Raw genomic sequence first — 57,052 nt, 5'->3', positions numbered from 1 at the left:
CCGATTGCCACACCCGCAGCGAAGGAAGTCATCATGGAAACGATCGAGAACGTCACCGCCACGACCCAGACCGCGTTCACCGACGCGACCGACCGCGCCAAGGGTGCGGTCGACAAGAGCCAGAAGCTGCTCCAGGACGCCACCGAGTTCGGCAAGGGCAATATCGAAGCGCTGGTCGAATCGTCGAAGATCGCGGCACGCGGCCTCGAGTCGCTCGGCCAGGACGCCGCCGCCTATGCCAAGAAGTCGTTCGAGGACGCGACCACGGTCGCCAAGACGCTGAGCAGCGTCAAGTCGCCGACTGAATTCTTCAAGCTCCATGCCGATTACGTACGCGCCTCGTTCGACGCGCTCGTCCAGCAGAGCTCGCACAATACCGAGGCGGTGCTGAAGCTCGCCGGTGAGGTGGTGCAGCCGCTGTCGAACCGCGTCGCGCTCGCCGCCGAGAAGCTCAAGGTCGCGGCGTAACCCGCAGCCTTGCCTCGTTCGGGAAGGGCGGCCGCAGCGATGCGGTCGCCCTTTTCCTTGCGTCAGGCCTTGCCCCCCGCCCCCGGCATGCCATATTTCCCCGATCACATGACAGTTGAAGCGATCACCATGGCGGAACGCCGCGACGATGGGTCGGACGAGGGCACCGGCCTCGCCACCAAGACGCGCACGCGGACCAAGCAGCCGACGCCCTATCGCGTGCTGATGCTGAACGACGACTACACGCCGATGGAATTCGTCGTGCTCTGCCTGCAACGCTTCTTCCGCATGAACATGGAGGAGGCGACTCGGGTGATGCTCCATGTCCACCAGAAGGGCGTCGGCGTCTGCGGCGTCTTCTCCTACGAGGTGGCGGAGACCAAGGTCGGCCAGGTGATCGACTTCGCCCGCCAGAACCAGCACCCGCTCCAGTGCACGCTGGAGAAGGCGTAACGCCGTAGCGGCCCGGGCGCCGAGGCGCTCGGCGATCTGTCGGACAGCGTCGGCGGCGCGCGGTGACGTCGCGCCTGCCGCGTCAGCGGCCCTTGCGAAACGTTGGACGACAAGGCTTAGCCCACATTAAGGCGCCATCTCTGCACCTCTGCTCCGACGACAGGCCGTGGGAACAGGATGGTCACGCGAAGACGCAACGCGGCCGCGCCTGCCGCGTCAGCGGCTCTTCCCGCAAATGGCAGAATGAAAAACCGACATCACCACGGTCGGCCCCTCCTCGCGTCTTCGCGTGACCAATCAACGCCCGGCTGACTCCGGCTCGGACCGGCTCATAGTCTCATCCTGGCGAAATGGGACGGAAGACAGCGCGCCGACCGCAACACCTCCGCGCCTCCGCGCCTCCGCGTGAACCAGATTGCTTGCCGGTCGAAGCGCCGCGCGTGAACGCGGGAAGCTGTCGGCGAGCGCCCGACCCCATACGTCTCCGGCAAGAGGGTTTGCGCGGAGGCGCGAAGGGACAGTGTCTACCGCGGCCCCTCGCCTCCCCATGACGTCGGGAAGAAAGGGCTCCGCCAAGCCGTCCCGTCTTCCGGCCCGCTTATCGCGCCGGCGGCAGCCAGCTGAGGTCCACCCCCGCCGCTCGGGCGGAGTCGCGTGCGGTGTGATGCGCCGTGCGCAGCAGCGCCGCTTCGTTGACGAAGGTCATCCGGCCGCCGTCGCGCGCGATCAGACCCTCGTCCTGCAACTGGCGCAGCATGCGGTTGACGTGCACCGCGGTGAGGCCGGTGGCGTCGCCGATCTCCTCCTGCGTCAGCCCGAGGTGGAAGCTGTCCCCGCCGGTCCCGTCGACGACGCGCAGACGGTTGCGGATCTCGATCAGCAGCGCCGCGACGCGCGCCTTGGCGGAGGTGCGGCCGAGCCCGGCGAGGCGATCGGTCAACGCCACTCGCTCGATCTGATCGACCGCGATCAGCAGCGCGGCGAGCCGCGGATGCTCGACCGCGAGGCTGCCGACCGCAGCGCGGTCGACCGAGGCGACGGCGCATTCGGTCAGCGCGATCACCGTCTCGGGCGCGGTGCGATAGACCAGCCCCGCCATCGCGATCAGATCGCCGCGGAACAGGAAGCGGACGATCTGGCGGCTGCCATCGGGCAGGATGACATAGCTCATCATCGTGCCGCGGCGGACGACGAACAATTCGGGGGCTTTGTCATGCTCGCGCAGCAGCACGACGCCGCGACGCAGCGTCCGTTCGCGCAGTTCGAGACTGCCGAGCGCAGCCTTTTCCGAATCCGACAAATCGATCAATTCACCGAGACGCTCGGCAAGGCAACTTGTCGTCACGCCTTTGAAATCCCCCAAATATTTGCGCAGGACCTAGGTCGGGGCCAGGAACGGTGCATTAAAGCCGATCAACCGCTCGGGGATTAGTTGCACCGGCCCGACCGAGCCCGGCCATATCTGTGCCACTGGCCGCTTGCGTCGGCGCGGCGGCGCGTTAGACGGCGGGGATGGACCGCATCCTCATCCGTGGCGGCAACCGCCTGTCCGGCCGTCTCCGCATCTCGGGCGCCAAAAACGCCGCCCTGACGCTGATGCCCTGTGCCCTGCTCACCGACGAGCCGCTGACGCTGCGCAACCTGCCGCGGCTCGCCGACGTCGATGGCTTCGGCCATTTGCTCAACCAATTGGGTGCCTCGACGCGGATCGAGGGAACGCGGCCGGAGGATTTCGGCCGGGTGATGACGATCCGCGCGGGCAAGCTGACCTCGACCGAGGCGCCCTATGACATCGTCCGCAAGATGCGCGCCTCGATCCTCGTGCTCGGCCCGGTGCTCGCCCGCGCGGGCGAGGCGACGGTGTCGCTGCCCGGCGGCTGCGCGATCGGCAACCGGCCGATCGACCTCCACCTCAAGGCGCTGGAGGCGATCGGCGCCGAGCTCGAAATGGCGGCGGGCTATGTCAAGGCGACCGCGCCGGGCGGGCGGCTGCGCGGCGGCCGCTACCGCTTCCCGGTGGTGTCGGTCGGCGCGACCGAGAATGTCGTGATGGCGGCGGTGCTCGCCACCGGCAGCAGCATCATCGAAAATGCGGCGCGCGAGCCCGAGATCGTCGACCTGTGCAACTGCCTCGTCGCGATGGGCGCGCGCATCCAGGGGATCGGTACCGAGACGCTGGAGATCGAGGGCGTCGACCGGCTGCACGGCGCGACCTATGCGGTGATGCCCGACCGGATCGAGGCGGGCAGCTATGCCTGCGCCGCGGCGATCACCGGCGGCTCGCTCGAGCTGCTCGGCGCCAATGCCGCCGACATGCAGGCGACGATCGACGCGCTGCGCGAGGCGGGCGTCACCGTCACCGAGACGCGCGAGGGGCTTTCGGTCGAGGCGACCGCGCCGCTCGGCCCGATCTCGCTGTCGACCGCACCCTATCCCGGCTTCGCCACCGACATGCAGGCGCAGTTCATGGCGATGCTGTGCAAGGCGTCGGGGGCGAGCGTGCTCACCGAGACGATCTTCGAAAACCGCTACATGCACGTGCCCGAGCTGGCGCGGATGGGCGCGGACATCCAGGTCCACGGCCGCACCGCGGTGGTCAAGGGCGTCGACCGGCTGGTCGGCGCACCGGTGATGGCGACGGACCTGCGCGCCTCGATGAGCCTGATCCTCGCCGGCCTCGCCGCCGAGGGCGAGACCTCGGTCGCCCGCGTCTATCATCTCGACCGCGGCTATGAGCGGCTCGAGGAGAAACTGTCCGCGGTCGGGGCGGATATCGAGCGGCTCAGCGACGGCTGACGGCGGGATCGGCCGGGTGAGCCGGCCGCTGTCGGGTTTCGGGCGCGGTGTCGGGTCGACTGCGCGATCGCCATTCTGGATTCGTTTGACCGCTGACGGAGCATGACTCGGCCAGCTTCGGCAAAGTGTTGCGTCGTTTCACCGACCTCCCCGGCTAAGGCTGGGGTCCAGTGCGAAACACGCATATGCTCCAAACGGTGTCTACCGACTAAACCGCGACGTCACGCGAGCATTGCAGACGCTTTCCCAGTGCTCCCGCGCAGGCGGGAGCCCAGTGTTTCTTCTCGTCACGAGCCGTTGCCCTGCTGGGCCACTGGATTCCCGCCTGCGCGGGAATACTGGCATTTGCCGGCGCCCAACGTGAGTCTCGCATCGGTTTAGCCTTCGAAACGTCATGCCTCGCAAGGAAGAAGCGTGTCTCAACCGACTTAGAGCCCGACATGCCACCGCATCCCAACGACTGCGTGCAGCATGCGTCGACGTCCCCCGCAGCGCCCTGCCTCAGACCTCGCTGACCAGCAGCTTGTCGATCCGCCGACCGTCGAGATCGACGACCTCGAACCGCCAGCCCTGCTCCTCGAAGCTCTCGCCCTCGCCCGGCAGGTGGCGGAAGGCGGCGAGCGCAAGACCGGCGACGGTGGCGTAATCGCGGTCCTCGGGCAGGTCGATGCCGAGCCGTTCGGCGAGCGCATCCGCCGCCATCGTGCCCGCGACGAGCAGCGATCCGTCCTCACGCACCACGACCGAAGGCGCCTCGTCCGGATCGGCGTCGCTGGCGAATTCGCCGGCGATCGCGGCGAGCAAGTCGGCGGGGGTGACGATCCCTTCGAAATGGCCGTATTCGTCGTGGATCAACGCCATCGGCACCTCGGCCTGACGCAGCGCGATCAGCGCGTCCATCGCGTCGATCCGGTCGATCACCACCGGCGCCTTGCGCATCAGCGTGCGCAGGTCGAGCGTCTGGCCGCGGAACAGCGCCGCGGCGATGTCGCGCGCCTGGACGACGCCGATCACCGCATCGACCGATCCGTCGGCGACCGGCAGGCGGGTATGCGGCGTCGCCAGCAGCGTATCGCGGATCCCGTCCGGCCCGAGATTGCAGTCGAGCCAGTCGACGTCGGTGCGCGGCGTCATCACCTCGCGCACCGGCCGGTCGGCGAGGCGGACGACGCCCGAGATGATCGTCCGCTCATGCTCCTCGATCACGCCCGACTTCGAGGCTTCGGCGACGATCAGGTGCAGCTCCTCCGCGGTCACCTGATCCTCCGATTCGCGATTGAGGCCGAGCAGGCGGAAGACCAGAGCGCTCGACGAATCGAGCACCCAGACGAGCGGCGCGCAGACCAGGGCGATATAGCGCATCGGCAAGGCGACGAGCGACGCCACCGTCTCCGGCTTGCGCAGCGCGAACTGCTTGGGGACCAGCTCGCCGATGATCAGCGAGGCATAGGTGGTGATGCCGATGACCAATGCGAAGCCGAGCGATTCGGCGGTATGCGCCGACATACCCGCCGCCTGCAGCCGCGCCGCGGTCGGCCCGCCGAGGCTCGATCCCGAATAGGCGCCGGCGAGGATGCCGATCAGCGTGATGCCGATCTGCACCGACGACAGGAACTTACCCGGATCGGCGGCGAGGGCGAGCGCGGCGACCGGCCCCTTGCGTCCCGATCGCGCCATCGCCTCCAGCCGCGCCTTGCGCGACGAGACGATCGCCAGCTCGCTCATCGCGAACACGCCGTTGAGCGCGACCAGCGCGAGGATGATCACGACGTCGATCCAGGGGAAGGGCGGGAGCGGTGCCATCGGCGGACGTGTCTTTGCCGTACAACGCACGCGACGACAATGGCCTCGATTACGATCGTGCGAATATCCCCGTCAGCCGCGGTTCAGATCGCAGGCGGAACAAGCCGCTTCGGACCCGAGTTTTGCTCGACAGTGAAGATGAAGGGGTTGTCATGAAGTCCAAGTTGTTCGCCGCCGCCGCGCTCGCCGCGCTGGTCACCACCAGTGCCTGCACCACCGATCCCGAGACCGGCGAGCGCCGCATCTCGAAGACCGCGATCGGCGGCATCGGCGGTGCGCTCGGCGGCTATCTGCTCGGCGACCTCGTCGGCGGACGGCGCGACCGGACCGAGAAGATCCTCGGCGCCGGCATCGGCGGCCTCGCCGGCGCGGGCATCGGCGCCTATATGGACAAGCAGGAACGCGACCTGCGCGCCCGCACCGCCGGCACCGACGTGCAGGTGACGCGCGAGGGCGACAATCTGGTGCTCAACATCCCGTCGGGGATCACCTTCGCCTATGACAGCGCCGAGGTGCAGCCGCAGTTCCGCCGCACGCTCGATCAGGTCGCCGAGACGCTGTCGCAATATAACCAGACCTATATCGACGTGTACGGCCACACCGATTCGACTGGCTCCGACGCCTATAACCAGACGCTGTCGGAGCGGCGCGCGACCGCGGTGGCGGACTATCTCGCCAGCCGCGGCGTCCAGCCGGCGCGGATCGGCACGCGCGGCTTCGGCAAGACGCAGCCGATCGCCTCGAACGACACCGACGCCGGCCGCGCCGCCAACCGCCGCGTCGAGGTGAAGATCGTGCCGATCTCGCAGAACGACCTGCGGTGATGCCGGGGGGCTCGGGTCGAGTTGCCTTGGCCCGGGTCCGCCAGCTCATCCTGTGTTGCCCCGAAAGCGAGACCTCTGCGACAGTAGCAACCCGACCTGCTCACGTACCACCCCGGCGCCGGCCGGGGTCCAGTTTGATGAAGCCTTGCAATCAGTTACAACGGCCTCCCAACTGGGCCCCGGCCTTCGCCGGGGCGGCTTCGAAACTTTCGCAGGGGTCTCGCGAAAGCGGGAACACGGTGGCCAAGAAGAGCAACGTTTGTCGCTCCAGAGGAGCACTGGGCTCCCGCCTCCGCGGGAGCACTGCGTTGAGCAGTTCTCAATCGAGCGTGAGCGTTTCAAGCGTGATCAAATGTGGGCGTTCGAAAGAATGAAGGTCGGAATGCGGCCTTCCTAAACGTCGGCATCGATCGCCCCTCCCGCCCGGGCGAGCCCGGCGAAACTCGCGTCTTCATCAGCGCCTTGCCCTGTCCGTCAAAGCTCCACCGCGACCAAAAACCACGCGCCCGCGGTTGACCCGCCCATCGCCGCAGCGCAGCATCGCGGCCATGGCCACGCTCGACCCCGCTTCGCTTCCCCCGATCGCCAACAATCCCGACGTCCGCTTTCTCGGCGCGCAGCTCGGCGACGTGATCCGCAGCTATGGCGGCGAGGCGCTGTTCGAGGCGACCGAGGCGATCCGCCGCGCCTCGGTCGAGCGGCATCGCGGCACGGGCAGCAGCGACAGCGTCCACCAGCAGCTCCAGCATCTCGGCCTCGACGAGACGCTCGATTTCGTCCGCGGCTTCATGCTGTTCTCGATGCTCGCCAATCTTGCCGAGGATCGGCAGGGGATCGCGGCCGATGAGGGCGCCGACGTCGCCGCCGCGCTCGCCACGCTGGCGCGCGAGGGGATCGACCGCGAGGCGGTGCAGGCGCTGCTCGAACGCGCGCTGATCGTCCCGGTGCTCACCGCCCACCCCACGGAGGTGCGGCGCAAGAGCATGATCGATCACAAGAACCGCATCGCGCAGCTGATGACGCTCAAGGACATGGGGCATGACGAGACGCCCGATGGCGATCGCGTCGACGATGCGATCACCCGCCAGATCGCGCTTCTGTGGCAGACGCGGGTGCTGCGCCGCGAGCGGCTCTACGTCACCGACGAGGTCGAGACCGCGCTGTCCTATCTGCGCGAGGTGTTCCTGCCGGCGCTGCCCGCGCTCTACCAGCGCTGGGACCGGGCGTTCGGCGCCGAGGAAAACGGCTGGCGCGTGCCGAGCTTCGTCCGCCCGGGCAGCTGGATCGGCGGCGACCGCGACGGCAATCCCTTCGTCACCGCCGATTCGCTGCGCACCGCCCTCGCCCGCGCCTGCGAAGCCGTGCTCGGCTTCTATCTCGACGGCGTCCACGCGCTCGGTGCCGAACTGTCGATCTCGACCGAGCATGTCGCGGTCGATCCCGCGGTGGCGGCGCTCGCCGAGGCGAGCGGCGATACCGCCGAGAGCCGCGCCGACGAACCCTATCGCCGCGCGCTGTCGGGGATCTACGCCCGGCTCGCGGCGACGCATCAGGCGCTGACCGGCAAGCCCGCGCCGCGCCCCGGCCGGCTGAGCGGCGAACCCTATCCCGATCCGCAGACGCTGCGCGCCGATCTCGTCGCGCTCGCCCGCGGCCTGTCGGCGACCGAGGCGGGCGCGCTCAAGACCAGCGGCGCGCTCGGCCGGCTGATCCGCGCGGTCGAGACGTTCGGCTTCCATCTCGCGACGCTCGACCTGCGCCAGAACAGCGCAGTGCACGAACGCGTCGTCGCCGAGCTGCTCAAGGTCGCCGGGGTCGAGGCGGACTATCTGGCGCTCGACGAGGCGGCGCGCGTCGCGCTGCTGCGCCGCGAACTCGCCAATGCCCGGCCGCTGACCAGCCGCTTCACCGATTATTCGGAGGAGACCGCGTCCGAACTCGCCATCGTCCAGGCGGCGGCGGAGGCGCATGCCACCTATGGGCCGGCCTGTATCACCAATTACATCGTCTCGATGGCGCAATCGGTCTCCGACCTGCTCGAGATCAACCTGCTGCTCAAGGAGGTCGGGCTCTACCGTCCCGGCGAGCCCCCGCATGCCGCGGTGATGGCGGTGCCGCTGTTCGAGACGGTCGGCGATCTGGAGGCGGCGCCGCAGGTGATGCGCGACTGGTTCGCGCTGCCCGAGATCGCCGCCATCGCCGCCAAGCGCGGGCATCAGGAGGTGATGATCGGCTATTCGGACAGCAACAAGGACGGCGGCTATCTCACCTCGACCTGGCAATTGTCCAAGGCGTCGACCGCGCTCAAGCCGGTGTTCGAGGCGGCGGGCGTCGGCATGCAGCTGTTCCACGGTCGCGGCGGCGCGGTCGGGCGCGGCGGCGGATCGGCGTTCGCGGCGATCCGCGCGCAGCCGCCCGGCACGGTGCAGGGCCGCATCCGCATCACCGAACAGGGCGAGGTGATCGCTGCCAAATACGGCACCCGCGAAAGCGCGATGACCAATATCGAGGCGATCGCCGCGGCGACCCTGCTCGCCAGCCTCGAACCCGAACGGCTGTCCAACACCGAGAACGACGAGTTCTGCGCGGCGATGGACGCGCTGTCCGACACCGCCTTCCACGCCTATCGCGATCTCGTCTACGGCACCGACGGGTTCCGCACCTTCTTCCGCCAGATGACGCCGATCGGCGAGATCGCCGGGCTCAAGATCGGCAGCCGCCCGGCGAGCCGCAAGAAGTCGGACGCGATCGAGGATCTGCGCGCCATCCCCTGGGTGTTCAGCTGGGCGCAGGCACGCGTGATGCTGCCCGGCTGGTACGGCGTCGGCCAGGCGCTCGCCGCCTATCCGGACAAGGGCCGGTTGCGCGAGATGGCGGAGGGCTGGCCGCTGTTCGCCGCGACGCTCGCCAATATGGAAATGGTGCTCGCCAAGTCGGACATGGCGATCGCCGGCCATTATGCCGAACTGGTCGAGGATGCGGGCCTGCGCGAGGCGATCTTCGGCCGGATCCGCGATGCCTGGCACCAGACCCACGACGGCCTGCTCGCGGTCACCGGCCAGACGCGGCTGCTCGACAAGCATCCCGCGCTCGACGCGTCGATCCGGCTGCGGCTGCCCTATATCGAGCCGCTCAACCTGCTCCAGATCGAGCTGATGAAACGCCACCGCGCCGGCGAGGCCGATCCGCGCATCGGCGAGGGCATCCTGCTGTCGATCAACGCCGTCGCGACGGCGCTGCGCAACAGCGGCTGACGGATCGGAGAACGCGACGTACGGGCGCGCAGAGGCGCAGAGGACGCGGAGGTGTCCCGCTTTTTCTGCCGTATCGGTCTCGCGTCTGCGAATTTGGCGGGCGGTCGCCGATAAGAGGCAGCCTCTCTGCGCCTCTGCGCCCTCCGCGCCTCTGCGTGAACTGCGAAGGCGCCGCCGCGCGACCTAAGTTCGCACCTCCGGCAGGCACGCATCGACGATCTGCGCCGCCACCAGCGCGACGACGGCGCCGATCAGCATGTCGGTGAGGTAATGCGTCCCTTCGACCGGCGTCGCCAGCAGCATCGCCGCGACCAGCCAGCCGAGCCGACGCAGCGGCGGCGTCCGCCAGATCGTGCGCAGGTAGAGCGTCCCCGCCGCGGCGTGGAAGCTCGGCGCCGACACCAGCCCGCGCAACGCGCCGAGATCGATGACGTGGACGGTCCGCGCGCGCAGCGCCGGGATCAAATTTGACTGCCACGTCTCGCTCACCGGCATATAATCGACCGCACCGCGCCACAGATAGGAGAGCGGTCCGATCGCCGGCATCTGCGTGAACAGCGCTAGCGTCAGCACCGCGGCGAGCCAGAAGCTGGCGAGGAAGCGATGCGCCGCGATCCGCTGGCCGTGCGCGGCGAACCAGCCGAGCAGCAGCGCCGGCGTCAGGTAGATGCTCTCATAGGCCGCGACGCCGAGCCATTGCAGCGGCCGGTGCGCGGCGACGGTGCGATACCAGCCGAGCCAGTCGAAGCCGAGCGCCACGTCGGCACGGTGCAGCGTCGCATCGGCATAGCCTTGCGTCAGCGCCGCGAGCGGATAGCTCGCCACCGCGCCGGTCAGCGCGATCAGCGTGAAGACGGCATAATAACCGGCACCGTCGCGCAGGCCGTCGGCATGGCGCCAGCGCCGCAGCACCATGCCGCTGCGCAAGCCGAACAGGCAGACGCCGGCGAGCGCGAACGGCAGGTTGCTGCGGCTCCACAGGGCGACGTGCAGCCCGGCGCGATGCAGCAGCCAGGCGGTGACCAGCAGGCTCGCCCCGAGCGCGGCGACCACGATCGGCAGAGCGAAGCCGGCGCGGGGCGAGGCGCGGCGCGGCGGAGCGGCGGTCGACGGGAAGGATTGCGCGTGCAGCATGCGGCCTTGGCTCGGGTACGATCGCCGCTCGTCGCGTCGCCAAGCTGAAGAGGGGCTGAATCAAACGGACGCCGGACGACGCGCCGAAGCGCCGATCGCGACGAAAGGTGCATGGCACGGTGCGCCCGCATCTGTTAGCCCTGCTGCCATGCCCAGTTCGGCCGCCGCATCCGCCCGCGAGATCCTGACCCGCCTTCACGACGTGATGGCCGGCCGCAACCCGGCGCAGGCCAAGCTCAACGCCGTCGTCGGCATCATCGCCGAGGCGATGGATAGCGAGGTCTGCTCGATCTACCTGCTGCGCGAGGGCGTGCTCGAACTGTTCGCGACGCGCGGGCTCGATCAGGCGGCGGTGCACGTCACCAAGCTGGCGATGGGCGAAGGGCTGGTCGGCTCGATCGCCGAGGATGTCGAGGTGCTCAACCTCGACGAGGCGGCGAGCCACCCCGATTTCGCCTACAAGCCCGAAACCGGCGAGGAACGCTATCATAGCTTCGCCGGCGTGCCGATCATCCGCCGCGAACGCGCGGTCGGCGTGCTCGCCGTCCAGCATAGCGAGCAGCGCAAATATCAGGACGTCGAGATCGAGGCGTTGCAGACCGTCGCGATGGTCTTGTCCGAGCTGATCGCCAATGCCGGGCTGATCGACACCGCCACCACCGGCGTCGACCGGCCGCAGTCGACCGCGGCGGTGCGGCTGCCCGGCCAGAAACTGGTCGAGGGGATGGCCTCGGGCCATGCCGTCTTCCACCAGCCGCGCATCGTCGTCGAACATACCGTCGCCGAGGATACCGACGCCGAACGCCACCGCGTCTATGCCGCCTTCGACAAGATGCGCGAGCAGATCGAGCGGATGACGCGCGAGGCGGAATTCGGCGTCGACGGCGAGCACAAGGAGGTGCTCGAGACCTACAAGATGTTCGCCTATGACGAGGGCTGGGCGCGGCGGATCAACGAGGCGATCGATTCGGGGCTGACCGCCGAGGCGGCGATCGAGCGCGTCCAGCAGCGCACCCGCCAGCGGATGCGGCAGATCGACGATCCGCTGCTCGCCGACCGGATGCACGATCTGGAGGATCTCGCCAACCGGCTGCTCCGCATCGTCTCGGGGCAGATGGGCACCGCGGCGCAGATGGGGCTGCGGCAGGACACGATCCTGATCGCGCGCAACCTCGGCCCGGCCGAGCTGCTCGAATATGACAAGCGGCGGCTGAAGGGCGTGATCCTCGAGGAGGGATCGCTCACCGCGCATGTCACCATCGTCGCGCGGGCGATGGGGGTGCCGGTGCTCGGCCGGGTGCGCGACGTGCGCCGGCTGATCGCGGAGGGCGATCTGCTGCTGCTCGATTCGGTTGCGGGCAACGTCTTCGTCCGCCCATCGGCGGCGATGGAGGAGGCGTTTGACGCGAAATTGACGCTGCGCCAGAAGCGCAAGGCCGCCTTCGCCGCGCTGCGCGACGTGCCGCCGGTGACGCGCGACGGCCATCGCGTCACTTTGATGGTCAACGCCGGGCTGCGCGACGACGTCGCCGCGCTCGACATCACCGGCGCCGACGGCATCGGCCTGTTCCGCACCGAATTCCAGTTCCTCGTCTCGGCGACGCTGCCGCAGCGCGAACGCCAGCAGCGCCTGTACCGCGAGGTGCTCGATGCGGCGGGGACGCGGCCGGTGATCTTCCGCACGGTCGACATCGGCGGCGACAAGGCGCTGCCCTATCTCAACAAGGAAGACGCCGACGAGGAGAATCCGGCGATGGGCTGGCGCGCGCTGCGCCTCGCGCTCGACCGCGACGGCCTGATGAAGGTGCAGGCGCGCGCGCTGATCGAGGCGGCGTCGGGGCGCACGCTCAACGTCATGTTCCCGATGGTCAGCGAGGCATGGGAATTCGCCGAGGCGAAGGCGCTGTTCGAGGCGCAGCGGGCCTGGCTCGACGCGCGCGGGCGGCGGGCGCCGCTGGCGATCCGCTACGGCGCGATGCTCGAAGTGCCGGCGCTCGCCGAGCAGCTCGACCTGCTTTTGCCCGATATCGACTTCCTGTCGGTCGGCACCAACGACCTGACGCAATTTTTATTTGCGGCGGATCGCGCCAACCCGCGGCTCGCCGAACGCTATGACTGGCTGAGCCCGTCGATCCTGCGCTTCTTGCAACGGGTGATCGGGCCGTGTCGTGACGCGGGCGTCGACCTTGGCGTGTGCGGCGAGATGGGCGGTCGGCCGGTCGAGGCCATGGCGTTGATCGGGCTCGGAATTGATCGGCTGTCGATTACGCCGGCGGCGGTCGGGCCGATCAAGGCGATGGTGCGCAGCCTCGATCATGCCGCGGTGCGCGCCTTCGTCGCCGAGCTGATCGCGCGTCCGCCGCGCGACATGCGCGGCGCATTGACCGACTGGGCGAGCCGCAACGGCGTCGATCTGGCCTGAAACGCTGCTGAACGGCGGGCCGGTTGCGTTGACTTGCGCCAAGGCATCGGGGAAGGTCTTTCCCGTCACCGATCCGCAGCCCTCCCTTGGAGACACGAATGGACGAGGTCGATCCCGGCCAGCCGAACCCGACCCCCGTTGCCCCGGCCCGCCCGGGTGAACGGTTGCGCCGAGCGCGGGAGCAGAGGGGCCTCAGTCTGGCCGAAGTCGCGGCACAGACGCGCGTGCCGCTGCGCCATCTGCAGGCGCTGGAGAGCGGCGACTATGGCCTGCTGCCCTCGCCCACCTATGCGATGGGTTTCTCCAAGGCCTATGCGCGCGCCGTCGACGCCGACGAGGTCGAGATCGCGCAGGACGTGCGCCGCGACCTCGACCGGCTCGGGCCGCGCCAGCCCGAATATGTCCCCTATGTCACCGCCGATCCGGCCCGCGTGCCGTCGCGCGGCGTCGCCGCGATCGGCGTCGGCATCGCGCTGGCGGTGCTGATCCTCGTCGGCCTGTGGTACGGATCGGGCCTGCTCCAGTCGAACGCGTCGCGCACCGAGGTCGCGAGCAGCGACGACACCGCGTCGCAGGCGCTCGCCCCCAAGCCGGCGCAGACCGCCGCACCGGCGATCCCGACCGGCGGACAGGTCGTGCTGACCGCGACCGACACGGTGTGGCTGCGCGTCTATGACGCCGACGACAAGAAGCTGTTCGAAGGCACGATGAAGCCGGGCGATCGCTATGAGGTGCCGGCGACCGCCAAGGACCCGATGATCAACGTCGGCCGCCCCGACAAGCTGACGGTGACGCTCAACGGCTCCGCGGTGCCGCCGCTCGGCGATGGTTCGCGCGCGATCAAGGACGTCGCGGTGAGCGGTTCGGCGATCGCGCTGCGCCTCGCCGGGCAACCCGCCGCCGCCCCCAGCGCGGCCGCGACGACCGCGACGACGGCCCGCACCGCGACGCGTCGCGACGCCGCCCGCCCCGCCAGCCGTTCCGGCAACCGCACCGGCGCCGATCTCGCCAGCGATCCGCTGCTGCCGCAAGAACCGGCCGCCGTTGGTAATTTCGCGCCTTAAGGCTGGCGACAGCCTGCCGGTTGCAGCTATGACCGCATCACGTTGACCCAAGCCGCGCCGGGGGGTGTTTCACTTATGCGTACGATCATCTGGGCGCTTGCCGCCACGTCCCTGCTGCCGGTCGCTGCCGCGGCGCAGAGCAACGTCGAAGGCCGCGTCGGCAAGCTCGAGAGCGAGATGCGCGCGGTGCAGCGCAAGGTCTTCCCCGGCGGTGCCGGCCAGTATCTCCAGCCCGAGATCACCCGCCCCGATGCGCCGCAGCCGGCGGGCGGCACCCCGGCGACCAGCGCGGTCGCCGACCTCACCGGCCGCGTCACCGCGCTCGAGCAGCAGATGGCGTCGATGACCGACCAGATCGAGCAGACCGGCTACAAGCTGCGCCAGCTCCAGGACCAGTTCGACGCCTATAAGCGCGCCAACGACGCGCAGTTGCGTAACCTGTCGTCGACCCCGGCGCTGGCGACGACGCCCGCCTCCGCCCCGCTCGGCGGCGACAGCGCGGATGGCGAACCGGCGCGTGGCCCCGCCCGGCCGGGAACGCCGGTCTCGGTCGCGGCGGCCGGTGATACCGCTCCCTCGGCGGCCGCGGCCAAGGTCGACAAACCCGATACCGGCGATGCCGCCGAGGACGCCTATCTCTACGGCTATCGGCTGTGGACCGCGAAGCAATATCCGCAGGCGGAAGCGCAGCTCAAGAAGGTCGTCGCCGACTATCCCAAGCATCGCCGCGCCAGCTGGGCGCAGAATTTGCTTGGCCGCGCCTATCTTGACGAGGGCAAGCCGAGCCTCGCCTCGATGGCCTTCTACGACAATTACAAGAAGATGCCGGATGGCGAGCGTGCCCCCGACAGCCTCTATTACCTCGCTCAGGCGCTGATGAAGCTCAACAAGCCGACCGACGCCTGCAAGGTCTATGGCGAGCTGACCGACGTCTACGGCAGCAAGATTTCTTCGAGCATGAAGGCTGATGTCCAGAAGGGCCGTACCGCCGCCAAGTGTAAGTGATCCCTTCGCCCTGGCGGCGGAGCGATTCCACCACGACGTCAACCGCGCGCTCGGCGGCGAGCCGCGCGGGACGATCCTGCTCGCCGTGTCGGGCGGCCCGGATTCGATGGCGATGCTGACGCTCGCCGCGGCGACCTTCGCCGGGCGGATCAGCGTCGCGACGGTCGACCACCGGCTGCGCGAGGCCGCGGCGGACGAGGCGGTGATGGTCGCCAACCATTGCGCCTTGCTCCACGTGCCGCATGCGACGTTGCTCCCGGTCGCGCCGATCACCGGCGCGAGCCTCCAGGCGGCGGCGCGGCAGGTGCGCTACCGCCTGCTCGCCGACCATGCCCGCGCCGTCGGTGCCGCGGCGGTGGCGACCGCGCATCATGCCGACGATCAGGCCGAGACCTTTCTGATGCGCGCCGCGCGCGGATCGGGCATCGCCGGGCTCGCCGGCGTGCGGGCGCGCGCGGTGATCGACGGGGCGACGGTGATCCGCCCGCTGCTCGAATGGCGTCGCGCCGAGCTGCGCGCGATCGTCCGCCGTGCCGAGGCGCCGTTCGTCGACGATCCGACCAACGCCGATCCCGCGCACGACCGCACCCGCTTCCGCCGCCTGCTCGACGCCAACGAATGGCTCGGCGCGCCGCAGCTCGCCCGCGCCGCCGCCCAGCTCGCCGAGGCGGACGGCGACGTGCGCGCGATCACCGACTGGCTCTGGTCGAGCCGCGCGACGGTCGACGGCGCGCAGGTGCAGATCGACATGGCCGGCCTGCCGCGCGAACTCGTCCGCCGCCTCGTGCGGCGCGGCATCGGGCTGGTGATCGAATCGGCGGCGATCGTCGCGCCGAAATGGAGCGACTCGGCCAATGTCGAGGCGCTGCTCGACGCGGTCGGCGGCGGCCGGCGCGCGACGCAGGCGGGCGTCGTCGTCCAGCCGCAGCGCGATCTGTGGCGATTCCGTCCCGCACCGGCGCGGCGAACCGCCGGATCGGCCGAATAGCCGGCTTCGTTCCATTGCCATTAACCCGCGCATGCCTATCTTGGCCGGCGAAAGGTTCCCCATGAACGATAACGACAAGCAGCCCCAGAACGGCGACGGTGGCAACGGCGGCAACCCCTGGATGAAGAGCCTGCTCATCTGGGTCGGAATCCTGCTGGCGCTGGCGCTGTTCGTCACGATGTTCAACGGACCCAATGCGGCCGGTGCGAGCAACACCGTCGCTTATTCGAAATTCCTCGACCAGGTCGACGAAGGGACCGTCAAGGACGTCGCGATCAGCCGCGACATCATCACCGGCACCTATTCGAGCGGCGAGAAGTTCCGCACCTATCCGATCCAGGACCCGACGCTGGTGCCGCATCTGCGCACCAAGAACGTGTCGATCTCGGCGAAGCCCGACGAGGGTACGTCGATGTGGATGCTGCTGCTCTATCAGTCGCTGCCGTTCCTGCTGTTCCTCGGCATCGCCTTCTTCGTCATCAAGCAGATGCAGAAGAACACCGGCGGTGGCGCGATGGGCTTCGGCAAGAGCCGCGCGCGGATGCTCACGCAGAAGGAAGGCAAGGTCACCTTCGACGACGTCGCCGGCATCGACGAGGCGCGCGCCGAGCTGACCGAGATCGTCGACTTCCTCAAGGACCCGACCAAGTTCGCGCGCCTCGGCGGCAAGATCCCCAAGGGCGCGCTGCTGGTCGGATCGCCGGGTACCGGCAAGACTTTGCTGGCGCGCGCGATCGCCGGTGAGGCGGGCGTGCCGTTCTTCACCATCTCGGGCTCGGACTTCGTCGAGATGTTCGTCGGCGTCGGCGCGAGCCGCGTCCGCGACATGTTCGAACAGGCCAAAAAGTCGGCGCCGTGCATCGTCTTCATCGACGAGATCGACGCGGTCGGCCGCCATCGCGGCGCCGGCCTCGGCAACGGCAATGACGAGCGCGAGCAGACGCTCAACCAGTTGCTCGTCGAGATGGACGGCTTCGAGGCGAATGAGGGGATCATCATCGTCGCGGCGACCAACCGCCCCGACGTGCTCGACCCTGCCTTGCTGCGTCCGGGTCGCTTCGACCGTCAGGTCGTCGTGCCGCGGCCGGATATCGAGGGCCGGATCAAGATCCTCGAAGTCCATATGAAGAAGGTGCCGCTGGCGCCCGACGTCGATGCGCGGGTGATCGCGCGCGGCACGCCGGGCTTCTCGGGCGCCGATCTCGCCAATCTCGTCAACGAGGCCGCGCTGATGGGCGCGCGCAAGGGCAAGCGCCTCGTCGCCATGGCCGAGTTCGAAGAGGCCAAGGACAAGGTTATGATGGGCGCCGAGCGCCGCTCGATGGTGATGACCGAGGACGAGAAGAGGATGACCGCCTACCACGAGGCGGGCCATGCGATCGTCTCGATCCACGAACAGGCGAGTGACCCGATCCACAAGGCGACGATCATCCCGCGCGGTCGTGCGCTGGGCATGGTGATGCGCCTGCCCGAGCGCGACAGCTACAGCTACCATCGCGACAAGATGTACGCGAACCTCGCGGTGGCGATGGGCGGCCGCGTCGCCGAGGAGATCATCTTCGGCTATGACAAGGTCTCGTCGGGCGCGAGCGGCGACATCCAATATGCCACCGGTCTGGCCCGCGACATGGTCACCAAATGGGGCATGTCGGACAAGGTCGGCCCGGTCGAATATGCCCAGCCGGAGGGCGAATCCTTCCTCGGCTATTCCTCGTCGCAGCCGGTGCGTATGTCGAACGCGACCGCGCAGCTGATCGATGACGAGATCAAGGGCATCGTCGAAGGCGGTCTGGCGCGCGCCAAGCAACTGCTCACCGAACATGTCGACCAGCTCCACCTGCTCGCCGGCGCGCTGCTCGAATATGAGACGCTGTCGGGTGACGAGATCAAGAAGCTGATCGCCGGCGAAGAGATCGGCCGGATCGATTCGGGGCCCAAGCCGAGTGTGCCGCGCGCCGGGACCTCGATCCCGAAGACGCGTCGTCCGGGCGGCCCGTTCGGCAATCCGGCACCGCTCGGCGCCTGATCGCCGGCGCGGTTCAGCGCGCTTTCAGTTTGTGACGGCTAGTCGGCGGCATTCCTTTCGGAGTGTCGCCGATGTCGCGTAAAGTTCTGATCGCCCTCGCCGTTTCTCTCGCCGCGGCTGCCCCCGCCGCCGCCGCGATGAGCGTCGGCACCTTCCTAGACCGCGCCGCGCCGCTGCGCGCCAATCCCTTCACCGCGCTCACCAACCCGGATTATCAGGTGCTCAAGGCGGAGGCGGACGCCGCCACCCGCCAGCTCCGCGCCGACAGCGCGGCGCGCGTCGCCGCCGGCAAGAAGCCGATCGCCTGCATGCCCGACGGCGCGAAGATCGGCATCCTGCAGATGCTCGGCGGCCTGGATGCTTTGTCACCGGCGGAGAAGAAACTGCCGCTCAAGGACGGCTATGCGCGGGTGCTGGCGAAGACCTATCCGTGCTGAGGGTGGCGCGGTGGCGATGCTCAGCGCGGCGCTGCGTTTCTGCAGTAAGGCTCGGTGTCCCGAACGGCTTCGAAACCCCTGCGACCGTCGCTCCTTTCGCCGCAAACACCAGTATTCCCGCGCAGGCGGGAATCCAGTGGCCCAGCAGAACAACGGCTCGCGGCAAGAAGGAAACCGGGCCCCCGCCTGCGCGGGAGCACTGATCGTTGCGGCGTCTCGACCCGCATCGGGCGCGCACGCCGCAAGATCATCGGCTATCCTTCCCACGGCGCGGCGGATGCCCGGCATGACGAATGGAGTGTCGGCAGCCTCCGCCGGCCAGCCGCGCCATCGCACCCGGCACCGGCCGAGCGGAAGACCGCCCTCCGCCCGCCGGACTCACTCCGCCCCCCTTGCACCGCGCCGACACAGCGCGCACAGCCGCGGCGATGGAGCGGCTTACCCGACGCAAGGTGATGATCGGCGGCGGCGTCGGGGTCGGGCTGGTCGTCGCCTGGGGCGTGTGGCCGCGGGCCTATCGCGCCAATCTCGCGGTCGCGCCGGGGGAGACCGGCTTTGGCGGCTGGCTCAAGATCGGTGACGACGGGCATGTCACCGTCGCGGTGCCGCAGCTCGAACATGGCCAGGGCGTCTATACCGCTTTGCCGCAGATCGTCGCCGACGCGCTCGGCGCCGACTGGCGCACCGTCGGGGTCGAGCCGGCGCCGCTCAATCCGCTCTACGCCAATCCGCTCGCGCTCGACGATCTGCTCGAAGGCGCGCTCAGCCGCCTGCCCGCCGGGTTCGCCGACACGGTGGCGCGGCGCGGCGATCTGATCGTCACCGGCGGATCGACCTCGGTGCGGATGTTCGAGGAGGATTGCCGCATCGCCGGGGCTTCGGCGCGCGCCTTGCTGTGCCGGGCGGCGGCGCGGCGCTGGGGCGTCGACTGGCGCAACTGCGCGGTCGACAACGGCTTCGTCACCTCTGCGGCGCAGCGGCTGCGCTTCGCCGAACTCGCCGCAGAGGCCGCACGCGAACGCCTGCCCGATCCGCTGCCGATCGGCGGCGAGGGCAGCGGCCGGCTCAGCGGCCAGTCGCTGCCGCGGCTCGACGCCCCCGCCAAGGTCGACGGCTCGGCCAATTTTGCCGGCGACATCCGCCTGCCCGACATGGTCCATGCCGCGATCCGTCAGGGGCCGATCGGCGACGCGACGCTCACCCGCGTCGATCGCACCGCGGCGGACCGGATCCGCGGCGTGCTCGCGGTGGTCGAGAACCCGCGCTGGGTCGCCGCGGTCGCGACCACCGGCTGGGCGGCACAGCGCGCGCTCGATGCGCTCGCGCCGCGCTTCACCAGCAGCGCGCCGTTGATCGACAGCGCCGCGATCACGCGCCGCCTTGCCGCCGCGCTCGACGCACCGGGCGAGACGATCGCCGCCAGCGGTACGATCGGCACGCTGCTCGACGGAGCCGGCGTGGTCAGCGCCGATTATCGCGTCGGCCCCGGCGTCCACGCCGCGCTGGAGACGACGAGCGCGACCGCGGCGTGGCGCGACGGCCGGCTCGAACTCTGGCTGCCGACCGCCGCCCCCGCCGCGGCGCGGGCCGCCGCCGCGCAAGTCGCCGGGCTGCGCGAAACGCAGGTCGTCATCCATCCGACGCTCGCCGGCAGCAGCGGCGCGACGCTCGACCCGCTCGTCGCCGAACAGGCGGCGTTGCTGGCGATGCAGCTCAAGCGGCCGGTGGCGCTGGTCTGGTCGCGCGGCGAGACGATCGCGCACGATCGCTTCCGCCCGCCGGCACAGGCGCGATTGCGCGCACGCCTGTCCGCCAATGGCGCGATCGCCGCCTGGAGTGCGCAGATCGCCGCGCCTTCGGCCGGTCATGCGCTGGCGCGCCGCCTGCTCCCCGGTTTCACCTGGGCGCTCGGCACCGGCGATCCCTATGCGGTCGCCGGCGCGCAGCCGCCCTATCGCATTCCCGCGCTGGCGATCACCCATCACCCCGCCGCGCTGGCGCTGCCGACCGGCCATCTGCGCGGCGGCATGCACGGCCTGACCGCCTTCTTCACCGAGACCTTCGTCGACGAACTCGCGCACGTCGCCGGCACCGAGCCGCTCTCCTACCGGATCGGCATGCTCGGCGGCGAGGCACGGCTGGCGCGCTGCCTCACCACGGTGGCGGCGCTGGGCGGCTGGAACGGCGGCGTGGCGGGGTCGGGCCAGGGCATCGCCTGCCACAGCCTGCGCGGCAGCCATATCGCGGTGCTCGCCGAGGTCGAGACGGCGGGGCGGCCGCGCGTCACCCGCCTCGTCGCCGCGGTCGATTGCGGGCGGATGATCAACCCCGACCTGGTGTTGCAGCAGATTGAGGGCGGGCTGATCTTCGGCCTCGCCCATGCCTTCGGGGCGAGCACAACGATCAGCGGCGGGCGCACCGACGTGCGCGGGCTCGCCGGGCTCGACCTGCCGCGGCTCGCCGATACGCCCGACATCGTCGTCGAATGTATCCGCTCGGAAGCACCGCCGGGCGGGGTGGCCGAGATCGGCGTCCCTGCGGTCGCGCCGGCAATCGCCAACGCTTTGCATGCCGCAACCGGTATCCGTCGTCGCGACCTGCCGCTAAGGTCCTGATATGCTGATCCCCGCCGACCATCCACCGATCCCGCCGCGCAAGGTGGGCGTGCTGCTCACCAATCTCGGCACGCCCGACGGTCCCGATGCGCGCTCGGTCAAACGCTATCTCGGCGAGTTCCTCAGCGACCGGCGCGTCGTCGAGATCCCGGCGATCGCCTGGCAGCCGATCCTGCGCGGCATCATCCTCAACACGCGGCCGAAGAAGTCGGCGCATGCCTATGGCCTCGTCTGGAGCGACGAAGGCTCGCCGCTCGCCGCGATCACCCGGCGCCAGAGCCGGGCGTTGCAGGGCGCGTTCGGTGAGCATGTGATCGTCGATCATGCGATGCGCTACGGCAACCCGCCGATCGCGGAACGGCTCGCCGCGCTCAAGGACGCGGGCTGCGAGCGCATCCTGATCGCGCCGCTCTATCCGCAATATTGCGCGGCGACGACCGCGACCGCCAACGACAAGGCCTTTGCCGCGCTGGCCGGCATGCGCTGGCAGCCGGCGATCCGCACGCTGCCGCCCTATCACGACGATCCCGCCTATATCGACGCGCTCAAGACGCAGGTCGAGATGCAGATCGCCGCGCTCGATTTCGTCCCCGATGCGGTGGTCGCCAGCTTCCACGGCATGCCCAAGCGCACGCTGGAACTCGGCGACCCCTATCATTGCCATTGCCAGAAGACCGCGCGGCTGCTCGGCGCGGCGATGGGTCGCGAGCTGGTCGTCGCCTTCCAGTCGCGCTTCGGCCCGGCGAAATGGCTCGGCCCGGCGACCGACGAGACGCTCGAGGCGCTGCCGGCGTCGGGCGTGAAGAAAGTCGCGGTGATCGCGCCCGGCTTCTCCGCCGATTGCCTCGAGACGCTGGAGGAGCTGGCGATCCGCGGGCGCGAGAGCTTCCTGTCCGCCGGCGGCAGCGATTTCGCCTATCTGCCGTGCCTCAACGACGGCGCGCCGGGCATGGCGATGCTGCGCACCCTGATCCGCCGCGAACTGTCCGGTTGGGTCGCCGACACGTAAAGTTACGCTACGGCCATTGCCAGTCTGCCGCCTGCTATTTAGCCTTATAGGCGAAAATCAGGAGAGACGGGCATGGCCAGAGTTGCGATCGTCACGGGTGGAACACGCGGGATCGGCGAGGCGATCAGCCTGGCGCTGCAAGAGGCGGGAATCACCGTCGCCGCCAATTATGCGGGCAATGACGAGCGCGCCCGCGCCTTCACCGAGCGCACCGGCATCCAGGCGTTCAAATGGGACGTCGCCGATTTCGACGCCTGCCAGCAGGGCTGCGCCGACGTCGCCGCGGCGCTGGGGCCGGTCGACATCGTCGTCAACAATGCCGGCATCACCCGCGACGGCACGATCCTCAAACTGACCTATGAGGCGTGGAAAGAGGTGATCGACACCAACCTCGGCGGCTGTTTCAACATGGCCAAGGCGGTGTTCCCCGGCATGCGCGAACGCAAATGGGGGCGGATCGTCAACATCGGCTCGATCAACGGCCAGGCGGGCCAATATGGACAGGTGAACTACGCCGCCGCCAAATCGGGCATCCACGGCTTCACCAAGGCGCTGGCGCAGGAAGGCGCGCGCGTCGGCGTCACCGTCAATGCGATCGCGCCGGGCTATATCGATACCGACATGGTCGCCGCGGTGCCGGGCGACGTGCTGGAGAAGATCGTCGCCAAGATCCCGGTCGGCCGGCTCGGCCAAGCGAGCGAGATCGCGCGCGGCGTCGCCTTCCTCTGTTCGGAGGAAGCCGGCTTCGTCACCGGATCGACGCTGAGCATCAACGGCGGCCAGCATATGTATTGAGACGACAAGGGGCCCGGCCACCACGGTGACCGGGCCCCTGCCCTCGATACGCTACACGAGAAGCCGTAGCCGCTCAGCGGCAGTAACCGGGGCGATCCGAACGTTCGACCGCGCGGCCGGCGAGCGCACCCGCACCGGCGCCGAGCACGGTGCCGAGCGCACGGTCGCCGCGCGTATCGATCGTGCGGCCGAGCAGGCCGCCGGCGATCGCACCGACGATGGTGCCGGTGGTGCCGCTGTTGCAGCGCTGACCACCGCGATAGCCGCGATCGCCGTAATAGCCGCGGTCGCCGCGATAGACGCGCCCGTCGCGATAATCGCGGGTGTCGCGATAGCCGCGGTCATACTCATAGCCACGGTCGTAGCCGTAATAGCCACGCTGCGCCGCGGCGGGGGTGGCGGGAACCAGGGCGGCGGCGGTCATCGCGAAGGCGGCGCCGGCGAGGCTCAGGGTCTTGATCATCTGTCGTCTCCCGAAACAAGGTCAACTCGGCGGCGGCCCGGTGGGCACCTGCCCGTCGTCGATGCACCCCATTTGGCCGATTCGCGTTGAGCGAAGCCTGAATGCGCTCGTTATCGTCCGTTCAGGCTATCGCCGCCGCAGGCTGCGCTTATGGAGGCGCGATGCGTCTGCTGTTCGTCGTCCTCGCCGTCCTGCTGCTCGTCCCCGGCTGGAGCGGCGAGGAGCGGCTGGCGCTGCTCGGCGACCGGCCGCAGCTGATCGCGACGCCGGTCGCGCTCGACCCGGCCGATCCGCACCGCCGCACGCTCGGTGCGCTCACCTATCTCGGCGGCGTCACGCTGCGCAGCCTCGATCCCGCATTCGGCGGCTATTCGTCGCTGACCGTCGTGCGCCGCGCCGACGGCGACCGCGTCACCCTGCTCAGCGACGGCGGCAATGCCGTCGCCTTCACGCTGGGATCGGACTGGCGACCGCGTGGGCTCCGCTTCGTCAACCTGCCCGCCGGCCCCGGCATCGGCTGGGAGAAGCGCGACCGCGACAGCGAATCGATGGCGACCGATCCGCACGGCACGATCTGGGTCGGGTTCGAGGGCGCCAATGCGATCTGGCGCTATGCGCCGGGCTTTGCCCGCGCCGAGGCGCAGCGCGCGCCCGCGGCGATGGCGCATTGGCCCGACAATGGCGGACCCGAATCACTCGCCCGGCTGCCCGACGGTCGCTTCGTCACGATCAGCGAGCAGCGCCATGTCCCGCGCGCGCGCTGGCGCGGCACCGATGGCGTGCGACTGGCGAGCCGCGAGGCACTCATCTTCCCCGGTGATCCGATCACCACCACGCCGCGCCGCTTCGCCTATCTGGTCGCGGGGATCTACGATCCCTCCGACGCCACCGCCCTGCCCAACGGCGATCTGCTGGTGCTCGACCGCGCCTTCCGGCTGCCGTACCGGTTCAGCAACCGCCTGTCGCGGATCCCGGCAGCGGCGATCCGGCCGGGCGCGGTGACGCGGGGCGCGCTGCTCGCGACGCTCGACGCGCCGCTGATCCACGACAATTTCGAAGGCGTCGCGACGACGACCGAAGCGGGGCGGACGATCGTCTGGCTGGTCTCGGACGACAATCAGTCGATGCTCCAGCGCACCCTGTTGCTCAAGTTCAGGCTCGACCGCTAGCGCTGATCGCCGTTCCGCCCCCGATAAGGCTGTATGGCGTCACCAGATCGGTTCGCGCAGAGGGCGCAGAGAGGGTGTGATTCGAATGGCGCCCGCCTGCTGGGCCGTGGCGCGACGATCGCAGCCACCGAAGCCGCGGGCGCAACGCCTCTGAGCGCAAAAGCTCGACGCCCGCGATCGCGCACAACAGCAAAGGGCGCGCCATGTGCATGGGATGACGCACGAAAGCCCGCCGCTCGATAGAGCAGCGGGCCTTTCGTCGCGGCAACCCGCAGTCGGGTTTAGGCGGCTTCCGCCGAGGTCGACGCGCGCTTCTTGACGATCTCGCGCTTCAGACGGCGGCACCGCAGCGACAGCTTGTCCTCGCTGGTCTTGACCAGCCAATTGTCGAGGCCGCCGTTATGCTCGACCGAACGCAGGCCGTGCGTCGACACGCGCAGCTTGACGCCCTTTTCGAGCGTATCGGAGATCAACGTGACGTTCTGCAGGTTCGGCAGGAACGTCCGCTTGGTCTTGTTGTTGGCGTGGGAAACGTTGTTGCCCACCTGCCGGCCCTTGCCGGTCAGCTCGCAAATGCGCGACATGGTTGTTATCCTGAATTCGGTTGCCCGGAAAGTCGGCGCCACTAGCGGCAAACGGCACGGTCGTCAACCGGCGGGGTGCCGGCCCGGCAGCGCAACGACACCGCGCGACGCAACGAAAGTTGCCGCCGCGGCGTTGTTACGCTATCGTAAAGGTCCTTGCTAGGGGGAAATAGGCATGCGCACGTTGCTGGCTCTCATCGGGGTCGTCGCGTTGATCGTCGTCGCATTGATGCAATTCGGCCTCATCAGCATCGACCAGACCGCGCCCGCCGTGGTCAAGGCTCCGGAATTCAAGGCGGATGTCGCACGCGTCACCGTCGGCACCGAAAACAAGACCGTCGCCGTGCCGACCGTCAACGTCGAAAAGCCCGGCAACGCGCAATAGCCTTTACCCGCCTGGCGAGTCGCGGCAGGGCGGACCGATGTTCCCGCTGCCGATCCCGATGCGCCGCGCACTTGACGCCGCCGCCACGGCGGCGCGGGACGGCGAGGTGCCGGTCGGCGCCGCGCTGGTCTGGCAGGGCGAGGTCATCGCGGTCGCGGCCAACGCACCGCGCACGCTCTGCGACCCGACCGCCCATGCCGAGATGCGCGTCATCCGCGCCGCCGCCGCCGCTTTGGGGCGCGAACGGCTGGAGGGAGCCGAACTCTGGGTGACGCTCGAACCCTGCGCGATGTGCGCCGGCGCGATCGCCCACGCCCGCATCGCGCGCCTCTATTACGGCGCGAGCGACGCCAAGGGCGGCGCGGTCGAACATGGCCCGCTGCTCTTCACCCAGCCGACGCTGCACCACCGGCCGGAGGTCTATGGCGGTATCGGCGAGGGCGAGGCGGCGGCGCTGCTGCGGGCGTTCTTCCGCGCGCGGCGGTGAGCGGGGGTGAGACTGAACTCGAGAGGCTCGCGCACGGTTTCTTGCCTGTTTGGCCCCCTATGAACAGCATGGCCAGCGCGGCGAACGGCGCGACTCGAGAAATCCAGAGATGTCAGAGCGAACCTTATCGCGTCGTCTGGCCTACAGCTCGATCCGTGGGAGATGGCGAGGTTGCGACCTTTTCAGCATTGTGAAGTATCGCACGACCTCAGATGATGGGACTCAAGGCGTGCCTCTTAAGGGCCCGGGCTTACCGATGATGGGCCGATACGGTTCGGTTGCCCGCAAGCCACGGAAATCATAAGCAACCCCGTGGTTGCCCCTCACGGCAACCGAAAGGTTGCCGATGTTACCGAAGCCTGTTCAAGCCGCGCGTCTCTTCGCCGTCCTCGCCGATCCGACGCGGCTGTCGCTGCTCATCACCCTGCGCAGCGGACCCGGCCGCCCGATCGCGCGCCTCGCCGCCACCGCCGGGATGAGCCGGCAGGCGGTCTCCAAACACCTGCGGATCCTCGAAGACGCGGGTCTGGTCACCGCGGAACGCCTCGGACGGGAAACGCATTACAAGAGCCGGCCCGGCGCGCTCGACGCCGCACGGCGCACGCTCGATGCGATCGCCGGTGACTGGGCCGCGCTCCGCCCGCCACCCGCCGCCTGATCGTCGCCCAACAAAAAAGGCGCGGAGCCCGGCTCCGCGCCTTCCGGTATTCTCACGGCAGCGACGTTTACGCCGCTTCGCCCTCACCCTCGCCTTCGGCCGCCGCACCCGCCGCCGGTCGCTCGAACCAGGCCTCGACCTCGCCCGACAGCTTGAGCGTCAGCGGACGGCCATGGCGATCGACCTTCTTGCCGAGCGCGACGCGGATCCAGCCCGCCGGCCGGTCATATTCCTCGACGTCGCGGCGTTCGACGCCCTTGAAGCGGATGCCGATCCCGCGCTCGAGCGCGGCCTGGTCGAAATGGGGGCTCGACGGATCGGTCGACAGGCGATCGGGGGGCGTATCGGTCATGGCGCCGCGCTTAGCGGTATCGTCCGTGCCCCGCTACGAAAAAGCGGCGCGGAGGAAACCCCCGCGCCGCCTTCCCGACGAAAGTGTCGAGGCTCAGTAACCGTAGCCGTAGCCATAGTTCGGGCCATAGTCATAATAGCGCTCGCGAACGACGACCCGCGGCGGCGGGGGCGGCGGCGCGTAATACCGCTCCTGATACACCACCCGCGGCGGCGGCGGCGGCGCGTCGTAATAATAACCGCGGTCATAATAGCGGTCGCGGTTGCTGCTAGCCACCGCGGCGCCGATGCCGAGCCCGACGATCCCGCCGAGCAGCGCGCCCGCGGCGACATTGCCGCCGCCACGATGGTGATAGCGATAGCCACCCCAGCGCTGCGCATCCGCCGGTGCCGCGGCGGTCAGCGCGGTCGCGGCGAGGGCGATACCCAGTCCGGCCTTCTTCAACAAAGCGTTCATCACGTCGAACCTCCTCAAACACGACGCTCGGAGTATCTGGTCCAAACGCACAGAGCGGCGATCGTGTTGCACCCCGTTTAGGCGAGTCGGGCTGAATGAGGCCGGAATGCGGCGTTCATCGGCGGTTTAGCCGCCAATCAATTGATCCACCCGCCGTCGATGACATGCACCGCGCCGGTGGTGAACGCCGCCTCGTCGCTCGCCAGATACAGCGCCAGCGCGGCGATCTCGTCGGCCCGGCCGAGCCGCCCCATCGGCTGGCGCGCGACGAACGCCGCCTGCGCCGCCGCATAGTCGCCGGTGTCGTGCAGCCGCTGCTGCAGCGACGGCGTATCGACCGTTCCGGGGCAGATCGCGTTGCAGCGGATGCCCTGACCGACGAAGTCCGCCGCCACCGCCTTGGTCAGCCCGATCACCCCCGCCTTGGTCGTGCCATAGGCGAAGCGGTTGGGGATGCCCTTCACCGAGCTGGCGATCGACGCGACGTTGACGATCGCGCCGCCGCCACCCGCCAGCATCGCCGGCAGGAAGGCGCGGACGGTGCGGTACATGGCCGTCATGTTGATCGCCAGCGCCTGCGCCCATTCCTCCTCGCCGCAATCGAGGATCGTGCCGGCGTGGACGATACCCGCGACGTTGGCGAGCACGTCGACCCGCCCGATCTCCGCCGCCAGCGCGGTCACCGCCGCGCCATCGGTGACGTCGAGCGCGCGGGTCTCGCACCCGGCGATCCCGTCGAGCGCGTCGAGGTCGCGGTCGGTCGCGATCACCCGCGCGCCCTCGGCGGCGAACCGCTCCGCGGTGGCGCGGCCGATGCCGCGTGCGGCGGCGGTGACCAGCGCCACCTTGCCGTCCAGTCGTTTCGTCATGCTGCTGTCCTGCGTTGGGCGATCGGCAGGCAGGCCGGGCCGATCGGGTCGAAAGCCTTGTAGGTGAGGATGAATTCGCGATGGCCGAGGTCTTCGGACACGCTGCGCCGGCCGCCGGCGACGGCGATCACCGCATCGACGATCTCCGCGCCCACCTCGTCCAATGTCGCCGCGCCTTCGAGGATGCGGCCGGCGTTGATGTCCATGTCGGCGGCGAGCCGACGTGCCGTCTCCGGATTGGCGCAGACCTTGATGACCGGCGCGATCGCCGATCCGACCACCGATCCGCGCCCGGTGGTGAAGATCGTCAGGTGACAGCCGCAGGCGATCATCTCGACGATCTCGGCATTGTCGGAGATATTGGGGAAGCCGAAGCGCGGCTCGCCGTCGGGCACCACGTCGAGCAGGTAGAGCCCGCCCGCCGGCGGCACGTCGCCCGGCTTGACGATACCGCTGATCGGCGACGATCCCGATTTGGAATAGGCGCCCATCGACTTTTCTTCCTGCGTCGTCAGCCCGCCCTCGGCATTGCCGGGCGCGAAGCTGCCGAAGCCCATGATCGTATAATAACGCTCCGCCTTGGCGACGCTGTCGACCAGCGCCTGCCCCAGTTCGGGGGTGACCGCGCGATCCGCCATGATCGCCTCGCAGCCGACCAGCTCGCCCGTCTCCTCGAACAGGCAGGTCGCGCCCGCGCCGACCAAAGTATCGAAGGCGCGGCCGACCGCGGGATTGGCGGTGATGCCGCTCGTCCCGTCGGAGCCGCCGCAGATCGTGCCGATCACCAGCTCGTCGACGCCCATCGCGACGCGCGGCACGTCGGCGATCTGCGCCTGTACCCGCGCCACCGCGGCGAGCCCGGCGGCGATCGTCGCCGCGGTGCCGCCCGCCTGCTGGATGACGAGCAGCTCGACCGGTCGCCCGCTCGCCGCGACCACCGCCTGCAACCGCTCGCGGTCGAAGCTCTCGCAGCCGAGCGAGACGATCACCAGCCCGCCGACGTTGGGATGCGTCGCCACCGCCTCCATCACCTTGGCGGCATAGGCATTGGGATAACAGCCGGGAAAGCCGATCAGGTGGACGTCGGGGTCATCGGCCTTGTCGACGATCCGCCGCGCGACATGATGCGCGCATTCGACCAGATAGGCGACCGCGACGGTGTTGCGGATGCCCTTGCGCCCGTCGGCGCGTGCGAAGCCCTGGATCATGCCCGCGTCTCCGTCACCGTCGCGCGGGTGTGGCTGGCGATATAGTCGCTTTTCATATTGTGCATGTGGACCCATTCGCCGGTTGCGGCGGCCGCGGTCATCGACCCGATCGGCGCGCCATATTTGATCACCTTGTCGCCGGGAGACAGCGGCACGCGCGCCAATTTGTGGCCGACGGTGATGCCCTCGCGCGCCGGCACGGTGCCGCCGCCGATCGGCAGCACGTCGCCCGCCGCGATCGGCGCGACGCAGATCATCACATTGTCGTCGGGGTGGAGCAGGATCAGCTGGTTCATCGTCTCTTCGGGTCGTTGCGCAGGCGCGGAGGGATCGAGCGCCGCCCAGGCGGGCCCGGGAACAGGCGTGGCGATCCGCGCGACCATCGCCGCGACCTGATCGATGCCGACCAGACCGGCGACGACGCAGGCGACCGCCGGGTGGCGCAAGGGAAAGTGCAGCGCCGCCGCCGGCAGCGCGACGCCCACCGCGCGGCAGGCGGCGGCCAGCGCGCGCGTCCGCGCGACGATCGCCGCATCGGGCGCGGCATAGTCGTAATGCAGCGCCGCGGGATCGACCGCCTCGGGATCGGCGGCGAGGATGCCGCTGTTATACGGCCCGCCGATGATGACGCGCACGCCCCGCTCGACGCAGCGATCGAGCAGCCGCGCCGCGCTGCGGTCGAGCAAGGTGTAGCGGCCGGCGAGCAGGATGACGTCGAGGTCGATATGGTCGAGCACTTCGTCGCACACCGCGATCTCGTTGACGCCGATACCGATCCCCCCGACCGCGCCGCTCCGCTGGAGCTCGAGCATCGCGCCATGCCCGCCGTCGAGGAAGGCGGCGAGGTGGCGCGGATGATCGTCGCCATGCGTCAGCCGGCCGAGATCGTGAGCGAACAGCAGATCGACGCGCGCGCGCCGCAACCGTGCGAGGCTGTCGCCGAAGGAGGCGCGGATCCCCTCGGCGCTGTAATCGAACACCGGCTCGAACGGATCGGCATCGACGAAGCCGTGGCGCGTGCCGCCGGCTGCGCACGGCACGAGCCGCCGCCCGACCTTGGTCGAGACGCGGGCGCCGCCGGCCGGATCGTGGGCGGCGAGCGCCGCGCCGAGCCGCCGCTCGGCAAGTCCGAAGCCGTAATGCGGCGCGGTGTCGAAATAGCCGATGCCCGCCGCCAGCGCCGCGGCCACCGTCGCCAGCGCGGCGTCGTCACCAACCGCGCGGTAGAGGTTGCCGATCGCTGCGGTGCCCATGCCGAAGCGCGGCAGTGCCGGCATGCTCATGCCGTCACCCGATCGTGGCGGTGCAGCCGCGCGAACAGCGCGACGCCGACGAAACACGCCGCCGGCACCAGCATCGCCGCGCGGATCGAGCCCAGGTCGGAGACGAGGCCCATCAGCGCGGTCAGCACCGCGCCGCCGATGATCGCCATCACCAGCATCGACGCGCCCGGCTTGGTCAGCGGCCCGAGATCGCGCAGCGTCAGCACGAAGATCGTCGGATACATGATCGACATGAGCGCGCTCGACAGCACCAGCGCCGCGACGCCGACCAGCCCGCCGAGCGTCCCCGCGACGACGCACAGCCCCGCATCCGCCACCGCGAACAGCAGCATCAGCCGCGCGCCCGACATCCGCGCCATCAGCGCCGCGCCGACAAACCGCCCCGCCATGAACAACGCCAGCGACACGGTGAGCAGCCACGCCGCGCGCTGCGTGCCGAGCGACGGCAGCTCGACCGCGACATAGCGGATCAGGAAGCTCCACACCCCGACCTGCGCGCCGACATAGAGGAATTGCGCACCGACACCGGCAAGATAGCGCGGCGAGGCGAGCAGCTTGCGATAGGCGCCCGGCGTCCGCGCCTCGGGCGCGCTCGGCTGCGTCGCCACCGCCGGGAAGCGCGTCGCGACGATCACCGCCGCCCAGGCGAAGACGAGCAACGCGATCGCCAGATAGGGCAGCCGCACCGCCGAGGCCGCGGCGACGTCGCCGGCGCGCTCGTCGGCGAGGATGAAGGTCGCACCGAGCGACACGCCGGCGATCGACCCCAGCGGATTGAACGCCTGCGCCAGATTGAGCCGCCGCTCGGCACTCGCCGCGCTGCCCAGCGCCGCGACCATCGGATTGGCCGCGGTTTCGAGAAAGGCGAGCCCGCTGGCGATGACGAACAGCGCGAGCAGGAAGAAGCCGTAGCTCAGCATCAGCGACGCCGGCCAGAACAGCAGCGCGCCGAGGCCGAACAGCACCAGCCCCTGCACCACCGCGGTCTTGTAGCCGAACCGCTGCATGACGATCGCACCGGGAATCGCGAAGCAGAAATAGCCGAGATAGAAGGCCGACTGGACCAGCCCCGATTGCAGGTCGCTCAGCGTGAACACCGCGCGGAAATGGGCGATGAGGATATCGTTGAGGTTGTTCGCCATGCCCCATAGAAAGAACAGGCCGACGGTGAGCAGCAGCGCGCGCCGGCTGGCCGGTGGTGCGTCCTGGTGCGGCAAGGCGACATGCGGGGTCATAGGGCTCTCTCCACGGTCCTCTACGAACGTCTCGCGGTCCGCGGGATGACCGGCAGGCTAATCGCTCCTACCGTGATATGAAATATAAAAATGACTTTCACGGGCGGATTTCGCTTGCCAGCACTGCCCCAAACATTGTGCATAGGCCGATAAGCGCCGGATCAGGCGCCAAATGCCGGGGGAGGTGGATGACGGACAAGGCACGCTATCAGGCGCCGGCGCTGACCAAGGGGCTCGAAATCCTCGAGCTGCTCGCCGCGTCGAGTGTTCCGCTGACGATGTCCGACGTCTCGACCGCGCTCGGCCGGTCGGTCAGCGAGATTTTCCGCATGCTGCAGGTGCTCGAGATGCATCGCTATATCGCGCGCGGCGACGATGGCTATCGGCTGACCAACCGCCTGTTCGCGCTGAGCATGGGGCAGCCGCCGGTCCGCGATCTGGTCAGCAGCGCGCTGCCGGTGATGCGCGCGCTGGCGCGGCAGACCGGGCAAAGCTGCCACCTCGCCGTCGTCTCGGGCGCGGAGATGGTGGTGATCGCCGGGGTCGAGGCGCCGGGCCTGTCGGGTTTCGCGGTGCGGATCGGCTATCGGCGACCGCTGCACCGGTCGGCCTCGGGGCGGATCCTGCTCGCCTTCCAGCCCGAGGCGCAGCGCGCCGCGATGCTCGACGAGGTGCGCGCCACCGGCGATGCGATCGACGACGACGCCCTGGCGGCGCAGCTCGCGGCGATCCTCGCCGAGGGCGGCGGTGCGACGCCGAGCCCGCTGCTCACCGGCATCACCGATCTGTCTGTGCCGATCCTGTCGCATCGCGCGGCGCGCGCGGCGCTGACCATCCCGTTCGTTGACGGGCCGGGTGCGCTCGTCGGCATCGATGCGACCGAGGCCGCGCTGCGCGATGCCGCCGCCGCGATCGCCCAGGCGCTCGACCCGGCGCTGGTCGGCGAGACGCCGCCCGCCGACGCCGCGTGATCCGCGCGCTCGTCCTCGCCGGTGCGCTGCTCGCGACGGGCGTGCAGGCGCAGGACTATCAGAGCGCGCCGCCGCGCCGCACCGCGGTGGCGAAGGACTGGGGGCCGTGGCTCGGTCCCTATCGCGACCGGCTGGTGCCGGTGCTGATGGAGGATTTCGGCGAACGCTATCTCTACGCCCCCGCCAATGCCGCATTGCCGCCGCCGCGCACCGGCGAGCGGCGCGTCGTCTTCCTCGGCGATTCGATCACCGACCGGTGGAATCTCGCCGGCAGCTTTCCCGGTCAGCCCTATGTCAACCGCGGCATCGGCGGGCAGGTCACCGCGCAGCTGCTGCTCCGCTTCTATCCCGACGTTGTCGCGCTGCGCCCCGCCGCGGTGGTGATCCTCGCCGGCGTCAACGACGTGCAGGGCGTGCTGCAGCAGGAAACCCCCGAGCAGATCGAGGAACATTGGCAGGCGATGGCCGATATCGCCGATGCGCACGGCATCGCCGTCGTGTTCGGCGCGCTGCTCCCGGTCAACGATTATACCCCGGCGGCGCGCGACGTGGTGCGCGAACGCAAGCCCGCGGAGTTGCGCACGCTCAATGCCTGGCTGCGCGACTTCTGCCGCCGCCGCGGCTATGCATTCGCCGATTATCCCGCGGTCCTGTCCGACGATCGCGGGATGATGCGCCGCGATCTCACCGCCGACGGTATCCACCCGCTCGCCGCCGGCTATGCCCTCATGGCGCCCGTCGCGCGCGCCGCGATCGACCGGGCGCTCGCCCGCCCCAGCACAAGGAAGCCCTGATGCGTTACGCCCTGCTCGCCGCCCTCCTGATCGCCGGCCCCGCCGCGGCGCAGACCAACGTCCCCGGCGATCCCTATGCCGGCGACCCGGTCGGCATCGTCGCCGACCCCTGCCCCGTCCACCCCAAGCCGGAAGGCGCCGGCTGGCAGATGTGGAACCTGCACATGCTGACCCGCGACCACGGCCAGCTCTGCCGCTACCGCGCGCAGAATGCCGCGCTGACCGAACCGGTGCGCGTCGTCTTCATGGGCGATTCGATCACCGACAATTGGATCGGTGCCGATCCCTCGCTGTTCACCAAGGGGCTGGTCGATCGCGGCATCAGCGGGCAGACGACGCCGCAGATGCTGCTGCGCTTCCGCCAGGACGTCCTCGCCCTGCATCCCAAGGCCGTGCACATCATGGCCGGCACCAACGACATCGCCGGCAATACCGGCGCGGCGACGATGGAGACCGTCCAGGGCAATATCGAGACGATGGCCGAACTCGCCCATGCGCACGGCATCAAGGTGATCCTCGCCTCGGTCCCGCCCGCCGCCGCCTTTCCGTGGAGCCCGGACAAGCGCCCGGTGCCGCAGATCGCCGCGCTCAACGGCTGGCTGCGCGGCTATGCCAAGGCGCATGGCTATACCTATGTCGATTATCATGCCGCGCTTGCCGATGCGGCGGGGGGCATGAAGCCGGGGCTGGCCAGCGACGGCGTTCACCCGACCCCGGCAGGCTATGCGGTGATGCGCCCGCTCGCGCTCGCCGCCATCGCCAAGACGCTGGGCCAGCGATGAGCGTCGACCGTCGCGGCTTCCTCGCCGGCAGCGCCGCGCTCGGCCTCGCGCAGGCGGCACCGATCGCGGCCGCCGCCACCCCTTCGCCCTCGCGCAGCGCGCTGCGCGCGGTCAAGGTCGCCGCGCCGGCGCGCTTCACCGCCGACTGGGGATCGCTGACCGCGGGCTATTCCGCCCCCGACTGGTTCCGCGACGCCAAGTTCGGCATCTGGGCGCATTGGGCCGCGCCCTCCGTCCCCGGCATCGGTGACGACTGGTATGCGCGCAACATGTACCTGCAGGGGCACCCGACCTATGACCATCATCTGAAGACCTACGGCCACCCCGCCGACACCGGCTTCATGCAGATCCAGAACCGCTGGCGCGCCGAACATTGGGACCCGGCCGAGCTGCTCGATCTCTACAAGGCGGCCGGCGCGCGCTATTTCATGGCGCTCGCCAACCACCACGACAATCTCGATTGCTATGCCTCGACGCATCAGCCGTGGAATGCGACGCGGATCGGCCCGAAACGCGATATCGTCGGTACCTGGGCGAAGCTGGCGCGCGAGCGCGGGCTGCGCTTCGCCGTCTCCAACCACAGCGCGCATGCCTGGCACTGGAACCAGATCGCGTACGACTATGATCCCGTCGGTCCGCGCCGCGGGCAACGCTATGACGCGGCGACGCTGACCCCGGGCGACGGCCGCGGCCAATGGTGGGACGGGCTCGATCCGCAGCAGCTCTATACCGGCGCGTCGATGGCGATGCCCGACGGCATCGGCTCGCTGGCGGAGGCAGGCGCGTGGCATGCCGCCACCGACGGTTTGTGGAACGAGGGCGTGCCGCCCGATCCCGAATACGCCCGCCGCTGGGCGCTGCGCTGCCGCGAGCTGATCGACCGGTACGATCCCGACATGCTCTATTTCGACAACCACGATCTGCCGTTGCAGCAGACCGGGCTCGACATCGCCGCCTATTTCCTCAACCGCAACATGGCACGGCGCGGCGGCCGGCTGGAGGGCGTCGTCACCGCCAAGGAGACCCCGCCGCAGCGGCGCATGGGCCTGGTCGACGTGGTCGAGCGCGGCCAGAAGTCGTTCATCGATCCCTATCCGTGGCAGACCGAGACCTGCCTCGGCAACTGGTTCTACGGCGAGCAATATCTCCGCGACAACAGCTACAAGACGCCCGCCAAGGTGCTCCATACCCTGTGCGACGTGGTGTCGAAGAACGGCAATATGATGCTCAGCGTGCCGATCCGCGGCGACGGCACGATCGACGCGCGCGAACGCGAGATCGTCGAGACGATCGGGGCGTGGATGCGCAAGAACGGCGCGGCGATCTACGCGACGCGGCCCTGGCGCATCCACGCCGAGGGCAAGGGCGAGGCGGGCGGCGGCGCCTTCTCGGAAGGCGGCAACGACACCAGCTATACCGCGCGCGACATCCGCTACGTCACCCGCGGCAAGGCGCTCCAAGCGCTGGTGCTGGGCTGGCCCGACGATGGCGTCGCCCGGCTGACCTTGCTCGGGCGCGACAATCCGGTCGGTCGCGGCGCGGTGCGGCGCGTCTCGCTGCCCGGCGATGGCGAACCGCTCGCCTTCACCCGCACCGCCGACGCGCTGGAGGTGCGGCTGCCCGCCGCGGCCCGCGACCCGATCGGGCTGGCGCTCGTCATCGAAGGGCCGGGTCTGGTCGACTGATGCAGGGAGCGGGTGCGGCAACAGGCCGCCCCCGCGCCCTATTGCACCGCAGCATATAAGGCCGTAAGCGGCACCCACTCACCAGGACCCGGTGCAAATCCGGGTGGCTATTCCGGCCGCCGATCCGCCGGACAACGCAAATCCGCTTCCTAGTCATCCGACGCCGAGTCCGGCGGAAGCGGTCCTGCGGACATTCGATATATGACATCCTTCTCCCGTTACCGCGCCGAATGGTTCACCACCGCCGCCGGCGCGCGCCGCGACATCCTCGCCGGCATGGTCGGCACCTTCGCGCTGATCCCCGAGGTGATCGCCTTTTCCTTCGTCGCCGGCATCGATCCGGAGGTCGGCCTGTTCGCCTCCTTCGTCATCGGCATCGTCATCGCCATCGCCGGCGGCCGCCCGGCGATGATCTCCGGCGCCGCCGGTTCGGTCGCGCTGGTCGCCGCCGCGCTGGTCCATGCGCACGGCCTGTCCTATCTGCTTGCCGCGACGGTGCTCGCCGGGCTGCTCCAGATCGTCTTCGGGCTGTGCAAGCTCGACGTGCTGCTGCGCTTCGTCTCGCGGTCGGTGCGCACCGGCTTCGTCAACGCGCTCGCCATCCTGATCTTCTCGGCGCAGGTGCCGCAGCTGCTCGGCGTCGACTGGCATACCTATGCGATGATCGCGCTCGGCCTCGCGATCATCTACCTTGCGCCGCGCGTGACCAAGGCGGTGCCGTCGCCGCTGATCTGCATCGTCGTGCTCACCGCGATCAGCGTCCTGGTCCCGATGCCGCTGCGCACCATCGCCGATCTCGGCCGGCTGCCCGATGCGCTGCCGCGATTCGGCTGGCCGGCGGTGCCGCTCGACTGGCAGAGCCTGGCGATCATCGCGCCTTATGCCCTGGCGATGGCCGCGGTCGGGCTGCTCGAATCGATGATGACCGCGACCGTGGTCGACGATCTGACCGAGACGACGAGCAGCAAGGCGCGCGAGTGCAGCGGCCTCGGCCTCGCCAATATCGCCGCGGGCCTGTTCGGCGGCATCGCCGGCTGCGGCATGATCGGCCAGACGGTCGGCAATGTCCGCTACGGCGGACGCGGTCGGCTGTCGACGCTGGTCGCCGGCGTGTTCCTGCTCGTCGTGATGGTGCCGCTGCGGCCCTGGGTCGCGCAGGTGCCGGTGGCGGCACTGGTCGCGATCATGATCATGGTGTCGATCAGCACCTTCGCCTGGGGATCGCTGCGCGACCTCGTCAGCCACCCCAAGACGTCGGGCGCGGTGATGCTCGCCACCGTCGCGGTCACCGTCACCACGCACGACCTGTCCGCCGGCGTCGCGGTCGGCGTGCTGCTGAGCGGCGTGTTCTTCGCATTCAAGGTGACGCGGCTGATGCACGTCGCGGTCGGTTACGACGCCGCGACCGATACCCGCCTGTACCGCGTCAGCGGCCAGATCTTCTTCGCCAGTGCGGAGATCTTCGCCGACCATTTCGATCTGGCGGACGATGCGCGCAACGTCCGCATCGACCTGACCGCGGCGCATCTGTGGGACGTCACCGCCGTCGGCACGCTCGACGAGCTGGTCGCCAGGATGCGCCGCCACGGCATCGCGGTCGAGCTGGTCGGGCTCAACGCGGCGAGCGCGATCCTCATCGACCGGCACGCGCAGGAGATGCGCGTACCGGCCGTCTAGGATCAGGCCGCGGTCGATGCCTTGATGTTGCCGTTGACGCCGGCGGGGAAGAAGCCGCCGCTGGTCACCGCGCCGGCGTTGAGGAAGGCGACGTTGAGGACGTCGCCCGTCGAGCGGCCGTATACGATACCGTTATTGTCGGCGAGGACGATGCTGGAGGCCGTGCCGCCGTTGACCGTCACCGGGCTGATGCCGACATCGTCGTCGGTCGCATTGTCGATCGTGTCGCGGGCGTTCGAGATCTTGTCCGCGTTGGTGCGCAGCGCCGGCATCGCCAGCCCCTTGCGATACAACAGGGTACGCAGCAGGCCCGAGTGATAGGCCTCTACGGCGAGGATGCCCGCCGCCGCATCGAGGATCACCGAACTCGAGATCAGCGAGGCCGCTCCCTTATAGGCAGTGACGCCGACGTCGGAGAGCAGCATGCCGCCGAGCAGCCAGTTCTCGTCCGACGCATAAGGGTTGAACGTGCCGCTCGTCGCATCGACCACGCCCGCGGCGCGCGCCGCGGCGGTGAAGGCGCCGGTCGCGCTCCCGTCGATGTTGATCGCCGGCATCGCCACCGCCGCCGAACCGAGCTGCTGGCGCAGGAACAGCACATGCTGGTTCTCGTCCGCCGCGATCTCGCGCGCATAAGCGGCGACCGAGGCATCGGCGAACGGCACTTTGGCGCCGCCGGTCACCGCGCCCTGCGTGCCGGTACCGGTCTGCGACGATGCGTTGACGCCGGTGCCGAACGCCGCGAACGAATAATAATTCGCCTCGAGATATTCGAGGTTGAGCGCGAAGTTGAGGATGTCGACGTCGCTGGCGACGAGCGAACTGGTCGGCGTGGGCGTCGGTGTCGGCGACGGGATGGCCTTGTCGTCGCCATTGTTACAGGCGGCGAGCAGGCCGGCGGCGCCGGTCACCGCCGCGGCGGTGCCCGCCATGCGCAGAAAGCGGCGGCGTTCGGTACGGCGACGCTCGGCGATATCGAAGACCTCGAGCAGCGTTTCACGATCGATCATGATAATTCCCCTTTGGTGCCGAGGCTTAGCCGTTGGTCGCGGGAGCGTTGTTGGCGCTGCTGCGGATGGTGCCGTTGACCCCGGCCGGGAAGAAGCCGCCGGCGGTGACCTGCGCCTTGTTGAGATAGACGATGTTGAGCACCTGCCCCGTCGTCCGCCCGAAGGCGATGCCGTTGCCGTCAGTCGGAACGATGTTCGACGTGTCCCCTGCCCCCGAGCTGACATAGGCAAGGCCCTGGTCGAGGTCGGTGGTGCCGTCGAGGCTGTCGCGCGCCGCGGAGACGAGTTCGGTGTCGCCGCGGATCGTCGACGCCTTGAGCCCGGGGTTGCCGCCGAGCTGGTCGATGGTCGTGCGGATCATGCTGGCATGATAGGCTTCGGCGGCGAGGATGCCGGCGGCGGCATCGAGATAGGTCTTGTTGGTGATCAACGCCGAGGCGCCCTTATAGGCGGTGACGCCGACGTCCTCGAACAGGAAGGCGCCATAGAGGAAGGCGAGGTCCGAGCTGTACGGGTTGAACGTCGCACCCGCCGGGATCAGCGTCGCCGCCTGCGCCGCGGTGCTGAACGCGCTCGTCGCGCTGACGCCGATGTCGATCGCCGGCTGTGCCACCGCCGCCGACCCCAGCGCCGAGCGCAGGAAGTTGACGTGCGCCAGCTCGTCCTCGGCGATCTCGCGCGCCATTTCGGCGAGCAGGCTGTCCTGGAACGCGACCTTCTGGCCACCGGTCGCGACGACCGGCGTACCGACCCCGGTGATCGACGTCGCCGGGATGCCGGTGCCGTAGACGGCATAATAATAGAAGTTCGCCTCGAGATATTCGAGGTTGAGCGCGAAATTGAGGATGTCTGCGTCGGTGAGCGTCGTCTGCGCCTGGGCCTGCTGGCTGACGAGGAAGGCACCTGCGCCCACCGCCGCTGCGCCCACCGCCGCCTTGAAGAAGGCGCGCCGGTCGCGCCGCCGCTCGCCGTGCGCCGCGAGCGTATCGATCATGTCGAGGTCGGTATTCACGCCGGAACTCCCCTTTTTATTTCGGATACAGCAACATAGCTGCCGCATTTCCGTTCCATGACAAATGTGGCCACGCCGAAATATTCAGCATTTTCAATGGAGATCGGTTCCGGACCGGCCATAACACTTCCACGCCAGCAATCAGCGTGCTGCACCGCAGCAGAATCCGTCAGCATACCGTTCATAACGTTAGTAAAGACGTCACCGAAGCGACATCGGCGCTACGCCGGCGTGTAACCTTGCCCCCGTAGCGGCGCGGCCAACGGCATAACGCCGGGGGGAATAACTCATGTCTCGCATTTCGCGCCTGCTCGGCGCCACGCTGCCGCTCACCGTCGTCGCGCTCGCCGTCGCACCCGCCGCTGCGCAGACCGCGCCCGTCGATACGACCGCGACCGACGCCGCGGCGCCGGCGGAGGACGGCGATATCGTCGTCAACGGCAGTTACGCGCGCAGCCTTGCCGCCGGCATCGAGACGAAGCGCCGCGCCGCTTACGGCGTCGATTCGATCAATTCGACCGACATTGGCAAATTCCCGACGCAGAACGTCGCCGAGGCGCTGCAGCTCGTCCCCGGCGTCGCGATCACGCGTCCGCGCGGCGAAGGCCTTTACGTCAGCGTCCGCGGCCTCGGCCCGCAGTTCCAGAACACGCAGCTCAACGGCCGTTCGATCGCGCTCAACGATCTGATCGAGAATGGCGGCGCCAATGGCCGCCAGTTCCGCTTCGAAATGCTGCCCGCCGAATTCACCTCGAGCATCGACGTGGTGAAAACGCCGACCGCCGACATGAGCGAGGGCGCGCTGGGCGGCAATATCGACGTCAAGACCTTTCGCCCGCTCGAGGTCGGCAACAAGACGACGATCAACATGCGCGGCACCTATACCACGCAGACCAAGGACGTGCGCCCGAACATCACGGTATTGACCAGCGCGAAGAACCGCGACGGCACGTTCGGCGTGCTCGCCGGGGCGCAATATTGGGGCAAGACCGTCCGCAACGACCGTTTCATGAATTTCGGCTGGTTGCTCGACCGCTATACCGGCCCGAACGCCGGCAGCATCCCGGCCGGCCTCTATTCGCCGACCCGCACGCGCCCGACCGTCGAGACCGAGGATCGCAAGCGCGTCTCTGGCATCGTGTCCGCACAATGGCAACCGACGCCCGAACTGCAGACGACGATCGACCTGATGGCGACCCGCCTCGACGTCGCCTATGACGAATTCGGCCTCGACATCTATCCCGACGACAGCGGCGTCACCATCGGCGGCATCAAGACCACCTCGCAACTCCAGCCGGGCTATACCGTCGTCGGCGACACGATCACCAAGGCGACGATCAACAATGCGCGCTTCATGGCGTCGCGCGAATACAGCCTCAATCGCCACGATCTCATCACCGCCGGCCTCAAGCAGACGTGGAACCCGGACCGCTGGCATGTCACCGCCAACGTCAACTGGTCGTCTGCGCACAGCTTCCACCCGGACTATAAGACCGGCACGGTCCGCAGCCGCGCGTATTTCTACGGACCGCTGACCTATGACGCGAGCGGCGGCTATCAGCACATGCCGACCTTCACCACGCCGATCGACGTCACCAATCCGGCCAATTACAAGCTTTACCAGTTCAATATCGCGCCCAAGGACAGCAAGGACTGGGATTTCTACTCGCGTCTCGATGTCGGGCATGATTTCGACGGCATCCTGTCGAAGCTGCAGGCGGGCGGCGAATATCACTGGCGCAAGCGCGACTATTTCCGCCGCGACTATCTGATCGACACCGCCACCAACCAGCCGCTGACCAATCTGGGCGCGGGCGCCTATCAGCAGCTTCCCTACGACAATTTCCTGTCGGGGGTCAGCGGCGATGCCTTCCGCAACTGGCTGGTGCCGGTGACGGACGCCTATGTCGGCTCTTTCTTCACCCCAGCCATCGCCGCCTCGCCGCTGTCGCTGGGCGACCGCCGCTCGGCCTTCGTCGTGACGGAGAAGATCGCGGCCGGCTATGTTCGCGCCGATTACCGGTTCGACGCGGGTCAAATCCCGGTCAGCGGCAATGTCGGCGCGCGTTACGTCCACACCGATCAGGTGGCGAGCGGCACGCTGACCTCGGGCAGCACCTTTACACCGGTCAGCTATCCCAAGACGTTCAACAACGTCCTGCCCAGCTTCAACCTGCGCGCCGACCTGACTTCGAAACTCGTCGGCCGCCTCGCGGCGAGCCGGGTGCTGACCCGACCGAACGTCACCGACACCGCGCCGCGCATCACCGTCTCGACCGACGCGCCGACCGCCAGCGGCGGCAACCCGCAGCTCGTCCCCTTCCTCGCCACCCAGTTCGACGGGTCGATGGAATGGTATTTCGCGCCGTCGGGCCTGCTGTCGGGGGCGGTCTTCTACAAGGCGATGGACGATTACATCACCCAGTCGAATACGCAGATCGACATACCGGGCCGCGGCACCGTCCGCCTCTCCAGCTCGGTCAACGGCGGCAACGCCAAGGTGTACGGCGCCGAGGCGGCATACAGCCAAGTCTTCACCTTCCTGCCCGCGCCGTTCGACGGCTTCGGCGTGCAGGGCAGCTACACCCACACAGAAGTGAAGGCGGATTACACCGCCGGGTCGCGGACCATCAAGGATCAGCTGATCGGCCTGTCGAAGAACAGTTTCAACCTGGTCGGTTTCTACGACAAGGGGCCGTTGTCGGCGCGGCTCTCCTATGTCTGGCGCGACAAATATCTGTCGAGCACGGGCAGCACGGTGCAGGCACCGACCTATGTCGCCGCCTTCGGGTCGCTCGACGGCCAGCTGTCGGTGCGCGCTGCCGAGAATCTGACGCTCAGTCTCGAGGGCATCAACATCGCAGGAGCCCATCAGGATACGTATAATGACAACAGCCTGCGGTTCGGCGAGATCAACTATTACGGCCGGACGATCCTGTTCGGCATCCGGGCGGAATTCTGATGCGCACGGTCATCGCCCTGGCCGCGGCGGTCATATCGGTGGGAGCCGCGCTGGCCGCTCCCGCGACGCGCCCGACGCTGCGCCTCAACGACATCCAGGTCGTCGGCTCGCATAACAGCTTCAAGGCGCGTATCCCGGCGGCGGTAATGCGGAGCCTGCGCGCGCGCGATCCGAAGCTCGCCGATGCGCTCGATTATTATCATCTGCCGCTCGCCGCGCAGCTCGACGCCGGGGTGCGCCAACTCGAGATCGACATCTTCGCCGATCCCGCCGGCGGCCGCTATGCCGATCCCAAGGGCGAGGCGATCGCCCGCGCGGCGGGGGAGGCGACCGGCTTCGATCGCGCCGCGATGCTGCGCCCCGGCTTCAAGGTGTTCCACATTCCGGACGTGGATTATATCTCGACCTGCGTGACGCTGCGCCGCTGCCTAGGCGAGATCGACGCCTGGTCGCGCGCGCATCCGCGGCATTTGCCGATCATGGTGACGATCAACGCCGCCGATACGCCCGACAAGGACGGGCGGGTGAGCCCGCCGCTGCCGCTCGACCAGCCTGCGCTGCTCGACGCGCTCGATGCCGAGATCCGCGCCGCGCTCCCCGGCAAGCGGCTGATCACCCCCGACGAAGTCCGCGGCGCCGCGCCGACGCTCCACGCCGCGGTGACGACGCACGGCTGGCCGTCGCTCGCGGCGACGCGGGGGCGCGTCTACGTGCTGTTCGACGTGCGCGACGCGGTGTCCGCGGTCTATCGCGCCGGCCATCCCTCGCTGGCCGGGCGCGCGATGTTCGGCTGGTATCCCGCCGGCGAGCCCGAGGCGGCGATCGAGATCGTCCAGGATCCGATCGCCGATGGCGCGGCGATCCGCCGCTGGGTCGAGGCGGGGCTGATCGTCCGCACCCGCACCGACGCCAACACCGTCGAGGCGCGCGGCCACGATCTGCGCAAGGCCGAAGCCGCTGCGGCGAGCGGCGCGCAGGCGGTCAGCACCGATTATTACCCCGGCGCACCCGATCCCGCCGGGCTTGCCTTCCACGTCACGCTGCCCGGCGGGGTGATGGCGCGCTGCAACCCGGTGCGCACCACGGGTTGCCGGCTCGATCCCTGACGCGTCGGCGCTGCGTCATTCGTGACGCAGCGCCCAGGCGGGCGCGGCGCGGCTCGCCCGCAGCGACTGGCCGAGCACGGTGAGCACCGCGATCACCGTCGCGATCAGGCTCGCCGCGACGAAGTAGAGCGGCGACAGCGCGATCCTATCGTCGAACCCCGCCAGCCACGTCCGCATCGCCAGATAGGCGAGCGGCCAGGCGACGAGATTGGCGACCAGCACCGGCCGCAGGAACTGGCCGACGAGCAGCCGCACGATATCGGCGGAGGAGGCGCCCAGCGTCTTGCGGATGCCGATCTCCTTGACCCGCCGCTGCGTGTTGAACGAGGCGAGGCCCCACAGACCGACGCAGCCGATCAGCACCGCCAGTCCGGCGCCGATGCCGAACAGGCGGGTGGCGCGATCGTCGGCGGCGTAGAAGCGTGCGAGCCGCTCGTCCGCGGTCTTGCCCCCAAACGGCACCTGCGGCGCCATCCGCTGCCACACCTGTCGGACTTGAGCGAGCATCGCGCGCGGATCGCCGGTGAAGCGCAGCGACGTCACCGTGACGTAGCTCAGATCGAGCGGGTCGGGCGTATAATAATAATAGGTCGCGGCGATCGGATCGTGCGGCGAGACGAAGCGGATGTCGGGCACCACGCCGACGATTGTCCGCGGCCGATCGCCACCCACCGTCTTGCCGATCGCCTCCTGCGGCGAGCGGAAGCCGAGCGTCGTCACCGCCTTGCGACTGATCAGGATGTTGACGCCGGCGCCGAGATACTGCTTGGCGCGATTGTCGGCGGCATGCGCGTCGTCCAACAGGCGTCCGGCGATCGGCCTGATGCCATAGGTGTCGAAGAACCCGGGCCCGACGTCGACCCAATTGAGCGATGGCCCGTTTCCGGCAACGCCGGGCAGCGGCACGTTGTCGCTGCTGGTGCTGCCGCTGCCGCCGACCGTGGCATTGGCGGTGCCGAGCGCGGTCACGCCGGACAGCGCGCGCAAGTTCGCGAGAATCTCGCGCGCGCGCGCCTTGCCGATCTGCTGGTCGGCGAGCGAGGGGACGATGATCAGCCCCTCACGCTGATAGCCGACGTCGGCGTTGCGGACGTAGCGGGTCTGCGCGACCAGCACCGCCGTGCCGATCATGAAGGCGATGGCGAGCCCGAACTGGAAGACGACGAGCGCCTCGCGCACCCGCGTCCCCGCCCTGCCACCGCCCGGCGCGCGTGCCGAGGCGAGCACCGCCGCCGCCGGCACGCGCGCGAGCAGCACCGCAGGATAGAAGCCCGCGGCAATGCCGATCACCACCGCCAGCGCGATCAGCGCCGGCACGACCAGAGTATAGGGGATGGTCAGCGACAGCCCGCCCGCCGCATTGACCAGCGGCAGACCGAGTTCGGCGAGGATCAGCCCGAGCAGCGCGGCGAGCCCGGCGGTCAGCACCGCCTCGCCGAGGAACTGGCGGATCAGCGCCGCGCGATCAGCGCCGAGCACCTTGCGCATCGCCACCTCGCGTGCGCGCAGGCCGGCGCGGGCGGTGGCAAGGTTGACGTAATTGACCATCGCGATCAGCAGCGTCAGCAGACCGACCAGCCCGAGCGTGACGACGGTGAGCTTGGTTCCCGCGCCGATGTCGGCGGTGAGATGCACGGCGACGAGCGGCAGCAGCGCGATGCCAATCGTCTTGGACGGCGACGGTCCCATGTCATGCGTCGCGCGGCGATCGATGAAGGCGGGAAGCTTCTGTTCGAAAGCGCGCGCCGCCGCCGGGGTGTCGAAACGCAGATAGGTGGATAGCGAGGCACTACCCCAATGCGTCCAATTCGGCCTCGGCGGCGTGCGCGGCAGGCGGATCAGGATCGTCGCCTTAAACTCGCTGTTGTCGGGGAGGTCACGGAACACGCCCGCGACGCGATAGCGCTGCGGCGCATAGCCGACGATCGTCATCGTCTGACCGATCGGGTCGCTGCTGCCGAAATAGCGTTTGGCGAGGCTTTCACTGATCAGCGTGCCATTCGGCGTCGCCAGCCCCCGCTTGCCACTGCCCCGCGCCATCGGCAGGTCAAAGATGTCGAAGAAGCTCGCGTCAACCTGCGCGACATCTTCCTGCGTCGCGACACCGTTGCGCAGCACGCTACCTCCGTTGCGACCGCCGTCGATGCGCGTGCCGATCAGGCCGGGGAAATCCTCGCGCAACTGGGTCAGCAACTCTCCCATCGTATCGTTGCTCGGGCCGTTGAACGGGCTTCCCGGCGTGTTCCACACCGTCTCGACCAGATAGATTTTGTCATGGTTCGGCAGCCAGCGTTCGAAACTCGTCTCGAACCGCACGTACAGGCCGAGGACGAGGAACACCGCGATCCCCACCGCCAGGCCGCCGATGTTGAGCGCGGCATAGAGTTTGTGGCGGATCAGCGAACGATAGAGCGACAGCAGCGCAAAGCGGTTCATCAAAGGGGCTCCGTCACGGAAGGCGGCGTGCCGCTCGACCCATCGATCGCGATCGACAGATGGCCGGCACGCCCGAAGGAGATCGCGCCCGACCCGCGCCAGCGCAGCCGCACCTCGTCGACATGGACGTGGGCGAGCAGCACAGCGACGGCGACCGCCACGACGATCAGGGCGATGTCGCGCAGCGGGCTGGGCGGCCGGCAGCGGGGGTCAGGGGCGGACGACATGGCGAGGGGCGGGCCGGCTCAGCCGCAGCGCACGATGGCGCTGCCGCTCTTGTGGATCGCGCAGCGGCCGCCGCCGCCGATGCGGATCAACCCGCTGCCGCCGGCATCGATATCGGCGCTGCGCGTCGCGGTCGCGGCGATCTCGCCCGATCCGCCCATTGTGACGCGGACGGACGGGGCGGCGAGCGCGCGCGTGTCGATCTTGCCCGATCCGTCGAGCGCGATTCCCACCGTGCCGGCGCGTCCGGCCGCGACGATCGATCCCGATCCCGGCAGCGCGAACCGCGCCGTCTCGGCATCGAGCCCGTCGACGCGCAGCGTGCCCGATCCGCTGATCGAGCCGGTGAAGGTGCGGCCGGTCGCCGACGCGATGCGGATCGAGCCGGAACCGGGGATCGCCGCGGCGCGCAGCTGCGGCACCGTCACGGTGACACGCGCGCCCGTGTCGCGCCAGTTGCCCGGACGGCGGCCGACGCGCAGCGTATCGCCGCGCACGTCGATCGCCAGCGCCGCGACCGCGCGCGGATCGCCGCTGGCGACGACCGAGCGTGTCGCGCCGGCGACGACGACGACGCTGTCCGCCCCGGTCAGCTCGACCGCGTCGAACGCGCCGACGGCGAAGCTGCGCGGCGGCGCATCCTGGGCGAGGGCGGGCACGGCAAGTCCGGTGAGGAGAAGGGTGAGACGAGGACGCATGGGGATAGCCTTTCGTTGACGGTCAGAGGGCACGGGCGGCGGAGGCGACGATACGGCCGTCGAGCATGTCGATGCGGCGCTTGGCCATGTCGGCATGGCTCGGCGAATGGGTGACCATCACGATCGTCGCGCCGTCGTCGTTGAGGCCGGCGAGGATGTTCATCACCTGCTCGCCGTTGCTGGTGTCGAGGTTGCCGGTCGGCTCGTCGGCGAGGATCAGCGACGGATTGCCGACGATCGCGCGCGCGATCGCCGCGCGCTGCTGCTGCCCGCCCGACAATTGGTGCGGATAGTGGCGCGCGCGATGCGCGATGCCGACCTTGTCCATTGCCGCGGCGACGCGCTCGCGCCGCCCCTGCACCGCCTCCTTGCGATAGGCGAGGCCGAGCGTGACATTCTCCTCGATCGTCAGATCGTCGATCAGGTTGAAGCTCTGGAAGACGAAGCCGAGGTGGGCGCCGCGGAACCGCGCCAGCGCCGCTTCGTCGAGCGTCGCCAGGTCCTGTTCGCCGAACAGATAGCGCCCGGCGCTCGGCCGATCGACCGTGCCGAGCGTGTTGAGCAGCGTCGACTTGCCGCACCCCGACGGCCCCATGATCGCGACGAACTCGCCGGCCGCGACGTGCAGGTTGATGTCGTGCAGCGCGGTCGTCTCGATCTCGTCGGAGACGTAGCGGCGCTGGATATTCTCGAGCCGGATCACGGGTTCGTCCTTTCAGCGGAGGTTGAGGAGGTCGCCCTTCACGGACGCCGTCGAGGAGGTGATGATGCGATCGCCGGGGGCGAGGCCGCTGCGGATCTCGACCTGTTCGGCGTTGCGCCGGCCGATCGTGATCGCGCGCCGCCGCGCATGGCCGCCGTCCGCATCGAGCACGAACACCGAACTGCCGCCGGTATCGAGCCAGCCGCCGATCGGCGCGACCAGCGCCGGCTGCGTGCTGCCGAGCGTGATGCGGACATCGATCGTCTGGCCGCGGTTGAGTCCGGCGGGAGCCTGGCCCGCGAACATGAGCTCGACGCGGAAGCGGCCGTCCTTGACCGCGGGCAGCACCTTGCTGACCGTCGCGCGCGCCGCGCCCGCCTGCGCCGACTGGCCGACTGCGACGCGGCCGAGATAATATTCGTCGACATCGGCGAGCAGCTTCCACGCACCCTCGCTGTCGACCTGTCCGGCGGGGTCGCCGGGCTTGAGCGACTGGCCGGGCTGGAGCGTGAAGTTGGTCAGCCGCCCGCCTGCGGGCGCGCGGATCACCAGCGCGTCGAGCCCCGATCGCACCATCGCCAGATTGCCCGACAGCCGCGTCCGCGTGTCGGCGAGCCGCGCCGCCTGCAATGCGGTGATCCGCGCCTCGCTCGCGCCGCCCGCCTGCAACTGCTTGACGCGCTGTTCCTGATAGGCGGCGGCCTCGGCGAAGCTCTTGACGCCCGCGTCGGAGACGATGCCCTTGTCGTAGAGCTGCTGGCGGATCGACAGGTCGCGCCGCGCCTTGATCAGGTCGTAATGCGCCTGCGCGAGCTGCCCGGCACGGTCGAGCCGGTTGCGCTCGATCGCCAGATCCTGTCCCGACACGTCACCCAATTGCCCCGCGATCTGCGCCTCGCGGGTCAGCACCTCGAGCCGCAGTTCGGGATTGGCGAGGCGGGCGAGCGGCTGACCCGCCGCGACCATCGCGCCGTCCTGGACCAGCAGCGTCTCGACCTGCCCGCCGGCGAGCACCCCGACCAGGGTCGTTAGCCGCGGCGCGACGGTGGCGCGCACCGGCAGGTAATCGGCGAAGGGCGCACGCGTCACCGTGCCGGTCTCGATCGTCGCGGCGGCGATGTCGGTCGATCCCGCCGCCGGCAGCAGCCGCCAGATCGCCAGCGCCGCCAGCAGCGCGACGGCCGCGCCGATCACCACGCGCCGCCGCCACCACCTGGGCGCGACGCGCCGATCCATCCCCGCGCCGGCAGAAGCATTTGCGTGTAACGAGGGTTCGGTCATCATGCGAACAGTGTCGCCGATCCTGTCCGAAAAGCCTAAATCACTATGAATGAACGATTTTCTTCCGATCCCTGCTCGCCCGACCGTTCGCCTGCGGACACAGTGTCCGGCGATGGACAGTCGGATGAGGCGTCAAGCCCGCGCATCCTGCTGATCGACGACAATCCCGCGGTGGCGCGGGCGATGGAGATCGCCTTCCGTCTCGCCGGTCATCGCTTCGACGTCGCCGTTGATCCCGAGGAGGGCCTGTCGCGGCTCGCCCGCCACCGCTACGACGCGATCCTGCTCGATCTCAACTTCACCGCCGGCCGCGCCGATGGCGAGGAGGGGCTCGCCTGCCTTGCGCGGATCATCGCCGCCGATCCTGCCGCCTGCGTGCTGGTGCTCACTGCGCACAGCGGCATCCGAATCGCGGTCGCGGCGATGCAGAGCGGCGCGCGCGACTTCGTGATGAAGCCGTGGCGCAATGCCGAGTTGATCGCCAAGGTCACCGCGGCGATCGCCCGCGGCCCGCTCGCGGCCGCCGCCGCGCCCACCGTACCGGGATCGCCGCCGCCGGTGCTGATCGGCGACAGCGCGGCGATGCAGCAGCTGCGCGCGCTGATCGCCCGCGTCGGCCCGACGCCGGCGAGCGTCTCGATCAGCGGCCCGCCCGGCAGTGGCCGCAGCCTCGCGGCGAGTGCGATCCACGCCGCGTCGCGCGATCCGGCGCCGCCGCTGCGCCTCGACCTGCGCGACGCCGCCGACTGGCCGCGGCTCGATGGCGCGCCTTCGACGTTGATCCTGCGCCGCCCCGACGCGCTCGACGCGCAGGCTCAGCAACGGCTGGTCGATCGCCTGCCCGCCGACACGCGCTGCATCGCGATCGTCGACGATGCGGCCGCGCTGATGCCGGCGCTGCGCCGGCGGATCGCGACGCTCGATATCGCCATGCCGCCGCTCGCCGCGCGCGCAGGTGACGCGCTGCTGCTCGCACGCCATTTCCTGCGGGCCGCCTGCGACCGGTTCGATCGCCCATCCGCCCAATTCACCGAGGCGGCGGCGGCGCTGATCCTCGCCACCGACTGGCCCGATTCGGTGCGCGGACTCGCGCTCGCGGTGGAACGGGCCGCTTTGCTCGCCGAGGGCGACCGGATCGACGCCGCCTCGCTCGCGCTGCCCGAGTCCGCCCCCGCCGCTGCCGCCACGCCGGTCGCCGAGCCGGGCTTCGCGCTGTCGCAGGCCGAGCGCGCGACGATCGAAGCGGCGTTGCGCGAACATCGCCACAACGTCAGCCACGCCGCGGCAGCGCTCGGCATCAGCCGTGGCGCGCTCTACCGGCGGATGGCGCGCTATGGGCTCTGACATCCCGCGCCCCATGGCGACCGCGCTCGCCCTGTTCGGCTGCGGTATCGTCGCCGCGGCGGCGTGGCGCTGGCAATTGTGGGGATCGGTCAGCGGCGCGCTGCTCGTCGCGCTCTGGCTCGCGTTGCGCAGCCTCGTCGTCGCACCACCGCCGCCGCGCCACGATGCCCCGCCCGTCGCGGACCCCTTCGCCAACCGGCTGTTGCTCGATGCTGCGCCGACGCCGATGCTGGGCATCGAGGCGGAGCAGGTGCGCGCGCTCAACCGCGCCGCGCGCGCGATGTTCGCGACCGACGACCGGGTGCTGCCGCCGCCGCCCGCCCTGCTGTCGCGCGACGCCCGCTATCTGCGCCATGCCGAGCGGCGCTGGCGGATCGATCGCGTCGTCCTCACTGCGCGCGGCGGCGAGCGGATCGTTGCCGCGCTGGTCGACAGCGAACAGGAGGAACGCGTCGCCGAGGCGCGCGCCACCGGCGAGATGATCCACGTCCTCGGCCATGAGCTGCTCAACGGCCTCGCACCGATCGTCTCGCTCGCCGACAGCGGCGTCGCCGCGCTCGACCGGCCCGCGCCCGATCTGCCGCTGCTCCGCGAGATCCTGACGACGCTCGCCCGCCGCACCGAAGGCTTGCAGCGCTTCACCGAAGCCTATCGCGCGCTCGCCCGCCTGCCCGAGCCGCAGCGTCGCGTAGTCTCGCTTGCCCCGCTCGCCGACGATCTCGCCCGGCTGTTCGCGGTGCGCTGGCCGCAGGTGCGCCTGATCTGCGACGCGGCGGCGTTGCCCGACTGGTCGATCGACCGCGACCAGATCAGCCAGGCGCTCTGGGCGCTGCTCCAGAATGCCGCGGAGGCGGCGCTGGCGAGCGCGGCCGATCCGCGGGTGACGCTCGCACTGCACGTCGACGGTCGGACGCTGGCCTGCCATGTCGGCGACAATGGCGGCGGCATCGCCGCGGCGGACGTCGCCCGCATCTTCCGCCCGTTCCACACGACCAAGGCCGACGGCACCGGCGTCGGCCTCAGCCTCGCGCGGCAGATCGCCCATGCGCATGGCGGCACGCTGACCCTCGCCTCCGCGGTGCCGGCGCATTTCATCCTTTCCATTCCGTACCTTGACGCGGACGTCCGGGTCGCGAATGATTGCGCTAACAATTAAGAGAGGATCGAGCATGTCACCGACCCGCCGCGACCTGCTCGTCGCTGCCACGGCGGTCGCGGCCAGTGCCGCCACCGCGCCGCTCGCCGCCGCCGCGCCCGACAGTCTCCAGGCGATCGCCGCGCGACGCGGTCTGCGCTTCGGCAGCGCAGTGCCGTGGCAAGCGGGCGGCCGCAACGGCGTGCCGCTCGCCGACCCGGCTTATGCGCGGCTGATCGCGGCGCAATGCGGGCTGATCGTCGCCGAGAACGAGATGAAGTGGCAACATCTCCGCCCGAGCCCCACCACCTTCGCCTTCGGCCATTTCGATGCGATCATGGCCTGGGCGGAGCGCGAGCATCTCGCGGTCCGCGGCCACAATCTGCTCTGGCATCAACCGAAATGGCTGCCGCGCTGGCTCAACGACTATGATTTCGGCGCGCAGCCGCATGCCGCCGCCGAAACCCTGCTCACCACGCATATCCGCACCGTGATGAACCGCTACGGCCGCCGCATCGCCAGCTATGACGTCGTCAACGAAGCGGTGCGGCCGGAGGATGGCACCCTCTACGACACGTCGCTGTCGAAGGCGCTCGGCGGTGCGGAGCCGACGCTCGACCTCGCCTTCCACACCGCGCGCGCCGCGGCGCCCGATGCGCAACTCGTCTACAATGACTATATGAGCTGGGAGCCCGGCAACGCCAAACATCGCGCCGGCGTGCTGCGGCTGCTCGAAGGCTTCCGCCGGCGCAACGTGCCGGTCGACGCGCTCGGGCTGCAATCGCATCTCGTCACGCAAGGGCCCGACGGCACGGCGAGCGCGGCGCAATTGCAGGGCGAATGGCGGCGCTTCCTCGATGCGGTGACCGCGATGGGGTACGGCCTGCTGATCACCGAGCTCGACGTGCGCGACAATCACCTGCCCGCCGCGATCGCCCCGCGCGACCGGGCGGTCGCCGATTTCACCCGCGCCTATCTCGACGTGACGCTCGCCTATCCCAAGCTGCGCGACGTGCTGTGCTGGGGATTGAGCGACGCGCACAGCTGGATCGAGGGGTTCGAGCCGCGCCCCGACCATGCCAAGCGCCGCCCGACGCCCTATGACGTCGCGCTCCGCCCCAAGCCGATGCGTGCGGCGATCGCCGCGGCGCTGGCGGCGGCACCCGCGCGCTGAACGCCGAGACACAGGAGAGACGGATGACAGGACGATACGGACGTGCGGCGCTGCTGCTCGCGGCGCTGGCGGGCGGTACGGCCCTCTCCGCCCAGACGCCGATGGCGCGCTGGGTGCCCGCCTGGGGATCGGCGCAGATGGTCGCCACCGCGGCGGACGCCGAACGGATCGCCGCGATCGGCCCGGTGACGATCCGCCAGGTCGTCCACCTCTCCGCCGGCGGCACGCGCGTCCGCGTCCGCCTGTCGAACGTCGCCGGTGACGCGGCGCTCCGCATCGACGCCGCCGCCCTCGCCCGCGGCGCCCCCGGTTCGGCGACGGTACGCGACGGCGCGCCGCTGACCTTCGCCGGCGCGCGCACCACCGTCATCCCGCCGGGCGCGGAGGTCTATTCGGACCCGCTGCCGCTCGCCACCCGCGCCGGCGACGATCTCGCGATCAGCCTGTTCCTCGCCAAGCCGCCGATCCGCCACACCGGTCATCCCGGTGCCCGCGCGACGAACTACGTCACCGCCGGCGATCATGTCGCCGCCGCGACGCTGCCCGATGCGCAGGCGATCGGCGGCTGGTGGGATCTCGCCGATGTCGAGGTGAGTGGCGGCAAGACGGATGCGGCGATCGTCGCGATCGGCGATTCGATCACCGACGGCCGCGGCGTCCGCGACAATGCCAACACGCGCTGGACCGACGTGCTGGCCCGCCGGCTCGGCGGCAATGCCCGCACCGCGCATCTGGCGCTGGTCAACGCCGGCATCGGCGGCAACCATATCCTCACCGACGGGCTCGGGCCCAGTCTGCTGGCGCGCTTCGACCGCGACGTCATCGCCCGGCCCAACGTCCGCTATGCCGTCGTGTTCGAGGGCGTCAACGATCTCGGCGGACTGACGCGCGAGGCGCCCGTCGACCCGGTGAGCCAGCGCGCGCTCTACGATTCGATCGCCGCGGCCTTCCGCGAACTCGCCGCGCGTGCGCATGCGCATGGCATCACGCTGATCGGCGCGACGATCACGCCGCTGGTCGGGAACGATTATTATCACGCCACCCCGCCGACCGAGGCGACGCGGCAGCGGCTCAACACGCTGATCCGCAGCGGCGGCATCTTCGATGCGGTGATCGACTTCGACGCGGTGGTGCGCGATCCCGCGCATCCTGACCGGCTGCTCCCCGCCTATGACATCGGCGACCACCTCCACCCCAATGAGGCGGGCTATCGCGCGATGGGCGACGCGGTCGCGCTGCGCCTGTTCGGCGGCTAGCGCGACCGCGGAGCGCGACTAGCCCGCCAGCTCGGCCCGGACGATCGCCGCGCCCGCCGCCAGCGCGTGCAGCTTGCCGCGGGCGACGGCGCGCGGCAGCGGCGCCAGGCCGCAATTGGTCGCGGCCCACAATTTGTCGGCATCGACGAAGCGCAAGGCGTTGCGCAGCGTCGCCGCGACCGCCTCCGGCGTCTCGACCATGTCGGTGGCGACGTCGATCGCCCCGACCATCACCGTCTTGCCGCGGACCAGCTCGATCAGCTCCATCGGCACGCGCGAATTCTGGCATTCGAGCGAGATGATATCGATCGTCGAGCGCTGGAGGTTGGGGAAGGTCCGCTCATATTGCCGCCATTCGGCGCCGAGGCTCTGCTTCCATTCGGTATTGGCCTTGATGCCATAGCCATAGCAGATGTGCACCGCGGTCTGCGCCTTGAGTCCCTCGGCGGCGCGCTCCAGCGTCGCGATGCCCCAGTCGTTCGCCTCGTCGAAGAAGACGTTGAACGCCGGCTCGTCGAACTGGATGATGTCGACCCCCGCCGCCTCGAGCTCGCGGGCCTCGTCGTTGAGGATGCGGGCAAATTCCCAGGCGAGTGTCTCGCGGCTATGATAATGGTCGTCGTAGAGCGTATCGATCATCGTCATCGGCCCGGGCAGCGTCCATTTGATCGGCCCGGCGGTCTGCGCCCGCAGGAAGCGCGCATCCTCGACGAACACCGGCGCGGGGCGCGACACCGCGCCGACGACGGTCGGCACGCTCGCGTCATAGCGGTTGCGGATGCGGACGGTGGCGCGCTGGGTGAAATCGACGCCGCGCAGATGTTCGATGAAGGTGGTGACGAAATGCTGCCGCGTCTGCTCGCCATCGCCGATGATCGTGATGCCGGCCTGCCGCTGATCGTCGACTGCGAGGCGCAGCGCGTCCTGCTTGCCCGCGACCAGCGCGTCGCCGGAGAGATTCCACGGCGACCACAAGGTCTCCGGCTGCGCGAGCCATGAGGGTTTGGGCAGGCTGCCCGCGGTGGTCGTCGGCAAGAGGTGGGTCATGTTGGTCTGTCCTTCTGGCATCGGGCCGGTCACAGGCCGCAGGTCGCGGACCAGCGCGCGAGCGTCGCGCCGTGCGGCTCGATCAGATGCTGCTGCGCATAGCGTCCCTGGTCGACGGCGAGGCGGCTGCGTTCCTCGCGATCGTAGACGATGCGCGTCAGTGAATAATCCTGGCTCGACAGGCTGGGGCGGTAGAATGCGGCGGCGACGGCGTTGGCGTTGTAGATCTCGGGCCGGTAGATCTTCTGGAAGCTCTCCATCGTGCTGATCGTGCTGGCGAGTTCGCCATTGCTGTAATCGCTGACCAGATCGCCGATATGATAGAAAGCGAGCGGCGCGGCGCCGTGCGGCGGCAGGAAATAGCGCGCGGTCATTCCCATCTTGGCGAAATAGGCGTCGGTCAGCGACGCCGCCTCGGTCTGATATTCGATGCCGAGGATCGGGTGCAGATTGGCGGTGCGGTGATAGACCGCCTGGCTCGACACGCTGAGGCAGATGACCGGCGGTTTGCCGCAGCGGGCGCGATAGCCATAGGACCGCAACAGATGCCGGAACAGCTTGCCGTGCAGATCGCCGAACTGCGGCGGCGGTTCGCCCTGCCCGGTCCGCTGGCGATGCTCGGGCAGCACGACGCTGAAGTCGTAGTCGCGCAGGTAGGAGGAGAAATTGTTGCCGACGATGCCGGGGAGCCGGGTGCCGCTGCGCCGGTCGATGACATGGGTTTCGAGCATCTCGATCAGCGGGAAGGCGGGTTCGCCGGCGCCCAGGTCCAAACCGATCGAGAGGATATCGAGGCTGACACCATAGCGGTCGCCGGTCGGATTATCCCAGTCCATCAGCGCGTTGAACGGCCGGTCGATCATCATCAGCGTCGCGCGCAGATTGTCGCGGCGCCGCTCGCCGCGCGCCAGATTGGCGAAGTTGGTGGTGATCCGCGTATCGTCGGCGGGGCGATACTCTTCGTCGAACGGAATGCTGCCGAACGTGAATGTGACGTCGCTGTCGGTCATGACTCACCTGCTTGTATCGGCAGAGGTCAAGGCAAGAGCGCACACGGCCGCATCGCTTCGGCGTCGCCGCCGAATCCTGCATCGCGCGCGATCCACCGGAGCAACCCCCGTCCGAGGAACGTTATCGCGTCGGAGGCAGGTCTCCTGGCTCACGGGTCATCACGGTGGTTCCGGCCTTCCCGGGCGCACGCACCCAGTGACACATGAAGGAACCGCCGCTCGCCGCTTACAGTTGCGGGGGCAGCGCCGGATTCTGTCCCGAAGGACACCACCGGCTTCCCGTCTTAGCCCCATCGCCGCGAGCGGAATGAGGAACCTCGACACTACGGTTCAACACCATCGGGCGGGTGTCGTCAATCCTGACATAAAGATATCTTTATATCTTGATGTCGCGGTGGACGAGGGTGTCTTTGGCTGGACAGCCCGGAACGCACGAAAGCCCCGGGCCGTGGGGGCTGGGGCATTGGTGGTGTTTTGGGATGGTTGCGGGGACAGGATTTGA

At 69.3% G+C, this 57,052-nt stretch carries 50 protein-coding genes, 1 riboswitch and 1 other annotated feature (1 of these 52 cut by a window edge); of the genes, 29 read left to right on the top strand and 21 right to left on the bottom strand.

Annotated elements, in window-relative coordinates; all coding sequences use genetic code 11:
- Both V8201_RS11130 and clpS read left to right on the top strand, forming a co-directional pair.
- A protein-coding gene (locus tag V8201_RS11130) for a phasin family protein (RefSeq protein WP_235199782.1) crosses the window boundary here: on the top strand, nt 1-468 show its 3' portion. Its footprint begins 183 nt before the window's first position; the window shows 468 of its 651 coding nt (coding positions 184-651); the start codon falls outside the window, past its left edge; the stop codon is at nt 466-468.
- Between the two features lie 129 nt (nt 469-597).
- Nucleotides 598-921 carry an ATP-dependent Clp protease adapter ClpS gene (gene clpS, locus V8201_RS11125; protein WP_037535276.1) on the top strand — a complete coding sequence of 108 codons (324 nt, stop codon included), beginning with the start codon at nt 598-600 and terminating at the stop codon, nt 919-921.
- A gap of 598 nt (nt 922-1,519) precedes the next feature.
- Here the strand turns inward: clpS and V8201_RS11120 are convergent.
- On the bottom strand, nt 1,520-2,266 hold the full coding sequence (locus V8201_RS11120; RefSeq protein WP_336545334.1) for a Crp/Fnr family transcriptional regulator: 747 nt from the start codon (nt 2,264-2,266) through the stop codon (nt 1,520-1,522).
- A 167-nt stretch (nt 2,267-2,433) separates the two neighbouring features.
- Here V8201_RS11120 and murA point away from each other — a divergent pair, with 167 nt between their 5' ends.
- Nucleotides 2,434-3,717: a UDP-N-acetylglucosamine 1-carboxyvinyltransferase gene (murA, locus tag V8201_RS11115; protein ID WP_271299713.1), complete on the top strand. Its 1,284-nt coding sequence runs from the start codon at nt 2,434-2,436 to the stop codon at nt 3,715-3,717.
- A gap of 501 nt (nt 3,718-4,218) precedes the next feature.
- Here murA and V8201_RS11110 read toward each other — a convergent pair.
- Nucleotides 4,219-5,520, bottom strand: coding sequence for a hemolysin family protein (locus V8201_RS11110; RefSeq protein WP_336545333.1), 1,302 nt, complete (start codon nt 5,518-5,520; stop codon nt 4,219-4,221).
- Between the two features lie 152 nt (nt 5,521-5,672).
- Between V8201_RS11110 and V8201_RS11105 the strand changes: the two genes are divergently transcribed.
- Together V8201_RS11105 and ppc are read left to right on the top strand one after the other, a co-directional pair.
- A complete protein-coding gene (locus V8201_RS11105; RefSeq protein WP_271299715.1) occupies nt 5,673-6,344 on the top strand; it encodes a YiaD family glycine zipper/OmpA-like lipoprotein in 672 nt (223 codons plus the stop codon).
- A 548-nt stretch (nt 6,345-6,892) separates the two neighbouring features.
- A complete protein-coding gene (gene ppc / locus V8201_RS11100) occupies nt 6,893-9,598 on the top strand; it encodes a phosphoenolpyruvate carboxylase (protein WP_336545332.1) in 2,706 nt (901 codons plus the stop codon).
- A gap of 183 nt (nt 9,599-9,781) precedes the next feature.
- On the opposite strand, the gene V8201_RS11095 is transcribed toward ppc, so the two are convergent.
- A complete protein-coding gene (locus V8201_RS11095) occupies nt 9,782-10,732 on the bottom strand; it encodes a phosphatase PAP2 family protein (protein ID WP_336545331.1) in 951 nt (316 codons plus the stop codon).
- 148 nt (nt 10,733-10,880) lie between these two features.
- Here V8201_RS11095 and ptsP point away from each other — a divergent pair, with 148 nt between their 5' ends.
- The 9 genes from ptsP to phbB all read left to right on the top strand — a co-directional run bounded on the left by ptsP (nt 10,881) and on the right by phbB (nt 23,093).
- Nucleotides 10,881-13,154, top strand: a complete 2,274-nt coding sequence (gene ptsP, locus V8201_RS11090; protein WP_336545330.1) for a phosphoenolpyruvate--protein phosphotransferase — start codon at nt 10,881-10,883, stop codon at nt 13,152-13,154.
- Between the two features lie 98 nt (nt 13,155-13,252).
- Entirely contained in the window at nt 13,253-14,218 is a 966-nt protein-coding gene (locus V8201_RS11085) for a helix-turn-helix domain-containing protein (protein WP_271299718.1), read from the top strand.
- Nucleotides 14,219-14,293: 75 nt separating this feature from the next.
- Nucleotides 14,294-15,223, top strand: a complete 930-nt coding sequence (locus tag V8201_RS11080) for a tetratricopeptide repeat protein (RefSeq protein ID WP_336545329.1) — start codon at nt 14,294-14,296, stop codon at nt 15,221-15,223.
- Nucleotides 15,186-16,211, top strand: a complete 1,026-nt coding sequence (gene tilS, locus V8201_RS11075; RefSeq protein WP_336545328.1) for a tRNA lysidine(34) synthetase TilS — start codon at nt 15,186-15,188, stop codon at nt 16,209-16,211. Before V8201_RS11080 ends, tilS begins: the two co-directional genes overlap by 38 nt.
- A 61-nt stretch (nt 16,212-16,272) precedes the next feature.
- Entirely contained in the window at nt 16,273-18,237 is a 1,965-nt protein-coding gene (gene ftsH / locus V8201_RS11070) for an ATP-dependent zinc metalloprotease FtsH (RefSeq protein ID WP_037535284.1), read from the top strand.
- 71 nt (nt 18,238-18,308) lie between these two features.
- A complete protein-coding gene (locus tag V8201_RS11065) occupies nt 18,309-18,674 on the top strand; it encodes a hypothetical protein (RefSeq protein WP_037535285.1) in 366 nt (121 codons plus the stop codon).
- 428 nt (nt 18,675-19,102) lie between these two features.
- Entirely contained in the window at nt 19,103-21,289 is a 2,187-nt protein-coding gene (locus V8201_RS11060) for a xanthine dehydrogenase family protein molybdopterin-binding subunit (RefSeq protein WP_336545327.1), read from the top strand.
- A 1-nt stretch (nt 21,290) separates the two neighbouring features.
- Nucleotides 21,291-22,298, top strand: coding sequence for a ferrochelatase (gene hemH / locus V8201_RS11055; protein WP_037535287.1), 1,008 nt, complete (start codon nt 21,291-21,293; stop codon nt 22,296-22,298).
- A 72-nt stretch (nt 22,299-22,370) separates the two neighbouring features.
- On the top strand, nt 22,371-23,093 hold the full coding sequence (gene phbB, locus V8201_RS11050) for an acetoacetyl-CoA reductase (protein ID WP_037535288.1): 723 nt from the start codon (nt 22,371-22,373) through the stop codon (nt 23,091-23,093).
- 73 nt (nt 23,094-23,166) lie between these two features.
- On the opposite strand, the gene V8201_RS11045 is transcribed toward phbB, so the two are convergent.
- Nucleotides 23,167-23,556, bottom strand: a complete 390-nt coding sequence (locus V8201_RS11045; protein ID WP_336545326.1) for a glycine zipper 2TM domain-containing protein — start codon at nt 23,554-23,556, stop codon at nt 23,167-23,169.
- 161 nt (nt 23,557-23,717) lie between these two features.
- Between V8201_RS11045 and V8201_RS11040 the strand changes: the two genes are divergently transcribed.
- A complete protein-coding gene (locus V8201_RS11040; RefSeq protein WP_336545325.1) occupies nt 23,718-24,725 on the top strand; it encodes an esterase-like activity of phytase family protein in 1,008 nt (335 codons plus the stop codon).
- A 281-nt stretch (nt 24,726-25,006) separates the two neighbouring features.
- Here the strand turns inward: V8201_RS11040 and rpmB are convergent, their stop codons facing one another.
- Nucleotides 25,007-25,309, bottom strand: a complete 303-nt coding sequence (gene rpmB / locus V8201_RS11035) for a 50S ribosomal protein L28 (RefSeq protein WP_037535291.1) — start codon at nt 25,307-25,309, stop codon at nt 25,007-25,009.
- A 175-nt stretch (nt 25,310-25,484) separates the two neighbouring features.
- Between rpmB and V8201_RS11030 the strand changes: the two genes are divergently transcribed.
- The 3 genes from V8201_RS11030 to V8201_RS11020 all read left to right on the top strand — a co-directional run bounded on the left by V8201_RS11030 (nt 25,485) and on the right by V8201_RS11020 (nt 26,839).
- The gene (locus V8201_RS11030) at nt 25,485-25,694 is read left to right on the top strand and encodes a hypothetical protein (RefSeq protein ID WP_037535292.1); all 210 of its coding nucleotides are present in this window, start codon (nt 25,485-25,487) and stop codon (nt 25,692-25,694) included.
- Nucleotides 25,695-25,752: 58 nt separating this feature from the next.
- Nucleotides 25,753-26,181, top strand: a complete 429-nt coding sequence (locus V8201_RS11025; protein WP_271300919.1) for a nucleoside deaminase — start codon at nt 25,753-25,755, stop codon at nt 26,179-26,181.
- A gap of 346 nt (nt 26,182-26,527) precedes the next feature.
- On the top strand, nt 26,528-26,839 hold the full coding sequence (locus V8201_RS11020; RefSeq protein ID WP_271299724.1) for an ArsR/SmtB family transcription factor: 312 nt from the start codon (nt 26,528-26,530) through the stop codon (nt 26,837-26,839).
- A 67-nt stretch (nt 26,840-26,906) separates the two neighbouring features.
- Here V8201_RS11020 and V8201_RS11015 read toward each other — a convergent pair whose 3' ends face one another.
- The 6 genes from V8201_RS11015 to fucP form a co-directional block, all read right to left on the bottom strand.
- Complete coding sequence (locus tag V8201_RS11015) at nt 26,907-27,191, bottom strand: DUF3297 family protein (protein ID WP_037535294.1); 285 nt, start codon at nt 27,189-27,191, stop codon at nt 26,907-26,909.
- Between the two features lie 93 nt (nt 27,192-27,284).
- Nucleotides 27,285-27,647 (bottom strand): hypothetical protein, encoded by a 363-nt coding sequence (locus tag V8201_RS11010; RefSeq protein WP_037535295.1) that lies wholly within the window; start codon nt 27,645-27,647, stop codon nt 27,285-27,287.
- Nucleotides 27,648-27,784: 137 nt separating this feature from the next.
- Entirely contained in the window at nt 27,785-28,516 is a 732-nt protein-coding gene (locus V8201_RS11005; protein WP_271299725.1) for an SDR family oxidoreductase, read from the bottom strand.
- A complete protein-coding gene (locus V8201_RS11000) occupies nt 28,513-29,724 on the bottom strand; it encodes a UxaA family hydrolase (protein ID WP_037535297.1) in 1,212 nt (403 codons plus the stop codon). The genes V8201_RS11005 and V8201_RS11000 overlap by 4 nt, the downstream gene beginning before the upstream one ends.
- Complete coding sequence (locus tag V8201_RS10995) at nt 29,721-31,007, bottom strand: aldo/keto reductase (RefSeq protein WP_336545324.1); 1,287 nt, start codon at nt 31,005-31,007, stop codon at nt 29,721-29,723. The genes V8201_RS11000 and V8201_RS10995 overlap by 4 nt, the downstream gene beginning before the upstream one ends.
- Nucleotides 31,004-32,242, bottom strand: a complete 1,239-nt coding sequence (gene fucP / locus V8201_RS10990) for an L-fucose:H+ symporter permease (RefSeq protein WP_051583518.1) — start codon at nt 32,240-32,242, stop codon at nt 31,004-31,006. The genes V8201_RS10995 and fucP overlap by 4 nt, the downstream gene beginning before the upstream one ends.
- A 188-nt stretch (nt 32,243-32,430) precedes the next feature.
- On the opposite strand from fucP, the gene V8201_RS10985 reads away from it, so the two are divergent.
- From V8201_RS10985 to V8201_RS10965, 5 genes are all read left to right on the top strand, one after another.
- Nucleotides 32,431-33,213, top strand: a complete 783-nt coding sequence (locus V8201_RS10985; protein WP_336545323.1) for an IclR family transcriptional regulator — start codon at nt 32,431-32,433, stop codon at nt 33,211-33,213.
- Entirely contained in the window at nt 33,210-34,007 is a 798-nt protein-coding gene (locus V8201_RS10980; protein ID WP_336545322.1) for a GDSL-type esterase/lipase family protein, read from the top strand. The genes V8201_RS10985 and V8201_RS10980 overlap by 4 nt, the downstream gene beginning before the upstream one ends.
- Complete coding sequence (locus V8201_RS10975) at nt 34,007-34,789, top strand: SGNH/GDSL hydrolase family protein (protein ID WP_037535300.1); 783 nt, start codon at nt 34,007-34,009, stop codon at nt 34,787-34,789. Before V8201_RS10980 ends, V8201_RS10975 begins: the two co-directional genes overlap by 1 nt.
- Entirely contained in the window at nt 34,786-36,474 is a 1,689-nt protein-coding gene (locus V8201_RS10970; RefSeq protein WP_336545321.1) for an alpha-L-fucosidase, read from the top strand. Before V8201_RS10975 ends, V8201_RS10970 begins: the two co-directional genes overlap by 4 nt.
- A gap of 81 nt (nt 36,475-36,555) precedes the next feature.
- Nucleotides 36,556-36,611, top strand: a sequence feature (sul1 is cis-regulatory element that is thought to sense ions involved in sulfur or methionine metabolism; They are found in Alphaproteobacteria).
- Between the two features lie 64 nt (nt 36,612-36,675).
- Complete coding sequence (locus V8201_RS10965; RefSeq protein ID WP_336545320.1) at nt 36,676-38,151, top strand: SulP family inorganic anion transporter; 1,476 nt, start codon at nt 36,676-36,678, stop codon at nt 38,149-38,151.
- A 2-nt stretch (nt 38,152-38,153) separates the two neighbouring features.
- Here the strand turns inward: V8201_RS10965 and V8201_RS10960 are convergent, their stop codons facing one another.
- Genes V8201_RS10960 through V8201_RS10950 form a run of 3 tightly spaced genes read right to left on the bottom strand, consistent with a single transcriptional unit; the run spans nt 38,154 to nt 40,358 of the window.
- Nucleotides 38,154-39,161 carry a ferritin-like domain-containing protein gene (locus V8201_RS10960; protein ID WP_336545319.1) on the bottom strand — a complete coding sequence of 336 codons (1,008 nt, stop codon included), beginning with the start codon at nt 39,159-39,161 and terminating at the stop codon, nt 38,154-38,156.
- 25 nt (nt 39,162-39,186) lie between these two features.
- Nucleotides 39,187-40,155 carry a ferritin-like domain-containing protein gene (locus tag V8201_RS10955; protein ID WP_152542332.1) on the bottom strand — a complete coding sequence of 323 codons (969 nt, stop codon included), beginning with the start codon at nt 40,153-40,155 and terminating at the stop codon, nt 39,187-39,189.
- Between the two features lie 14 nt (nt 40,156-40,169).
- The gene (locus tag V8201_RS10950; RefSeq protein WP_336545318.1) at nt 40,170-40,358 is read right to left on the bottom strand and encodes a hypothetical protein; all 189 of its coding nucleotides are present in this window, start codon (nt 40,356-40,358) and stop codon (nt 40,170-40,172) included.
- Between the two features lie 104 nt (nt 40,359-40,462).
- Between V8201_RS10950 and V8201_RS10945 the strand changes: the two genes are divergently transcribed.
- Both V8201_RS10945 and V8201_RS10940 read left to right on the top strand, forming a co-directional pair.
- Nucleotides 40,463-43,135: a TonB-dependent receptor gene (locus V8201_RS10945; protein WP_336545317.1), complete on the top strand. Its 2,673-nt coding sequence runs from the start codon at nt 40,463-40,465 to the stop codon at nt 43,133-43,135.
- The gene (locus tag V8201_RS10940; protein ID WP_336545316.1) at nt 43,135-44,241 is read left to right on the top strand and encodes a Ca2+-dependent phosphoinositide-specific phospholipase C; all 1,107 of its coding nucleotides are present in this window, start codon (nt 43,135-43,137) and stop codon (nt 44,239-44,241) included. The genes V8201_RS10945 and V8201_RS10940 overlap by 1 nt, the downstream gene beginning before the upstream one ends.
- A gap of 15 nt (nt 44,242-44,256) precedes the next feature.
- Here the strand turns inward: V8201_RS10940 and V8201_RS10935 are convergent, their stop codons facing one another.
- Genes V8201_RS10935 through V8201_RS10915 form a run of 5 tightly spaced genes read right to left on the bottom strand, consistent with a single transcriptional unit; the run spans nt 44,257 to nt 49,497 of the window.
- On the bottom strand, nt 44,257-46,677 hold the full coding sequence (locus V8201_RS10935; protein ID WP_336545315.1) for an FtsX-like permease family protein: 2,421 nt from the start codon (nt 46,675-46,677) through the stop codon (nt 44,257-44,259).
- Entirely contained in the window at nt 46,677-46,904 is a 228-nt protein-coding gene (locus V8201_RS10930; RefSeq protein WP_271299737.1) for a hypothetical protein, read from the bottom strand. Before V8201_RS10930 ends, V8201_RS10935 begins: the two co-directional genes overlap by 1 nt.
- A gap of 18 nt (nt 46,905-46,922) precedes the next feature.
- Nucleotides 46,923-47,600, bottom strand: coding sequence for a head GIN domain-containing protein (locus V8201_RS10925; protein WP_336545314.1), 678 nt, complete (start codon nt 47,598-47,600; stop codon nt 46,923-46,925).
- Between the two features lie 22 nt (nt 47,601-47,622).
- On the bottom strand, nt 47,623-48,303 hold the full coding sequence (locus V8201_RS10920; protein WP_271299738.1) for an ABC transporter ATP-binding protein: 681 nt from the start codon (nt 48,301-48,303) through the stop codon (nt 47,623-47,625).
- A gap of 12 nt (nt 48,304-48,315) precedes the next feature.
- Nucleotides 48,316-49,497 (bottom strand): efflux RND transporter periplasmic adaptor subunit, encoded by a 1,182-nt coding sequence (locus V8201_RS10915; RefSeq protein WP_336545313.1) that lies wholly within the window; start codon nt 49,495-49,497, stop codon nt 48,316-48,318.
- 189 nt (nt 49,498-49,686) lie between these two features.
- On the opposite strand from V8201_RS10915, the gene V8201_RS10910 reads away from it, so the two are divergent.
- The 4 genes from V8201_RS10910 to V8201_RS10895 are packed head-to-tail and all read left to right on the top strand — an operon-like array spanning nt 49,687 to nt 54,493.
- Nucleotides 49,687-50,928, top strand: coding sequence for a sigma-54-dependent transcriptional regulator (locus V8201_RS10910; protein ID WP_336545312.1), 1,242 nt, complete (start codon nt 49,687-49,689; stop codon nt 50,926-50,928).
- A complete protein-coding gene (locus V8201_RS10905) occupies nt 50,918-52,084 on the top strand; it encodes a sensor histidine kinase (RefSeq protein WP_336545311.1) in 1,167 nt (388 codons plus the stop codon). The genes V8201_RS10910 and V8201_RS10905 overlap by 11 nt, the downstream gene beginning before the upstream one ends.
- Nucleotides 52,085-52,097: 13 nt before the next feature.
- Nucleotides 52,098-53,237 (top strand): endo-1,4-beta-xylanase, encoded by a 1,140-nt coding sequence (locus V8201_RS10900; protein WP_271299742.1) that lies wholly within the window; start codon nt 52,098-52,100, stop codon nt 53,235-53,237.
- A gap of 23 nt (nt 53,238-53,260) precedes the next feature.
- Nucleotides 53,261-54,493 (top strand): SGNH/GDSL hydrolase family protein, encoded by a 1,233-nt coding sequence (locus tag V8201_RS10895; RefSeq protein ID WP_336545310.1) that lies wholly within the window; start codon nt 53,261-53,263, stop codon nt 54,491-54,493.
- 18 nt (nt 54,494-54,511) lie between these two features.
- On the opposite strand, the gene V8201_RS10890 is transcribed toward V8201_RS10895, so the two are convergent.
- Together V8201_RS10890 and V8201_RS10885 are read right to left on the bottom strand one after the other, a co-directional pair.
- Complete coding sequence (locus V8201_RS10890) at nt 54,512-55,540, bottom strand: methionine synthase (protein ID WP_336545309.1); 1,029 nt, start codon at nt 55,538-55,540, stop codon at nt 54,512-54,514.
- 29 nt (nt 55,541-55,569) lie between these two features.
- On the bottom strand, nt 55,570-56,550 hold the full coding sequence (locus V8201_RS10885) for a putative oxygenase MesX (protein WP_336545308.1): 981 nt from the start codon (nt 56,548-56,550) through the stop codon (nt 55,570-55,572).
- A gap of 116 nt (nt 56,551-56,666) precedes the next feature.
- Nucleotides 56,667-56,885: riboswitch (cobalamin riboswitch) on the bottom strand.
- Nucleotides 56,886-57,052: the final 167 nt, after the last annotated feature.

This window comes from Sphingomonas kyungheensis, from assembly GCF_037120395.1.
GTDB classification, from domain to species: Bacteria; Pseudomonadota; Alphaproteobacteria; order Sphingomonadales; family Sphingomonadaceae; genus Sphingomonas; species Sphingomonas kyungheensis.
The sequence above is the reverse complement of the archived record's forward strand: the minus strand, read 5'-3'. Positions and strand labels throughout refer to the sequence as shown.

Excerpts from the sequence above, each read along its gene's own strand:
- clpS (WP_037535276.1), top strand. The coding sequence starts at position 598 with ATGGCGGAACGCCGCGACGATGGGTCGGACGAGGGCACCGGCCTCGCC.
- murA (WP_271299713.1), top strand. The coding sequence starts at position 2,434 with ATGGACCGCATCCTCATCCGTGGCGGCAACCGCCTGTCCGGCCGTCTC.
- V8201_RS11110 (WP_336545333.1), bottom strand. The coding sequence starts at position 5,520 with ATGGCACCGCTCCCGCCCTTCCCCTGGATCGACGTCGTGATCATCCTC.
- V8201_RS11105 (WP_271299715.1), top strand. The coding sequence starts at position 5,673 with ATGAAGTCCAAGTTGTTCGCCGCCGCCGCGCTCGCCGCGCTGGTCACC.
- ppc (WP_336545332.1), top strand. The coding sequence starts at position 6,893 with ATGGCCACGCTCGACCCCGCTTCGCTTCCCCCGATCGCCAACAATCCC.
- V8201_RS11095 (WP_336545331.1), bottom strand. The coding sequence starts at position 10,732 with ATGCTGCACGCGCAATCCTTCCCGTCGACCGCCGCTCCGCCGCGCCGC.
- ptsP (WP_336545330.1), top strand. The coding sequence starts at position 10,881 with ATGCCCAGTTCGGCCGCCGCATCCGCCCGCGAGATCCTGACCCGCCTT.
- V8201_RS11085 (WP_271299718.1), top strand. The coding sequence starts at position 13,253 with ATGGACGAGGTCGATCCCGGCCAGCCGAACCCGACCCCCGTTGCCCCG.
- V8201_RS11080 (WP_336545329.1), top strand. The coding sequence starts at position 14,294 with ATGCGTACGATCATCTGGGCGCTTGCCGCCACGTCCCTGCTGCCGGTC.
- tilS (WP_336545328.1), top strand. The coding sequence starts at position 15,186 with ATGTCCAGAAGGGCCGTACCGCCGCCAAGTGTAAGTGATCCCTTCGCC.
- ftsH (WP_037535284.1), top strand. The coding sequence starts at position 16,273 with ATGAACGATAACGACAAGCAGCCCCAGAACGGCGACGGTGGCAACGGC.
- V8201_RS11065 (WP_037535285.1), top strand. The coding sequence starts at position 18,309 with ATGTCGCGTAAAGTTCTGATCGCCCTCGCCGTTTCTCTCGCCGCGGCT.
- V8201_RS11060 (WP_336545327.1), top strand. The coding sequence starts at position 19,103 with ATGGAGCGGCTTACCCGACGCAAGGTGATGATCGGCGGCGGCGTCGGG.
- hemH (WP_037535287.1), top strand. The coding sequence starts at position 21,291 with ATGCTGATCCCCGCCGACCATCCACCGATCCCGCCGCGCAAGGTGGGC.
- phbB (WP_037535288.1), top strand. The coding sequence starts at position 22,371 with ATGGCCAGAGTTGCGATCGTCACGGGTGGAACACGCGGGATCGGCGAG.
- V8201_RS11045 (WP_336545326.1), bottom strand. The coding sequence starts at position 23,556 with ATGATCAAGACCCTGAGCCTCGCCGGCGCCGCCTTCGCGATGACCGCC.
- V8201_RS11040 (WP_336545325.1), top strand. The coding sequence starts at position 23,718 with ATGCGTCTGCTGTTCGTCGTCCTCGCCGTCCTGCTGCTCGTCCCCGGC.
- rpmB (WP_037535291.1), bottom strand. The coding sequence starts at position 25,309 with ATGTCGCGCATTTGCGAGCTGACCGGCAAGGGCCGGCAGGTGGGCAAC.
- V8201_RS11030 (WP_037535292.1), top strand. The coding sequence starts at position 25,485 with ATGCGCACGTTGCTGGCTCTCATCGGGGTCGTCGCGTTGATCGTCGTC.
- V8201_RS11025 (WP_271300919.1), top strand. The coding sequence starts at position 25,753 with ATGCGCCGCGCACTTGACGCCGCCGCCACGGCGGCGCGGGACGGCGAG.
- V8201_RS11020 (WP_271299724.1), top strand. The coding sequence starts at position 26,528 with ATGTTACCGAAGCCTGTTCAAGCCGCGCGTCTCTTCGCCGTCCTCGCC.
- V8201_RS11015 (WP_037535294.1), bottom strand. The coding sequence starts at position 27,191 with ATGACCGATACGCCCCCCGATCGCCTGTCGACCGATCCGTCGAGCCCC.
- V8201_RS11010 (WP_037535295.1), bottom strand. The coding sequence starts at position 27,647 with ATGAACGCTTTGTTGAAGAAGGCCGGACTGGGTATCGCCCTCGCCGCG.
- V8201_RS11005 (WP_271299725.1), bottom strand. The coding sequence starts at position 28,516 with ATGACGAAACGACTGGACGGCAAGGTGGCGCTGGTCACCGCCGCCGCA.
- V8201_RS11000 (WP_037535297.1), bottom strand. The coding sequence starts at position 29,724 with ATGATCCAGGGCTTCGCACGCGCCGACGGGCGCAAGGGCATCCGCAAC.
- V8201_RS10995 (WP_336545324.1), bottom strand. The coding sequence starts at position 31,007 with ATGAGCATGCCGGCACTGCCGCGCTTCGGCATGGGCACCGCAGCGATC.
- fucP (WP_051583518.1), bottom strand. The coding sequence starts at position 32,242 with ATGACCCCGCATGTCGCCTTGCCGCACCAGGACGCACCACCGGCCAGC.
- V8201_RS10985 (WP_336545323.1), top strand. The coding sequence starts at position 32,431 with ATGACGGACAAGGCACGCTATCAGGCGCCGGCGCTGACCAAGGGGCTC.
- V8201_RS10975 (WP_037535300.1), top strand. The coding sequence starts at position 34,007 with ATGCGTTACGCCCTGCTCGCCGCCCTCCTGATCGCCGGCCCCGCCGCG.
- V8201_RS10970 (WP_336545321.1), top strand. The coding sequence starts at position 34,786 with ATGAGCGTCGACCGTCGCGGCTTCCTCGCCGGCAGCGCCGCGCTCGGC.
- V8201_RS10965 (WP_336545320.1), top strand. The coding sequence starts at position 36,676 with ATGACATCCTTCTCCCGTTACCGCGCCGAATGGTTCACCACCGCCGCC.
- V8201_RS10960 (WP_336545319.1), bottom strand. The coding sequence starts at position 39,161 with ATGATCGATCGTGAAACGCTGCTCGAGGTCTTCGATATCGCCGAGCGT.
- V8201_RS10955 (WP_152542332.1), bottom strand. The coding sequence starts at position 40,155 with ATGATCGATACGCTCGCGGCGCACGGCGAGCGGCGGCGCGACCGGCGC.
- V8201_RS10950 (WP_336545318.1), bottom strand. The coding sequence starts at position 40,358 with ATGAACGGTATGCTGACGGATTCTGCTGCGGTGCAGCACGCTGATTGC.
- V8201_RS10945 (WP_336545317.1), top strand. The coding sequence starts at position 40,463 with ATGTCTCGCATTTCGCGCCTGCTCGGCGCCACGCTGCCGCTCACCGTC.
- V8201_RS10940 (WP_336545316.1), top strand. The coding sequence starts at position 43,135 with ATGCGCACGGTCATCGCCCTGGCCGCGGCGGTCATATCGGTGGGAGCC.
- V8201_RS10935 (WP_336545315.1), bottom strand. The coding sequence starts at position 46,677 with ATGAACCGCTTTGCGCTGCTGTCGCTCTATCGTTCGCTGATCCGCCAC.
- V8201_RS10930 (WP_271299737.1), bottom strand. The coding sequence starts at position 46,904 with ATGTCGTCCGCCCCTGACCCCCGCTGCCGGCCGCCCAGCCCGCTGCGC.
- V8201_RS10925 (WP_336545314.1), bottom strand. The coding sequence starts at position 47,600 with ATGCGTCCTCGTCTCACCCTTCTCCTCACCGGACTTGCCGTGCCCGCC.
- V8201_RS10905 (WP_336545311.1), top strand. The coding sequence starts at position 50,918 with ATGGGCTCTGACATCCCGCGCCCCATGGCGACCGCGCTCGCCCTGTTC.
- V8201_RS10900 (WP_271299742.1), top strand. The coding sequence starts at position 52,098 with ATGTCACCGACCCGCCGCGACCTGCTCGTCGCTGCCACGGCGGTCGCG.
- V8201_RS10895 (WP_336545310.1), top strand. The coding sequence starts at position 53,261 with ATGACAGGACGATACGGACGTGCGGCGCTGCTGCTCGCGGCGCTGGCG.
- V8201_RS10890 (WP_336545309.1), bottom strand. The coding sequence starts at position 55,540 with ATGACCCACCTCTTGCCGACGACCACCGCGGGCAGCCTGCCCAAACCC.
- V8201_RS10885 (WP_336545308.1), bottom strand. The coding sequence starts at position 56,550 with ATGACCGACAGCGACGTCACATTCACGTTCGGCAGCATTCCGTTCGAC.